The organism is Citrobacter sp. Cpo100 (assembly GCF_030332595.1).
Classification (GTDB): Bacteria; Pseudomonadota; Gammaproteobacteria; order Enterobacterales; family Enterobacteriaceae; genus Citrobacter; species Citrobacter portucalensis.
Genome location: NZ_JAOWHM010000036.1, coordinates 98,733 through 156,403, shown reverse-complemented (window position 1 = coordinate 156,403; position 57,671 = coordinate 98,733). Strand labels below are relative to the sequence as shown.

General features: G+C 52.7%; 51 protein-coding genes and 1 tRNA gene (1 of these 52 only partly in view). 17 read left to right on the top strand and 35 right to left on the bottom strand.

Going from position 1 to position 57,671, the window contains the following annotated elements; translation table 11 throughout:
- The 8 genes from truD to cysD all read right to left on the bottom strand — a co-directional run.
- Positions 1-367, bottom strand: the beginning of a protein-coding gene (gene truD, locus OGX96_RS15420) for a tRNA pseudouridine(13) synthase TruD (RefSeq protein WP_198801798.1). The gene continues 683 nt to the left of window position 1, outside the view; only the first 367 of its 1,050 coding nucleotides appear in the window; the start codon lies at positions 365-367; its stop codon lies beyond the left edge, outside the window.
- Positions 364-843, bottom strand: coding sequence for a 2-C-methyl-D-erythritol 2,4-cyclodiphosphate synthase (ispF, locus tag OGX96_RS15415; protein ID WP_003034167.1), 480 nt, complete (start codon positions 841-843; stop codon positions 364-366). The genes truD and ispF overlap by 4 nt, the downstream gene beginning before the upstream one ends.
- A 55-nt stretch (positions 844-898) precedes the next feature.
- The gene (gene ispD / locus OGX96_RS15410; protein WP_048236671.1) at positions 899-1,594 is read right to left on the bottom strand and encodes a 2-C-methyl-D-erythritol 4-phosphate cytidylyltransferase; all 696 of its coding nucleotides are present in this window, start codon (positions 1,592-1,594) and stop codon (positions 899-901) included.
- 18 nt (positions 1,595-1,612) lie between these two features.
- Positions 1,613-1,924 (bottom strand): cell division protein FtsB, encoded by a 312-nt coding sequence (gene ftsB / locus OGX96_RS15405; protein WP_003034163.1) that lies wholly within the window; start codon positions 1,922-1,924, stop codon positions 1,613-1,615.
- A 214-nt stretch (positions 1,925-2,138) separates the two neighbouring features.
- Complete coding sequence (locus tag OGX96_RS15400) at positions 2,139-2,462, bottom strand: DUF3561 family protein (RefSeq protein ID WP_100271961.1); 324 nt, start codon at positions 2,460-2,462, stop codon at positions 2,139-2,141.
- A gap of 47 nt (positions 2,463-2,509) precedes the next feature.
- Positions 2,510-3,115, bottom strand: coding sequence for an adenylyl-sulfate kinase (gene cysC, locus OGX96_RS15395; protein WP_003034157.1), 606 nt, complete (start codon positions 3,113-3,115; stop codon positions 2,510-2,512).
- Positions 3,115-4,542 carry a sulfate adenylyltransferase subunit CysN gene (cysN, locus tag OGX96_RS15390; RefSeq protein WP_286583531.1) on the bottom strand — a complete coding sequence of 476 codons (1,428 nt, stop codon included), beginning with the start codon at positions 4,540-4,542 and terminating at the stop codon, positions 3,115-3,117. The genes cysC and cysN overlap by 1 nt, the downstream gene beginning before the upstream one ends.
- A 9-nt stretch (positions 4,543-4,551) precedes the next feature.
- Positions 4,552-5,460, bottom strand: a complete 909-nt coding sequence (gene cysD / locus OGX96_RS15385; RefSeq protein ID WP_003034152.1) for a sulfate adenylyltransferase subunit CysD — start codon at positions 5,458-5,460, stop codon at positions 4,552-4,554.
- Between the two features lie 254 nt (positions 5,461-5,714).
- On the opposite strand from cysD, the gene OGX96_RS15380 reads away from it, so the two are divergent.
- A complete protein-coding gene (locus OGX96_RS15380) occupies positions 5,715-6,758 on the top strand; it encodes an aminopeptidase (protein WP_008785678.1) in 1,044 nt (347 codons plus the stop codon).
- Positions 6,759-6,803: 45 nt separating this feature from the next.
- Here OGX96_RS15380 and cysH read toward each other — a convergent pair whose 3' ends face one another.
- The 3 genes from cysH to cysJ all read right to left on the bottom strand — a co-directional run bounded on the left by cysH (position 6,804) and on the right by cysJ (position 11,133).
- Positions 6,804-7,538: a phosphoadenosine phosphosulfate reductase gene (gene cysH, locus OGX96_RS15375; RefSeq protein WP_060683316.1), complete on the bottom strand. Its 735-nt coding sequence runs from the start codon at positions 7,536-7,538 to the stop codon at positions 6,804-6,806.
- 83 nt (positions 7,539-7,621) lie between these two features.
- Positions 7,622-9,334, bottom strand: a complete 1,713-nt coding sequence (gene cysI, locus OGX96_RS15370) for an assimilatory sulfite reductase (NADPH) hemoprotein subunit (RefSeq protein WP_003034148.1) — start codon at positions 9,332-9,334, stop codon at positions 7,622-7,624.
- Positions 9,334-11,133 carry an NADPH-dependent assimilatory sulfite reductase flavoprotein subunit gene (cysJ, locus tag OGX96_RS15365; RefSeq protein WP_198801797.1) on the bottom strand — a complete coding sequence of 600 codons (1,800 nt, stop codon included), beginning with the start codon at positions 11,131-11,133 and terminating at the stop codon, positions 9,334-9,336. Before cysJ ends, cysI begins: the two co-directional genes overlap by 1 nt.
- A gap of 430 nt (positions 11,134-11,563) precedes the next feature.
- Here cysJ and queD point away from each other — a divergent pair, with 430 nt between their 5' ends.
- Positions 11,564-11,926 carry a 6-carboxytetrahydropterin synthase QueD gene (queD, locus tag OGX96_RS15360; RefSeq protein ID WP_003825707.1) on the top strand — a complete coding sequence of 121 codons (363 nt, stop codon included), beginning with the start codon at positions 11,564-11,566 and terminating at the stop codon, positions 11,924-11,926.
- Between the two features lie 91 nt (positions 11,927-12,017).
- On the opposite strand, the gene queE is transcribed toward queD, so the two are convergent.
- The 3 genes from queE to OGX96_RS15345 all read right to left on the bottom strand — a co-directional run bounded on the left by queE (position 12,018) and on the right by OGX96_RS15345 (position 15,006).
- On the bottom strand, positions 12,018-12,689 hold the full coding sequence (queE, locus tag OGX96_RS15355) for a 7-carboxy-7-deazaguanine synthase QueE (protein WP_003034139.1): 672 nt from the start codon (positions 12,687-12,689) through the stop codon (positions 12,018-12,020).
- Between the two features lie 71 nt (positions 12,690-12,760).
- Entirely contained in the window at positions 12,761-13,450 is a 690-nt protein-coding gene (locus OGX96_RS15350) for an N-acetylmannosamine-6-phosphate 2-epimerase (RefSeq protein WP_032944829.1), read from the bottom strand.
- Positions 13,450-15,006: a maltose/glucose-specific PTS transporter subunit IIC gene (locus OGX96_RS15345; protein ID WP_286583528.1), complete on the bottom strand. Its 1,557-nt coding sequence runs from the start codon at positions 15,004-15,006 to the stop codon at positions 13,450-13,452. Before OGX96_RS15345 ends, OGX96_RS15350 begins: the two co-directional genes overlap by 1 nt.
- A gap of 165 nt (positions 15,007-15,171) precedes the next feature.
- On the opposite strand from OGX96_RS15345, the gene OGX96_RS15340 reads away from it, so the two are divergent.
- The gene (locus tag OGX96_RS15340; RefSeq protein ID WP_057068337.1) at positions 15,172-15,996 is read left to right on the top strand and encodes a MurR/RpiR family transcriptional regulator; all 825 of its coding nucleotides are present in this window, start codon (positions 15,172-15,174) and stop codon (positions 15,994-15,996) included.
- A 55-nt stretch (positions 15,997-16,051) separates the two neighbouring features.
- On the opposite strand, the gene eno is transcribed toward OGX96_RS15340, so the two are convergent.
- The 5 genes from eno to rlmD all read right to left on the bottom strand — a co-directional run bounded on the left by eno (position 16,052) and on the right by rlmD (position 23,981).
- The gene (gene eno / locus OGX96_RS15335) at positions 16,052-17,350 is read right to left on the bottom strand and encodes a phosphopyruvate hydratase (protein WP_003034129.1); all 1,299 of its coding nucleotides are present in this window, start codon (positions 17,348-17,350) and stop codon (positions 16,052-16,054) included.
- An 87-nt stretch (positions 17,351-17,437) separates the two neighbouring features.
- Positions 17,438-19,075 (bottom strand): glutamine hydrolyzing CTP synthase, encoded by a 1,638-nt coding sequence (pyrG, locus tag OGX96_RS15330; protein ID WP_003034127.1) that lies wholly within the window; start codon positions 19,073-19,075, stop codon positions 17,438-17,440.
- Positions 19,076-19,425: 350 nt separating this feature from the next.
- Positions 19,426-20,217: a nucleoside triphosphate pyrophosphohydrolase gene (mazG, locus tag OGX96_RS15325; protein ID WP_003825693.1), complete on the bottom strand. Its 792-nt coding sequence runs from the start codon at positions 20,215-20,217 to the stop codon at positions 19,426-19,428.
- Positions 20,218-20,347: 130 nt separating this feature from the next.
- Positions 20,348-22,582, bottom strand: coding sequence for a GTP diphosphokinase (relA, locus tag OGX96_RS15320; RefSeq protein ID WP_003825690.1), 2,235 nt, complete (start codon positions 22,580-22,582; stop codon positions 20,348-20,350).
- 100 nt (positions 22,583-22,682) lie between these two features.
- Positions 22,683-23,981 carry a 23S rRNA (uracil(1939)-C(5))-methyltransferase RlmD gene (gene rlmD / locus OGX96_RS15315; RefSeq protein ID WP_234096546.1) on the bottom strand — a complete coding sequence of 433 codons (1,299 nt, stop codon included), beginning with the start codon at positions 23,979-23,981 and terminating at the stop codon, positions 22,683-22,685.
- 57 nt (positions 23,982-24,038) lie between these two features.
- On the opposite strand from rlmD, the gene barA reads away from it, so the two are divergent.
- The gene (gene barA, locus OGX96_RS15310; protein ID WP_286583525.1) at positions 24,039-26,795 is read left to right on the top strand and encodes a two-component sensor histidine kinase BarA; all 2,757 of its coding nucleotides are present in this window, start codon (positions 24,039-24,041) and stop codon (positions 26,793-26,795) included.
- Positions 26,796-27,129: 334 nt separating this feature from the next.
- On the opposite strand, the gene OGX96_RS15305 is transcribed toward barA, so the two are convergent.
- From OGX96_RS15305 to syd, 8 genes are all read right to left on the bottom strand, one after another.
- On the bottom strand, positions 27,130-28,272 hold the full coding sequence (locus tag OGX96_RS15305; RefSeq protein WP_286583522.1) for a glycerate kinase: 1,143 nt from the start codon (positions 28,270-28,272) through the stop codon (positions 27,130-27,132).
- Between the two features lie 82 nt (positions 28,273-28,354).
- The gene (gene gudD, locus OGX96_RS15300) at positions 28,355-29,695 is read right to left on the bottom strand and encodes a glucarate dehydratase (RefSeq protein WP_008785687.1); all 1,341 of its coding nucleotides are present in this window, start codon (positions 29,693-29,695) and stop codon (positions 28,355-28,357) included.
- Between the two features lie 20 nt (positions 29,696-29,715).
- The gene (locus tag OGX96_RS15295) at positions 29,716-31,056 is read right to left on the bottom strand and encodes an enolase C-terminal domain-like protein (RefSeq protein ID WP_048215648.1); all 1,341 of its coding nucleotides are present in this window, start codon (positions 31,054-31,056) and stop codon (positions 29,716-29,718) included.
- A gap of 2 nt (positions 31,057-31,058) precedes the next feature.
- Positions 31,059-32,411: a galactarate/glucarate/glycerate transporter GudP gene (gudP, locus tag OGX96_RS15290; RefSeq protein ID WP_286583519.1), complete on the bottom strand. Its 1,353-nt coding sequence runs from the start codon at positions 32,409-32,411 to the stop codon at positions 31,059-31,061.
- Between the two features lie 343 nt (positions 32,412-32,754).
- The gene (locus OGX96_RS15285) at positions 32,755-33,204 is read right to left on the bottom strand and encodes a flavodoxin (RefSeq protein WP_284884476.1); all 450 of its coding nucleotides are present in this window, start codon (positions 33,202-33,204) and stop codon (positions 32,755-32,757) included.
- Positions 33,205-33,223: 19 nt separating this feature from the next.
- Positions 33,224-34,006 (bottom strand): tRNA pseudouridine(65) synthase TruC, encoded by a 783-nt coding sequence (gene truC / locus OGX96_RS15280; protein WP_003825671.1) that lies wholly within the window; start codon positions 34,004-34,006, stop codon positions 33,224-33,226.
- Positions 34,006-34,335 carry a YqcC family protein gene (locus OGX96_RS15275; protein ID WP_003825670.1) on the bottom strand — a complete coding sequence of 110 codons (330 nt, stop codon included), beginning with the start codon at positions 34,333-34,335 and terminating at the stop codon, positions 34,006-34,008. The genes truC and OGX96_RS15275 overlap by 1 nt, the downstream gene beginning before the upstream one ends.
- A gap of 631 nt (positions 34,336-34,966) precedes the next feature.
- Entirely contained in the window at positions 34,967-35,512 is a 546-nt protein-coding gene (syd, locus tag OGX96_RS15270) for a SecY-interacting protein (RefSeq protein ID WP_032944836.1), read from the bottom strand.
- A gap of 68 nt (positions 35,513-35,580) precedes the next feature.
- Here syd and queF point away from each other — a divergent pair, with 68 nt between their 5' ends.
- From queF to xni, 5 genes are all read left to right on the top strand, one after another.
- Positions 35,581-36,429 carry an NADPH-dependent 7-cyano-7-deazaguanine reductase QueF gene (queF, locus tag OGX96_RS15265; protein ID WP_003825665.1) on the top strand — a complete coding sequence of 283 codons (849 nt, stop codon included), beginning with the start codon at positions 35,581-35,583 and terminating at the stop codon, positions 36,427-36,429.
- A gap of 113 nt (positions 36,430-36,542) precedes the next feature.
- A complete protein-coding gene (gene ppnN, locus OGX96_RS15260; protein WP_003034076.1) occupies positions 36,543-37,907 on the top strand; it encodes a nucleotide 5'-monophosphate nucleosidase PpnN in 1,365 nt (454 codons plus the stop codon).
- Positions 37,908-38,467: 560 nt separating this feature from the next.
- Entirely contained in the window at positions 38,468-39,757 is a 1,290-nt protein-coding gene (locus OGX96_RS15255; RefSeq protein WP_003034073.1) for an HAAAP family serine/threonine permease, read from the top strand.
- Between the two features lie 53 nt (positions 39,758-39,810).
- A complete protein-coding gene (locus tag OGX96_RS15250) occupies positions 39,811-41,178 on the top strand; it encodes an L-serine ammonia-lyase (RefSeq protein ID WP_003034070.1) in 1,368 nt (455 codons plus the stop codon).
- 169 nt (positions 41,179-41,347) lie between these two features.
- Complete coding sequence (gene xni / locus OGX96_RS15245) at positions 41,348-42,103, top strand: flap endonuclease Xni (RefSeq protein ID WP_003825659.1); 756 nt, start codon at positions 41,348-41,350, stop codon at positions 42,101-42,103.
- A gap of 76 nt (positions 42,104-42,179) precedes the next feature.
- Here xni and fucO read toward each other — a convergent pair whose 3' ends face one another.
- Entirely contained in the window at positions 42,180-43,328 is a 1,149-nt protein-coding gene (fucO, locus tag OGX96_RS15240; RefSeq protein WP_003825658.1) for a lactaldehyde reductase, read from the bottom strand.
- An 11-nt stretch (positions 43,329-43,339) separates the two neighbouring features.
- On the bottom strand, positions 43,340-43,987 hold the full coding sequence (gene fucA, locus OGX96_RS15235; protein ID WP_003825656.1) for an L-fuculose-phosphate aldolase: 648 nt from the start codon (positions 43,985-43,987) through the stop codon (positions 43,340-43,342).
- A gap of 563 nt (positions 43,988-44,550) precedes the next feature.
- Between fucA and fucP the strand changes: the two genes are divergently transcribed.
- From fucP to fucR, 5 genes are all read left to right on the top strand, one after another.
- On the top strand, positions 44,551-45,861 hold the full coding sequence (fucP, locus tag OGX96_RS15230; protein WP_008785696.1) for an L-fucose:H+ symporter permease: 1,311 nt from the start codon (positions 44,551-44,553) through the stop codon (positions 45,859-45,861).
- A 31-nt stretch (positions 45,862-45,892) separates the two neighbouring features.
- The gene (gene fucI / locus OGX96_RS15225) at positions 45,893-47,668 is read left to right on the top strand and encodes an L-fucose isomerase (RefSeq protein WP_003825648.1); all 1,776 of its coding nucleotides are present in this window, start codon (positions 45,893-45,895) and stop codon (positions 47,666-47,668) included.
- A 107-nt stretch (positions 47,669-47,775) separates the two neighbouring features.
- Entirely contained in the window at positions 47,776-49,194 is a 1,419-nt protein-coding gene (gene fucK / locus OGX96_RS15220) for an L-fuculokinase (RefSeq protein ID WP_008785697.1), read from the top strand.
- Between the two features lies 1 nt (position 49,195).
- The gene (gene fucU / locus OGX96_RS15215) at positions 49,196-49,618 is read left to right on the top strand and encodes an L-fucose mutarotase (protein WP_048236690.1); all 423 of its coding nucleotides are present in this window, start codon (positions 49,196-49,198) and stop codon (positions 49,616-49,618) included.
- A 57-nt stretch (positions 49,619-49,675) separates the two neighbouring features.
- Positions 49,676-50,404, top strand: coding sequence for an L-fucose operon activator (gene fucR, locus OGX96_RS15210; protein WP_003825642.1), 729 nt, complete (start codon positions 49,676-49,678; stop codon positions 50,402-50,404).
- A 35-nt stretch (positions 50,405-50,439) separates the two neighbouring features.
- Here the strand turns inward: fucR and rlmM are convergent, their stop codons facing one another.
- The 4 genes from rlmM to OGX96_RS15190 all read right to left on the bottom strand — a co-directional run bounded on the left by rlmM (position 50,440) and on the right by OGX96_RS15190 (position 53,457).
- Positions 50,440-51,540, bottom strand: a complete 1,101-nt coding sequence (gene rlmM / locus OGX96_RS15205) for a 23S rRNA (cytidine(2498)-2'-O)-methyltransferase RlmM (RefSeq protein ID WP_167820627.1) — start codon at positions 51,538-51,540, stop codon at positions 50,440-50,442.
- Positions 51,533-51,928: a DUF423 domain-containing protein gene (locus OGX96_RS15200; RefSeq protein WP_003034037.1), complete on the bottom strand. Its 396-nt coding sequence runs from the start codon at positions 51,926-51,928 to the stop codon at positions 51,533-51,535. Before OGX96_RS15200 ends, rlmM begins: the two co-directional genes overlap by 8 nt.
- Positions 51,929-51,946: 18 nt before the next feature.
- Complete coding sequence (gene gcvA, locus OGX96_RS15195; RefSeq protein ID WP_003034035.1) at positions 51,947-52,864, bottom strand: glycine cleavage system transcriptional regulator GcvA; 918 nt, start codon at positions 52,862-52,864, stop codon at positions 51,947-51,949.
- Between the two features lie 365 nt (positions 52,865-53,229).
- Entirely contained in the window at positions 53,230-53,457 is a 228-nt protein-coding gene (locus OGX96_RS15190; RefSeq protein WP_003825635.1) for a YgdI/YgdR family lipoprotein, read from the bottom strand.
- 192 nt (positions 53,458-53,649) lie between these two features.
- Here OGX96_RS15190 and csdA point away from each other — a divergent pair, with 192 nt between their 5' ends.
- Positions 53,650-54,855 carry a cysteine desulfurase CsdA gene (csdA, locus tag OGX96_RS15185; RefSeq protein WP_198801792.1) on the top strand — a complete coding sequence of 402 codons (1,206 nt, stop codon included), beginning with the start codon at positions 53,650-53,652 and terminating at the stop codon, positions 54,853-54,855.
- Positions 54,855-55,301 carry a cysteine desulfurase sulfur acceptor subunit CsdE gene (gene csdE, locus OGX96_RS15180; protein ID WP_198801791.1) on the top strand — a complete coding sequence of 149 codons (447 nt, stop codon included), beginning with the start codon at positions 54,855-54,857 and terminating at the stop codon, positions 55,299-55,301. The genes csdA and csdE overlap by 1 nt, the downstream gene beginning before the upstream one ends.
- A 77-nt stretch (positions 55,302-55,378) precedes the next feature.
- Here csdE and tcdA read toward each other — a convergent pair whose 3' ends face one another.
- Together tcdA and mltA are read right to left on the bottom strand one after the other, a co-directional pair.
- Entirely contained in the window at positions 55,379-56,185 is an 807-nt protein-coding gene (tcdA, locus tag OGX96_RS15175) for a tRNA cyclic N6-threonylcarbamoyladenosine(37) synthase TcdA (protein ID WP_003825630.1), read from the bottom strand.
- A 108-nt stretch (positions 56,186-56,293) separates the two neighbouring features.
- Entirely contained in the window at positions 56,294-57,391 is a 1,098-nt protein-coding gene (mltA, locus tag OGX96_RS15170; protein WP_103284770.1) for a murein transglycosylase A, read from the bottom strand.
- A gap of 205 nt (positions 57,392-57,596) precedes the next feature.
- On the opposite strand from mltA, the gene OGX96_RS15165 reads away from it, so the two are divergent.
- Positions 57,597-57,670, top strand: a tRNA-Met gene (locus tag OGX96_RS15165).
- Position 57,671: the final 1 nt, after the last annotated feature.

The window sequence follows — 57,671 nt, the reverse complement described above, 5'->3', positions numbered from 1 at the left end:
AACGCAGCTTACGCTTGTGGCGCGCGTACTCCAGCACTTTACAGCCTTCGAGTTCAAATTTGCTTAAATCAGGCATTGCATTGCCCGGCACGCGCGCGCACAGCCACTGTTCCGTGACTGCATGCTTGTCTTTCTGGCCAGCAAAGCTCACTTCACGGGCGTGAATTTTCAGGAACTTCGCCAGCGCGTCAGCCACAAAACGGGTATTACAGCCGTTTTTCAGGATACGCACCAAAATGTGCTCGCCTTCGCCATCCGGTTCGAAGCCTAAATCTTCGACGACGACAAAGTCTTCCGGATTCGCTTTCAGAACGCCATGGCCTTGTGGTTTGCCATGGAGATACGTCAGATCTTCAAACGCAGTCATTTCGTTGCCTTAATGAGTAACGCCACCGCTTCACAGGCAATCCCTTCCCCACGCCCGGTAAAACCGAGTTTTTCCGTGGTGGTCGCTTTCACGTTAACATCATCCATATGGCAGCCGAGATCTTCGGCAATAAACACGCGCATTTGCGGAATGTGCGGCAGCATCTTCGGCGCCTGAGCAATAATCGTCACATCCACATTACCAAGCGTATAGCCTTTGGCCTGAATACGCCGCCAGGCTTCTCGCAATAATTCACGACTATCTGCACCTTTAAAGGCCGGGTCGGTGTCCGGGAAGAGTTTACCGATATCCCCCAGCGCAGCCGCGCCCAGCAGTGCATCGGTTAACGCGTGTAACGCCACGTCGCCATCAGAATGCGCCAGCAATCCTTTTTCATACGGGATGCGCACACCACCAATGATAATTGGGCCAACTCCGCCAAAAGCGTGTACGTCGAAACCGTGTCCAATTCGCATTATGCCTTCTCCTGATATACACAACATCCTCCAGGCAGCCTGAAGAATGATGTATCTAGATAGTTCGGGTCAGATAAAATTCCGCCAGCGCCAGGTCTTCCGGGCGGGTGACTTTGATGTTGTCAGCGCGTCCTTCGACCAGCAGCGGATGAAAACCGCAATATTCCAGCGCCGAGGCTTCGTCCGTAATGGTTGCGCCTTCGTTTAGCGCACGGGTCAGACAGTCATGCAACAGCTCGCGAGGGAAAAACTGCGGCGTCAACGCATGCCATAAATCGGTGCGATCGACCGTATGGGCGATGTCTGTTCGGCCCGGCTCCGCGCGTTTCATCGTGTCGCGCACCGGCGCAGCAAGGATCCCGCCGATGCGGCTGGTTTCACTTATTGCCAGCAAACGAGATAAATCTTCCTGATGCAGACACGGACGCGCGGCATCATGCACGAGTACCCAACCGGCCTCACCTGCGGCTTGCAAACCGGCAAGGACAGAATCGGCACGCTCGTTGCCACCATCCACCACGGTAATTTGCGGGTGCGCTGCGAGTGGAAGTTGGGCAAAGCGACTGTCGCCTGGGCTAATAGCGATGACGACTCGCGTCACCCGGGGATGAGCCAGCAGCGCATCAACCGAGTGTTCGAGAATGGTTTTATTGCCAATAGAGAGGTACTGCTTAGGACACTCTGTTTGCATTCGGCGGCCAAACCCGGCAGCCGGCACCACGGCGCAAACGTCCATTAAAGTGGCTGCCATGTTAAATCCCTGGACGGTTTATCGATTGTTTTGCCCTGCAGTCTGAGCGCGTTTAGACGCGTCAGGCACCAGACGATAAAAGGTTTCGCCTGGCTTAGTCATACTGAGTTCGTTACGCGCGCGCTCTTCGATAGCCTCTTGCCCGCCATTGAGATCGTCAATTTCGGCAAAAAGCTGATCGTTACGCGCTTTCAGTTTCGCGTTTGTAGCTTGCTGCGCCGCAACATCATCGTTGACGCGACTATAGTCATGTATGCCGTTCTTACCGAACCACAGCGAATACTGTAGCCAGACTAATAAAGCCAGCAACAGCAACGTAAGTTTACCCATCCTGCCCCCTGAAAAACGGCATCAACATCCCATAAACTCCGCTGACAACTTTACATCAACGGACGGGAATGCCGCGACAACGCGGGCAAATGTACCACATTTGCCCGTTGTTACGTATACCCCATGTAAGGAGAACATAATCTCATTGTTGGTTACGGTTTGAATTATGGCCAGAGAGTGAACAACAGCGGCGATCGCGTGAAAGGACGTATGCCTAACCCAGTAGCCACAGGAACAGTGCGCCAAACATTGCGCCAACCACCAGCAGGGTACAGGCAATACTCAGCAGCAATTTCCCCTTCAATAGCGAATGCAGGGCAATACCCGCGACAATCGCCACGGGCAACAACGCGAGGAAAAAGGGCCAGGTATAGAGGAAGAAAAACAGTGTGTTAGGGCCATACATCAGACATGGGAATCCCAGCGCCAGCAACCACGCGACAAAACCGACCACGGCTCCTGGGAGTGACCAGGTAGTTTCGTCGTCGGCAGCGAAGGTATCTGACTCTGTAATAGTAATGTTATGGCTGTTACGCATATCTAATCCTGTGACCGTGACTGACCGGGCATGCAAGCTCGGGTGTCTCAGGATCTGATAATATCTTCCTGCCTCAGCAGGTCTAATAATTGAGGAACCAAATTTGTTACCAATTGTTCACCATCAAGATGAATCTCTGGCGATTCAGGCGCTTCGTAAACCGAGTCAATTCCGGTGAAATTGCGCAACTCCCCCGCTCGCGCTTTTTTATACAGCCCTTTTGGATCGCGAGCTTCGCACGTTGCTAATGGCGTATCGACAAAAACCTCAATAAAACGCCCTTCACCCACGCGCTCGCGAACCATTTTTCGCTCGGCGCGATGTGGAGAGATAAACGCAGTCAACACCACCAGGCCGGCGTCTACCATTAGGTTAGCCACTTCACCAACCCGACGAATATTCTCCTTACGATCGGCATCGCTAAACCCAAGATCGCTGCACAGACCGTGACGCACGTTATCGCCATCCAGCAGATAGGTGCTCACCCCTAGCTTATGCAGCGCCTCTTCCAGCGCCCCTGCTACCGTGGATTTACCGGAACCTGACAGCCCGGTAAACCACAGCACAACACCACGATGACCGTGGCGTTGTTCCCGCTGTTGCGGTGTAACAGGATGGGCATGCCAGACGACGTTTTCGTCATGCAGCGCCATTATTTTCCTCCCAGCAGATCGCGCGCACCCCAGTGTGGGAAGTGGCGACGCACCAGTGCATTAAGCTCCAGCTCAAACGCGCTGAACTGAGAAGCTGTGGCAAGCTCCTGGACGATTGGCTCACGCACCAGTCCCGCGCCAACGGTAACGTTAGTCAGGCGGTCAATGATAATCAGCCCGCCCGTAACCGGATTCTGCTGATAGGTATCCAGCACCAGCGGCTCATCAAAAGTCAGATTAACCAGACCGATACCGTTCAGCGGTAGCGCTTCAACGTCACGTTGGGTCAGGTTATTAATATCGACCTGATACTGCACGCTATCAACACGTGCGCGGGTCTTCTTACCTGCGACTTTTATGTCGTAGCTCTGCCCTGGCGACAACGGTTGTTCCGCCATCCACACCACATCAACAGCTGCGCTTTGTACTGTCGGCAGCGTTTCACCGGCATCAAGTAACAGGTCACCCCGGCTAATATCGATCTCATCTTTCAGCACCAGGGTGATCGCTTCACCCGCATGCGCTTCCTGTAAATCGCCATCAAAGGTTACGATCCGCGCCACGCTCGACTCAACGCCGGACGGCAGCACTTTGACGCGCTGTCCGACCTTCACGCTACCGGAGGCCATCGTTCCGGCATAACCACGGAAATCCAGATTCGGTCGGTTCACATACTGCACCGGGAAGCGCATCGGCTGAGTATCAACAATGCGCTGGATCTCAACGGTTTCCAGCACTTCCAGCAGCGTCGGACCGCTGTACCACGGCATACTGGCGCTTTGCGAAGCCACGTTATCGCCTTCCAGCGCAGAGAGAGGCACAAACCGGATATCCAGGTTGCCCGGCAGTTGTTCAGCAAAAGTAAGATAGTCTTCGCGAATGCGGTTAAATGTCTCTTCGCTAAAGTCCACCAGATCCATTTTGTTGATCGCCACTACCAGGTGTTTGATCCCAAGCAGCGTGGAGATAAAGCTATGACGACGAGTCTGATCCAGCACGCCTTTACGCGCATCGATCAATAGGATCGCCAGGTCGCAGGTCGACGCGCCGGTCGCCATGTTACGGGTGTACTGCTCATGCCCGGGAGTGTCCGCAATAATAAATTTACGCTTCTCGGTAGAGAAATAACGATACGCCACGTCGATGGTGATGCCCTGCTCGCGCTCGGCCTGCAAGCCGTCAACCAATAACGCCAGATCAAGCTTTTCGCCCTGAGTGCCGTGACGTTTACTGTCATTGTGCAGCGATGAAAGCTGGTCTTCATAAATCTGACGCGTGTCGTGCAGCAGGCGGCCAATCAGGGTACTTTTCCCATCATCCACGCTACCGCAGGTTAAAAAGCGCAGCAGACTTTTGTGTTGCTGGGCAACCATCCAGGCTTCAACGCCGCCTTCATTAGCAATTTGTTGTGCAAGTGTCGTATTCATGGCGGCTCCTTAGAAATACCCCTGACGTTTCTTCAGCTCCATGGAGCCCGCCTGGTCGCGGTCAATCACGCGGCCCTGACGTTCACTGGTGGTTGAAACCAGCATCTCTTCGATGATTTCCGGCAGCGTCTGCGCATTCGACTCCACCGCGCCTGTCAGCGGCCAGCAACCGAGCGTACGGAAACGCACCATGCGTTTTTTAATCACTTCACCAGGTTGCAGATCGATTCTGTCGTCATCAATCATCATCAGCATGCCGTCGCGTTCCAGCACCGGACGCTCCGCCGCCAGATACAGCGGTACGATGTCGATATTTTCCAGCCAGATGTACTGCCAGATATCCTGTTCAGTCCAGTTAGAAAGCGGGAAGACGCGAATGCTTTCGCCTTTGTTAATCTGCCCGTTGTAGTTGTGCCACAGCTCCGGGCGCTGATTTTTAGGATCCCAGCGATGAAAACGATCGCGGAAAGAGTAAATACGCTCTTTGGCACGCGATTTCTCTTCGTCACGACGAGCACCGCCAAACGCGGCATCGAAACCGTATTTATTCAGTGCCTGCTTCAGCCCTTCAGTTTTCATAATGTCGGTATGCTTGGCGCTACCGTGGACAAACGGGTTGATGCCCATCGCCACCCCTTCCGGGTTTTTATGCACCAGCAGTTCGCAGCCGTAGGCTTTCGCCGTGCGGTCACGAAACTCGTACATTTCGCTGAATTTCCAGCCGGTATCAACGTGCAGCAATGGGAACGGCAGCGTGCCCGGATAAAACGCTTTACGCGCCAGATGCAGCATTACGCTGGAATCTTTGCCGATGGAATACATCATCACCGGATTAGAAAACTCGGCGGCCACCTCACGAATGATATGGATGCTTTCCGCTTCCAGTTGCCGCAGGTGGGTAAGTCGTTTTTGATCCATAACCGTTCCTATGTAATGCCGTTATTTTGCTAACGATGCTCAGATAACCTGACTATAGGGAGGGCAAGAGGGCGAATGAAATTACGAATTGGAATGAGTAGTTCCTCAAAGGAATAACGATCCGGAAAAGCAAATATCAAAAAGTGCTTAAGCTACCGGAATTCGGGCATTTAGGAGCAAATGAAATTGTTTTACCTCGATCACGGTTTCATACTAGCGGCTGAAAATTTCTGCTTGGTATTTAAGGACTCACTATGTTTTCCGCATTGCGCCACCTGACTACCGCCCTGGCGCTCGGCGCGTGCTTCATCCTTCCCGCACAGGCAACATCTTCGAAGCCCGGAGATATCGCAAATACCCAGGCTCGATATATCGCAACGTTTTTCCCAGGCCGCGTGACGGGATCTCCGGCAGAAATGTTGTCTGCTGATTATATACGTCAACAATTTCAGCAGATGGGTTATAGCAGCGATATTCGGACGTTTAATAGCCGTTATGTTTATACCGCCAAAGATAACCGTAAAAACTGGCATAACGTAACGGGAAGCACCGTTATTGCTGCACATGAAGGCAAAGCGCCGCAACAGATTATTATTATGGCGCACCTCGACACCTACGCCGCACAAAGCGACGCCGATTCCGATGCCAATCTGGGTGGATTAACCCTGCAAGGTATCGATGACAACGCTGCAGGTGTTGGCGTAATGCTGGAACTGGCGGAAAAACTCAAAAACGTGCCGACACAGTACGGTATTCGATTTATCGCCACCAGCGGCGAGGAAGAAGGCAAACTGGGCGCGGAGAACATCCTGAAGCGAATGAGCGCCGCCGAGAAGAAAAACACGCTGCTGGTTATCAACCTCGATAACCTGATCGTCGGCGATAAGCTCTATTTCAATAGCGGTAAGAAAACCCCGGAAGCGGTGCGAAAACTGACGCGCGACCGGGCACTGGCTATCGCGCACAGCCGCGGTATCGTTGCCAGCACCAATCCAGGTTTGAACAAAGACTATCCGAAAGGCACTGGGTGTTGTAACGATGCAGAGGTCTTCGACAACGCAGGGATTGCCGTTCTTTCAGTTGAAGCGACCAACTGGAACCTGGGCAAGAAAGATGGCTATCAGCAGCGCGCCAAAAGCGCCTCTTTCCCGGCAGGCAACAGCTGGCACGATGTGCGACTGGATAACCAACAGCATATCGATAAAGCGTTACCGGGCCGGATAGAGCACCGTAGCCGCGACGTGGTACGCATTATGCTGCCGCTGGTAAAAGAACTGGCAAAAGCGGGTAAATCCTGAAGAAGTGGTCCGGTAGGATGTAAATCTTACCGGCCCCCTTTCCTGTTACCCTTCGTGCAGTCCGCACTCACGCTTCAATCCGAAGAAACGCGTCTCTTCTTCCGCCATACCCGGCTCCCATTTGCGGGTGGTGTGGGTATCACCTACCGACAGATAGCCCTGATCCCACAACGGATGGTATTTCAAACCGTATTTTTGCAGATACTGGTAAACCGTACGGTTATCCCAGTCGATGATTGGGAGAACTTTAAACACGCCGCGCTGGATAGCCAGCACCGGCAAATGCGCACGACTGCCCGATTGCTCTCGACGCAGACCGGCAAACCAGGTTTGCGCGTTCAGCTCCTGCAGCGCCCGGTTCATCGGCTCGACTTTGTTGATGTCATTGTATTTTTCAATGCCTTCAACGCCCTGCTCCCACAGTTTGCCGTAGCGCGCTTCTTGCCAGGCCGCACTTTCCTTTGCCCGGTAGACTTGCAGATTAAGCTTAAGCTTGTCCGTTAACTCATCAATAAACTGATAGGTTTCCGGGAACAGGTAGCCAGTATCGGTGAGGATCACCGGGATATCCGGGCGAACCTGATTTACCAGATGCAGGCTCACTGCCGCCTGGATACCAAAACTTGATGACAGTACATATTCACCAGGCAGGTTTTCCAGCGCCCACGCTACGCGATCCTCGGCGCTCAATTTTTCCAGTTGGTCGTTGGTTTGTGCCAACGCCATAACGCGTTCAACTTTCGGCAGTTCGTTCAACGCGTTGAGATCGAGTTTGGACATAAGTTCCTCACTGTTTGCCTTGCCTGATGGCGCTGCGCTTATCAGGCCTACCGATTCAGCAGACCCGATAAGTCAATTTCACATTATTCCCAGAAATCCCGTGCGGGATCGAGCACCGGGCGAATAATGCCCGCACGCACCGTAAAGTCACCGAAGCCTTCACCCGCTTCGCGCTCTTTCGCCCAGCGCCCAATCAGTTCATCCAGCGATGCCAGAATTTCCGGCTCGGTGATGTTCTCTTTAAACATCCGGGGAATACGGGTTCCGATACGGTTGCCCCCTAAATGGAGGTTGTAACGCCCAGGAGCTTTACCCACCAGACCAACTTCCGCCAGCATCGCACGACCACAACCGTTCGGGCAGCCGGTCACACGCATGACAATGTTTTCATCACTCAGGCTGTGCTTCGCCATCAGCGTGTCGATGTTGTCGATAAACGTTGGCAGGAAGCGCTCAGCTTCCGCCATCGCCAGCGGACAGGTCGGGAACGAGACGCAGGCCATCGAGTTTTCACGCTGCGGAGTGACCGCGTTCATTAAGCCACTCTTCTGCGCAATCTTCTCGATCTTCGCCTTTTCACTCTCAGGAACACCGGCAATGATCAGGTTCTGGTTCGCGGTAATGCGGAACTCACCTTTGTGGATCTTCGCGATCTCAAGCAGACCGGTTTTCAGCGGTCGGCCCGGATAATCGAGGATTCGTCCGTTTTCAATAAACAACGTCAGATGCCATTTATTGTCGATCCCTTTCACCCAGCCGATACGATCGCCGCGACCGGTGAACTCGTACGGACGGATCGGCTCAAATTTGATCCCCGCCCGGCGCTCAACTTCAGCTTTAAAGGTCTCAACGCCTACGCGTTCCAGCGTGTATTTGGTTTTCGCATTTTTACGATCGGTACGGTTACCCCAGTCACGCTGCGTGGTCACCACAGCCTCCGCCACGGCCAGCGTATGCTCAAGCGGCAGATAACCAAACTCGCTTGCCGTACGGGCATAGGTTTTCTTGTTGCCGTGCTCAATCGATAAACCACCGCCCACCAGCAGGTTAAAGCCCACCAGCTTGCCGTTTTCCGCAATCGCCACGAAGTTCATGTCGTTGGCGTGCAGATCGATGTCATTCTGCGGTGGGATCACGACCGTGGTTTTAAACTTACGCGGCAGATAGGTTTGACCGAGGATCGGCTCTTCGTCGGTGGTCGCGACTTTTTCCTGATCAAGCCAGATCTCTGCATAGGCGCGGGTGCGCGGCAACAGGTGCTCGGAAATTTTCTTCGCCCATTCATAGGCTTCGGCATGCAGCTCAGATTCATACGGATTCGAGGTGCACAGCACGTTACGGTTCATGTCGTTGGCGGTCGCCAGAGCGTCAAGCCCGACTGAATGCAGCATCTGGTGTACCGGCTTAACGTTCTTCTTCAGAATACCGTGAAACTGGAAGGTCTGACGGTTGGTCAGACGAATGCTGCCGTATATGGTGTTGTCATGGGCGAACTTGTCGATCGCCTGCCACTGTTTGGTGGTGATCACCCCACCCGGCAGACGACAGCGCAGCAGCATCGCGTGACGCGGCTCCAGCTTTTGCTCGGCACGTTCGGCGCGGATATCGCGGTCGTCCTGCTGGTACATACCGTGAAAACGGATCAGCAGGAAGTTGTCGCCTTTAAACCCGCCGGTCAGGCCGTCGTTTAAATCTTCGGCAATGGTACCGCGCAGATAGTTGCTTTCCAGCTTCATACGCTCAGCGTCGGACAGTTTGCCTTCGACCACCAATGGTCCTGGATGTTTTTCGCTCATTAGTAGACATCTCGCTGATAACGGCGCTCAATGCGCAGCTCACTTAAAAATTCATCCGCCGCTTCGATATCCATACCACCGAATTCGGCAATCACTTCCAACAACGCCCGCTCAACGTCTTTCGCCATGCGATTGGCGTCGCCGCAGACATAAATGTGCGCACCGTCGTTAATCCAGCGCCACAGTTCCGCGCCCTGTTGGCGCAGTTTATCTTGTACGTAGACTTTTTCTTTTTGATCGCGGGACCAGGCGAGATCGATACGGCTCAGTACGCCCTCTTTGACGTAACGCTGCCATTCCACCTGATACAGGAAATCTTCGGTAAAGTGTGGGTTACCAAAAAACAGCCAGTTTTTGCCTTCGGCTCCGTCAGCCGCACGCTGCTGCATGAATGCACGGAACGGCGCAATCCCCGTACCCGGTCCAATCATAATTACCGGCGTCTGCGGGTTCGCTGGCAGACGGAAGTTGTCGTTGTGTTCAATGAACACGCGAACTTCACCTTCTTCTTCCACGCGGTCGGCGAGGAAACTGGAAGCACCACCAGCACGGGCGCGACCTTCTATCTCATAACGCACCACGCCCACGGTGACATGCACTTCGCTTTCCACTTCCGCCTGGGAAGAAGCAATGGAGTACAAACGCGGCGTCAGCGGACGCAGAAGATCAACTAACGCCTGAGCATCCAGTTGCGCCGGAGAGAAGCGCACCATATCGACGATGGGCGTGGTTGCGGCGTAATGCTGCAACTGTGCTTTGTCACCGACTAACGGCAGCAAAGTTTCGCTGCGGGTTAAGGTGGCATAGTTCTCTACGATATTGCCGGTGTTAACCGTCAGCTCGAAATGCCACTGCAACGCTTCAGCGAGCGACAGGGTTTTGCCTTCAACCGTGACCGGCTCATCACCTTTCAGCCACAGCAGTTCAACCAGTTCTTTAACCAGAGCCGGGTCATTCTGATACCAGACGCCCAGCGCATCGCCCGGCTGATAACGCAGGCCAGAATCGCCTAAATCAATTTCAATATGGCGCACGTCTTTTTCAGAGTCGCGGCCGGTAATTTTCTGATTCACCGCAAGCGACGCCGTCAGCGGCGCTTCTTTGGTGTATGGGCTGGTGTGTACTTCATTTACTGCACCGCTCGCGGCAACTTGCACAGACGGTGCCGCAGGCGCACGCGCTTTCAGAACATCAACCAGACGAGCACGCCACTGCGCAGCCGCGGCCTGGTATTCGACATCGGCATCTACACGATCGAGCAGACGTTCACCGCCCAGCTCAGCCAGTTTCGCATCGAAGTCTTTTCCTGCCTGGCAGAAAAACTCATAAGAGGTGTCGCCAAGACCAAACACGGCAAAAGCGGTGTTATCAAGCTTCGGCGCTTTTTTCGAGAACAGGAATTTATGCAACGCCACGGCTTCTTCCGCCGGTTCACCTTCCCCTTGCGTCGACGCCACCACGATCAGCAGTTTTTCATTGGCGATTTGTTTGAATTTATAGTCGCCAGCGTTGATGAGAGTGACGTTGAGCTTCGCGGCGATCAGATCATCGCGCAGGGCTTCCGCCACACGGCGCGCATTACCGGTTTGCGAGGCGGAGATAAGCGTAATGCCAGGCATTTCAGCGACAGGCGCAGGCGCCACCGCGTTGCTGCCAGGCTGCTGATTCAGCACGCCCCAAAAATAGCCAGAAACCCACGCAAGCTGTGCGGGAGTGAAATCGGTCGTGGCCGCCTGAAGGCGTGCCAGTTGCTCCGGGTTTAGCGGTAGCAAAGCGGAAGGTGGGGCCTGTGTCGTCATGCGTTGTCATGTTCCAGTAAGCAAAGCGGATTTCAGCAATAAAACCCAAACTGAAGATAAGGTTAACGGCGGGGATAGTAACAATTAAAGAAGGGATGGAAATAACAAATAACCAAATGGACTAACCTGTTTTAGTTATAGTTATTAACTGCAAAACAGATTATATAAGCATTTGATATATAAATAATTAACCAATATTGGTTGTATGAATATGTAGCTTTGGTACTGAGCATCCTTTTATACACTAAATAATTTAAGATGCATCGAGGCGGCAACTGAGCAAGTCCCCAGGAGCTTACATGAGTAAGTGACTGGGGCGAGCAAAGGCAGCCAACAAAGAAGCAGCTTAAAGAATGACGTGTATAAATAATGATAAAATTTCCTCTTTACGGTACCCTACCGCGGTTTTTCGCATTCTTGAGAGTAAATAATGTCCACCACCTTGTTTAAAGATTTCACCTTCGAAGCCGCTCACCACCTGCCGCATGTACCGGAAGGGCATAAGTGTGGCCGCCTGCATGGTCACTCATTTATGGTGCGTCTTGAAATTACCGGTGAAGTCGATCCGCATACCGGTTGGATCATGGATTTTGCTGAGTTAAAAGCCGCGTTTAAGCCGACTTACGACAGACTCGATCACTACTATTTGAACGATATTCCTGGCTTAGAAAATCCAACCAGCGAAGTGCTGGCCAAATGGATTTGGGATCAGGTTAAACCTGTGGTCCCTCTGCTGAGTGCTGTAATGGTGAAAGAAACCTGCACAGCGGGCTGCGTTTATCGCGGCGAGTGATTGTAGGCTTGCCGGATGGCAACGCATCTTCTCCGGCCTGCATTGAGCAATAAACTATGGCCGGGTAAGCGAAACGCCCCCGGCACAGTTATCAGGCAATATTCAGATACTTATGGGTCTGCATCGACAGACGCCAGTTACGCGCAATACAGGTATCAATGCACAAACGCGTCGCATCTTCTTTCTGGCTGATTGGCTGTAAGGCGATGATTCGCGGTTTGTCGTCACTCAACGTCGCCAGCAGTTCATCCAGTGCTTCAATATCGCGGACACGGCCAACCGGATGCTTGATTTCATTCGCGCGCTCCAGCGCCTGTGACAGCACATCATAGCCACCGCGCATATTCACCTTCGGCGATACGGTCACCCAGGTATTCGGCGTACAGCGTACTTCGTGCGTGCCGCTGGTCTCAATCTGGCAGCTAAAGCCGTTCTTTTCCAGCAGGTCAGTCAGCGGCATCAGGTCATGAATGCAGGGCTCGCCACCGGTGATCACCACGTGACGGGCGGTATAGCCCTGACGCGAAATGACCGCCAGCAGATCTTCGCTGCTCGCAGCACCCCATTTATCGCTTTCTTTGGTCTTGGCCAGGATGCTGTACAGGGAGACTTCCCGATCCTCAAGCTTATCCCAGGTGTGTTTGGTATCGCACCAGGCACAGCCAACCGGGCATCCCTGTAAACGAATAAAAATGGCGGGGACGCCGGTAAAGTAACCCTCACCTTGCAGGGTCTGGAACATCTCGTTAATCGGGTACTGCATAGCGCTCTCAATATGGGGATAAACGATAATTATCGCAGATCCCCGCCAAAGTATCATGCCCCATCGATGCTTTACGAGGCGATCGCTGCGACAAAGCGTGCCGTTATCTGCTGCGGACGCGTGATAGCCCCACCAACCACCACGGTATGGGCGCCTAATGCCAGGCATCGTGCAGCACGTTCAGGGGTATCAACGTTCCCTTCCGCCACAACCGGTACGCTAACTGCAGCCAACACATCACGTAAAAAACCGCAGTCGTTTTCCGCCAGCACATGCCCGGCAGTGTCAGCGGTATAACCGTAGAGCGTAGTGCCCACACAGTCAAAACCCAGGCGCTCAGCGGTCACCGCTTCGTCTACGGTGGCAATATCCGCCATCAGCAGTACGGACGGATAGCGAGCACGGATCTGCGTGACCAGTTCTTCCAGCGTTTGCCCACCGGGGCGCGGGCGCGCTGTCGCATCCAGAGCAATAATTTCCGGCTCAACGGTCATCAGTTCATCGACTTCCTGTAAAGTGGCCGTGATAAACACATCGCTACCCGGATAATCACGCTTGATAATCCCAATCACCGGCAGGGAGACGCTCTCTTTGATCGCGCGAATGTCCACCACGCTGTTCGCACGAATACCTACCGCACCGCCCTGCGCTGCCGCCAGCGCCATACGTGACATAATAAACGGGCTGTGCAGAGGCTCATTTTCCAGCGCCTGGCAGGAGACGATTAATTTACCTTTCAGGGAATCCAGTACAGTTTTCATTACGATAAGATCTCTTCGACTTCGTTTTTAATGATGGTGACATGCGGGCCATAAATCACCTGAACCCCGTTGCCGCGAATAATTACGCCACGGGCCCCGGTCGATTTCAGCGCCGCTTCATCGACCTTGCTGCTCTCTTTCACCGTCACGCGCAGACGTGTGGCACAACAATCCACCTCTTCCAGATTCTCTTTGCCTCCCAGCCCGGCGATCACTGCCGCTGCTCGCTCACTCTGCGGCAGGCCGGATTCAGTCGGCGCTGCGTTTTCACGACCTGGTGTCAACCAGTTAAAGCGGTTAATCAAATAGCGGAAGGTGAAGTAGTAAAGGAAGAACCACGGGATCCCCACCATGGGGACGTACATCCAGTTGGTTTTAGCTTCCCCCTGTAGCACGCCGAAAAGGAGGAAATCGATAAGCCCACCCGAAAAGGTTTGCCCGATGGTGATATGTAAAATATGCGCCATCATAAACGCCAGACCATCGAAGAAGGCGTGAATGACGTATAACACGGGTGCGACAAACAGGAAGGAGAACTCGATAGGCTCAGTGATCCCTGTCAGGAAAGAGGTCAGGGCCGCTGACAACAGCAGACCAGCAACAAGTTTTCTGTTCTCAGGCTTGGCGGTGTGGTACATCGCCAGACATGCGCCAAGCAGGCCAAACATCATGGTGATGAAGCGCCCGGACATAAAGCGCGAGGTGCCCGCATAGAACTGCTGCGTATTCGGATCGGCAAGTTGCGCGAAGAAAATACGCTGCGTACCTTCAACTAACTGGCCGTTGACGATTTCACTACCGCCAAGCGCTGTCGTCCAGAACGGCAAATAAAAGATATGGTGTAAACCCAGTGGGCCAAGCATACGCAGGATGAAGCCGTACAACAGCGTCCCCAGATAGCCTGTCGCATCCACCAGACCACCCAGTCCAAAAATGAGTTTCTGGAAATGCGGCCAAACCACCGTCATGACCGCACCCACGACAATCGCGGCAAGGGAGCTAATAATCGGTACAAAGCGCGAACCGCTGAAGAAACCAAGGAACTGAGGTAATGAGACTTTATTGAAACGGCTATGCAGCGCGCAGGTGACAAGCCCAATCACCACCCCACCGAACACCCCCGTTTCCAGTGTCTGAATACCCAGCGTCATCCCCTGGCCTACGGCACCGGGATTCTCGTGTGCCAGCGTTCCGTTGAGCGTCAATAAAGCGTTGATGGTGGCGTTCATCACCAGAAATGCCAGCAATGCCGCAAGCCCAGCGGTGCCTTTATCCGTTTTAGCCAGTCCTACTGCAACACCCACCGCAAAGAGCACCGACAGGTTGGCAAACACAATAGAACCTGCGCTGGTCATGATCGTGAAGATTGCCTGTAACCAGTCAACGTCCAAAAACGGATAAGCAGTCAATGTGTTTGGATTCGACAGCGCGCCGCCAATCCCTAACAACAGCCCCGCAGCGGGCAGTACCGCAATCGGCAGCATGAACGATTTGCCGAACCGCTGTGCCTTTTCGAACCATGCGCCCGATGAAGCGCCGCTAAACATTTGCATCATTTTTTCATCTCTCCGATTAATGATGAAAATTTTTACCATATTTAATATTAATAATGAAAATTTTCATCAAAATCCAGGAAGCCGATCATACTTTTTTAAAATGACTGGCATCTCTCCCCTGCTTTCCGCCACACTATCAACAGAGAAACGCATTAAGGATTTTGCATGTCAGAAAATGAAAACCTGCTGCTGAGATTGCGCCAGGGCGTTGACGGATATAGCCGAACACAGCAGAAGCTGGGAGAGTTTGTGCTCAGCGATCCGGCAAAAGTTGTCTACCTGACGATTACCGAACTGGCGCGTGAAAGCGACACCAGCGAGGCGAGCGTCACACGTCTGTGCCGCGCACTAGGGTGTAAGGGTTATAACGAATTCAAAATGGCGCTGGCACTCGATCTCCAGCAAGGACAGCCGGTAGAGCACAGCGGAGATGAGATTGACAATGTGGTCAATGAATCCGTACAAGCGCTGCAGGACACAGCAAAATTACTCGACAGGACATTACTGGAATCCGCCGCTTTGGCGCTGCATCAGGCCCAGTCGGTACAGATTTATGGCGTAGCGGCCAGCGCTATTCTGGGTGAGTATTTACATTACAAACTCCTGCGCCTCGGCAAACCTGCACAATTGTTCAGTGACATGCATCGTGCAGCCATGAACGCCGCAACGCTTAACAAAGACACGCTGGTGGTAGCGATTTCCAGTTCAGGTTCGACGCGCGATCTACTGCATGTCGTTAAACTGGCGCGTAAGCAAGGCGTGCGCGTACTGGCGTTAAGTAATACGCCGCGCAGCCCGTTGGCTTCGCTGAGTGATATTCAACTGGTCGCAGCCAAACCAGAAGGTCCGTTAAGTGCCGGTGCGCTAAATGCCAAGGTGGGAGTGATGCTGTTGGTAGAACTACTGACTACGTCGCTGATTGCTCTGGATGAAAAGTACAGTAATGTGAGCCAGCAAACCGCCAGCGCGACCCTTCCTCTACTGCTTTAAGAGCATAAAAAAACCCGCCGCAGCGGGTTTTTACGTTAAGAGTTAAAGAACAGGATTACGCCTGACCTTTGATCTCTTTACGACCGTTGTACGGTGCTTGTTCACCCAGAGCTTCTTCGATACGAATCAGCTGGTTGTACTTAGCAACGCGGTCAGAACGGCTCATAGAACCAGTTTTGATCTGGCCTGCAGCGGTACCAACAGCCAGGTCAGCGATGGTAGCGTCTTCAGTTTCGCCAGAGCGGTGAGAGATGACAGCGGTGTAGCCAGCGTCTTTCGCCATTTTGATCGCAGCCAGAGTTTCGGTCAGAGAACCGATCTGGTTGAATTTGATCAGGATGGAGTTAACGATGCCTTTTTCGATGCCTTCTTTCAGGATCTTGGTGTTAGTTACGAACAGATCGTCACCAACCAGCTGGATTTTGTCGCCCAGTACTTTAGTCTGGTATGCGAAACCGTCCCAGTCAGACTCGTCCAGACCATCTTCGATGGACACGATCGGGTACTGTTTGGTCAGTTCTTCCAGGAAGTGAGTGAATTCTTCGGAGGTGAATGCTTTGTTGCCTTCGCCAGCCAGAACGTATTTACCGTCTTTGTAGAATTCAGAAGCTGCACAGTCCATCGCCAGGGTGATGTCTTTGCCCAGCTCGTAGCCAGCTGCTTTAACCGCTTCAGCGATTACAGCCAGAGCTTCAGCGTTGGAACCCAGGTTCGGCGCGTAGCCACCTTCGTCACCAACTGCAGTGTTCATACCTTTAGCTTTCAGAACTTTAGCCAGGTTGTGGAACACTTCAGAACCCATACGAACGGCTTCTTTCAGAGTCTTAGCGCCAACCGGCTGAATCATGAATTCCTGGATGTCGACGTTGTTGTCAGCGTGCTCACCACCGTTGATGATGTTCATCATCGGAACCGGCATGGAGTATTTACCCGGAGTACCGTTCAGTTCAGCGATGTGTGCATACAGCGGCAGGCCTTTTGCAGCAGCTGCTGCTTTGGCGTTCGCCAGGGACACAGCCAGGATGGCGTTTGCACCGAAGTTGGATTTGTTTTCAGTACCGTCCAGATCGATCATGATCTTGTCGATGCCAGCCTGATCTTTAGCATCTTTACCCAGCAGAGCCTGAGCAATTGGGCCGTTAACAGCTGCAACAGCTTTCAGTACGCCTTTACCCATGAAACGGGATTTGTCGCCATCGCGCAGTTCCAGTGCTTCGCGGGAACCAGTAGAAGCACCTGACGGAGCTGCTGCCATACCAACGAAACCACCTTCCAGGTGTACTTCGGCTTCAACAGTCGGGTTACCACGGGAGTCGATAATTTCACGACCGATGATTTTAACGATTTTGGACATTAGATTTTCCTCAGTACAAGTTAAACTAAAACTCCAGACAAACAATGCACCCTAATGGGTGCATTGCCGTTCTAACTTATTTACTTCTTACTTCGCCTGACGCTTCTGATGTTCACTGGCGGCTTTCACAAAGCCGGCAAACAGCGGGTGCCCATCACGTGGCGTGGAAGTAAATTCCGGGTGGAACTGACAGGCCACGAACCACGGATGATTCGGTACCTCAATGATCTCGACCAACTGATCATCACCGGAACGGCCTGCAATACGCAGACCCGCAGCTTCAATCTGTTTCAACAGCATATTGTTGACTTCGTAACGGTGGCGATGGCGTTCAACGATTGTCGGCGCGCCGTACAGTTGACGAACCAGGCTATCGTCGCTCAACTGACACTGCTGCGCACCAAGGCGCATTGTGCCGCCCAGATCGCTCTTCTCAGTACGGACTTCGACGTTGCCGTCTTCATCGCGCCATTCGGTAATCAGGGCCACCACCGGGTACTTACAGTCTGGCACAAATTCCGTGGAGTTGGCGTTATCCATACCCACTACGTTACGTGCAAACTCAATCAACGCAACCTGCATACCCAGGCAAATGCCCAGATAAGGAATATTGTTCTCACGCGCAAAGCGCGCCGTCGCGATTTTACCTTCAACACCACGGTAGCCGAAGCCGCCTGGGATCAGGATTGCATCAAGACCTTTCAGGATCTCAACGCCACGCGTTTCGACATCTTGCGAATCGATCAGCTTGATGTTGACGGTGACACGATTCTTCAGACCACCGTGCTTCAGCGCTTCGATAACTGACTTATAGGCATCCGGCAGTTCAATGTACTTGCCGACCATACCGATAGTCACTTCGCCTGCCGGATTCGCTTCTTCGTAGATAACCTGTTCCCATTCTGACAGATTAGCTTCCGGACAGTTCAAGCTGAATCGTTTACAAATATAATCGTCAAGGCCCTGAGATTTCAACAGGCCCGGGATTTTATAGATGGAATCGACATCTTTCAGAGAAATCACCGCTTTTTCCGGAACGTTACAGAACAATGCAATTTTTGCACGTTCATTAGCCGGAACTGCGCGATCGGAGCGGCAAATCAGGATATCTGGCTGAATACCGATAGAAAGCAGCTCTTTTACAGAGTGCTGAGTAGGTTTAGTTTTGACTTCACCTGCCGCCGCCATGTACGGAACCAGCGTCAGATGCATAAACAGCGTGTGTTCGCGACCAATTTCTACGGCCATCTGACGAATCGCTTCAAGGAACGGCAGAGATTCGATATCCCCAACGGTTCCGCCGATTTCGACCAGAACAACATCATGACCTTCACCGCCTTCCAGAACGCGCTCTTTAATGGCATTCGTGATGTGCGGGATAACCTGAACTGTTGCGCCCAGGTAGTCGCCACGGCGTTCTTTACGCAGAACGTCGGAGTAGATACGACCGGTGGTGAAGTTGTTACGGCGACTCATTTTGGTACGAATGAAACGCTCATAGTGACCCAGGTCCAGGTCGGTTTCAGCGCCGTCTTCGGTAACGAACACTTCCCCGTGTTGGATTGGGCTCATAGTACCTGGATCGACGTTGATGTACGGATCCAGTTTCATCATGGTTACATTGAGGCCACGGGCTTCAAGAATGGCTGCCAGGGAGGCTGCGGCAATGCCTTTTCCCAGAGAGGATACGACCCCGCCGGTCACAAAAATATAGTTCGTTGTCATGCTGGACCTGAGAAGTTAGGGTGAAACGATGGAATTACCAAGACGGGAAAGTAGTATACCCGAACATGACGAGCGCCACAAACTTTCATTATCCCCTCTCCTTCGTTCTTCAAGCCGCACCGATGTTGGCTTCCTTCACTCACCCCAGTCACATAGCATTTCTATGTTCCTGGGGATTCTTTCAGTCGCCGCCTTGTTGCGACTCGAATAACTCGAAGAGGCAGTATACAAGGTGTTTCATCAACATAACGGGAAGAGAAAATAGCCTCTTTTGGGTAAATGTTTTTGACGTAAATCAAGCGCTTGTTATTTAAAAAATCACACAAATCGCCCTTGACCGACGAAATCCCTTAGAGATCAATTTCCTGCCGTTTTACCTGTTGCCAGACTTCTTCCATAGTTTCCAGATCAACACCAGTCATTTCCAGACCGCGCGAAGCCACAATTCGCTCAACTTCACGAAAACGCCGCTCAAACTTCTCGTTCGCTTTCTGCAATGCGGTCTCTGCTTTAGTGCCTAAATGCCGGGCCATATTAACCGTAGCAAACAGCAGATCGCCCATTTCCTCCTCCAGTTTAGCCTGGTCAACAACAGCCTGCTTAGCCTCAAACATGACTTCGTCGATCTCTTCGTAAACCTTGTCGACAACCGGTCCTAACGTTTTCCAGTCGAAGCCAACATTTGAGCAGCGTTTCTGGATTTTTTGGGCGCGCATTAATGCCGGTAAACTGCGGGGAATATCGTCGAGTGCGGAATGCTGTGCCTTCTGGGCGCGTTCTTCACTTTTGATTTTTTCCCAACGGGTCAAAACCTCAGTACTGTTACTGGCAGAAACATCAGCAAAAACATGTGGATGACGGCGTTCAAGTTTATCGCTTATCGCAGCACAAATATCATCAAAGTTGAAGCGTCCTTCTTCCTGCGCCATCTGGGCGTAAAACACAACCTGGAACAGCAGGTCGCCCAGCTCTCCGCGCAGGTCGTCAAAGTCTTCACGCGCAATCGCGTCCAGCACTTCATAGGTTTCTTCGAGGGTGTAAGGGGCAATAGTGGAGAATGTCTGCTCTTTGTCCCACGGACAGCCGTTCTCCGGGTCGCGCAGGCGCTGCATAATACCGAGCAGTCGGTCGATTTGATTCATTGGAATGTCCTGAAATTTCAATACAGTAGACCGAATAAGGCGACAACCGACATCCGGCAACATAGCAATGCCTGATGGCAACGCTAACGCGTCTTATCAGGCCTACAAGGTTATCCGGCCTACAAAATAATTAATTACCGTGCAAGCGACGTGCGTCGATCACATCCGGTACCTGGTTCAGCTTGCCGAGCACGCGCCCGAGCACCTGCAGGTTATAAATTTCGATGGTCATATCGATGGTGGCCAGCTGTTGTTTGGTATCACTTCGGCTGGCAACGCCCAGCACGTTCACCTTCTCGTTGGCGAGAATCGTAGTGATATCACGTAACAAGCCGCTGCGATCGTTGGCCTGGACGCGAACCACCAGCGAATACCCTGCCGAGTAGCTTTCGCCCCAGACTGCATCAACAATACGTTCCGGCGCATGGGAGCGCAGCTCAGCCAGCTGTTCACAATCCGCCCGGTGCACGGAAATACCGCGTCCCTGGGTGATAAACCCGACAATCTCATCGCCCGGAATCGGCTGGCAGCAGCGGGCGATGTGGTGCATCAGGTTACCTACCCCTTCCACCACCACACGACCGTCGTCTTTACGACGACTCTGCGGTGCCTGCGTTTTCTGCTGAAGCTGTTTCAGCGCGGCGGCATCCTGTTCGGCAGCACTGGGCTTATTAAACTGCGCCTGCAGGAAGTTCACCATTTGGTTGAGGCGGATGTCTCCTCCGCCAATCGCCGCCAGCAACTCGTCCAGCTCATTGAAGCTGTAGCGCGGCAGCAGGTGTTTTTCCGCCTCTTTCAGGCTGATACCTAAATGCGCCAGCTCATCGTCGAGGATCTGGCGACCAGCAAGGATGTTTTTGTCGCGGTCCTGTTTACGGAACCAGGCGTGGATCTTCGAACGCCCACGACTGGTGGTTACGTAGCCAAGGTTAGGATTCAGCCAGTCGCGGCTTGGGTTTGGCTGTTTCTGGGTGATAATTTCAATTTGATCGCCCATCTGCAGCTGGTAGGTAAACGGTACGATGCGCCCACCAATTTTCGCGCCAATGCATCGATGCCCCACATCGCTATGAATGTGGTAAGCAAAATCGAGCGGCGTGGAGCCCGCAGGTAAGTCTACAACGTCGCCTTTTGGCGTAAAGACGTACACGCGGTCATCAAAGACCTGGCTACGGACTTCATCCAGCATTTCACCGGAATCCGCCATCTCTTCCTGCCAGGCGATCAGCTTACGCAGCCACGCAATGCGATCTTCATGACCAGAACGCGCCGCGCCTGAAGCGGTGCCCTCTTTGTACTTCCAGTGCGCCGCGACGCCCAGTTCGGCATCTTCGTGCATCTGTTTTGTACGGATCTGAATTTCGATGGTTTTCCCGCCCGGCCCCAGTACAACCGTATGGATTGACTGGTAGCCATTGGGTTTCGGATTAGCAACGTAATCATCGAACTCATCCGGCAGATGGCGATAGTGAGTATGTACTATCCCGAGTGCGGCATAGCAGTCCTGTAAACGCTCTGCCACGATACGCACTGCGCGTACATCGAACAGTTCATCGAAGGCCAACTGCTTTTTCTGCATTTTGCGCCAGATGCTGTAGATATGCTTCGGACGTCCATACACTTCGGCTTTGACGCCTTCCGTTTTCATCTCTGAGCGCAAATGACCGACGAACTCATCAATGTAATGTTCCCTGTCGATACGACGTTCATGCAGCAGCTTGGCAATGCGTTTGTATTCAGCCGGGTGCAGATAACGGAAGCAATAATCTTCCAGCTCCCATTTTAATTGCCCGATTCCCAAACGGTTGGCCAGCGGTGCATAGATATTGGTGCACTCTTTTGCCGCCAGAACGCGTTCATCTTCCGGCGCATCTTTCACTTCACGCAGATGGGCAATCCGCTCTGCCAGCTTGATGACCACACAGCGGAAGTCATCCACCATTGCCAGCAGCATGCGACGGACGTTATCGACCTGCTCGGAAGAAACTGAATCGGTATGCGTGGCTTTAAGCTGGCGTATCGCCGCCATATCACGCACACCGTGGATAAGATGAACAATGGATTTGCCCACGCTCTCGCGCAGGATGTCTTCACTGACCACGTTGGCATCAGCCAGAGGGAACAGCATTGCTGCACGCAGCGTGTCGATATCCATGCTCAACATAGAGAGAATTTCTACCATCTCCACGCCACGCCACAGCAGCAGATCCGCATCCGGATGCCCCTGTGTCTGCTGGAGGCAGTACGCCCAGGTTTCGGCTAAGCGTTCACACGACTGCTGGCTGGAGATCCCCAGACTCGCGATCCATTTCTTTGGATCAAACTCACCAGCTTTATTTATATGTGCACTTCTTACCGCAACCATTGTCCTCTCCTTAAGGGGCCAGGCCTGTCGAAGTCGACAAGCCCTACCCATTGTCTTTCATGCTGCATTACAACCCGAAATCCAATGGGTACAAAATTCATTACAAACGCTCAAACAGGACCATTGATTCCAGGTGTCCAGTGTGCGGAAACATATCGAGCATCGCCAGTCGCCGTATGGCGTATCCAGCGTTGAGCAAAGCATCGCTGTCACGAGCCAGCGTTGCTGGGTTACAGGATACATAAACAACGCGTATAGGTTCTAATTTTATAATATGTTGCATCACACCTGCAGCCCCCGCACGCGCAGGATCGAGCAATACTTTGTCGAATCCGTTTTTCGCCCACGGCTGTCGGGTAACATCTTCCTCAAGGTTTTCATGAAAGAATGTCACATTATGTAATCCGTTATTCAGCGCGTTTTCTCGGCCTTTTTCCACCAATGCAGGAACACCTTCTACGCCAACCACGCTTGCTGCCCGAGTTGCCAGCGGTAGGGTAAAATTTCCCATGCCACAGAACAGATCGAGTACACGATCTTCAGGTTGCACATCGAGCCATTCCAGCGCACGGGCGACCATTTGTTGGTTTACCCCTTCATTGACCTGAATAAAATCGCGCGGGCTGAAGGTTAACCGTAGTCCATTTGAATCATACCAGGGCGATTCTTCTGATATTGATTCCAGTATCTCGCTTTGCGGGGCCAGAAACAAAGACAGCCCCTGAGAATGCGAAAAGCATTCCAGTTTTTCTTTATCCACAGCACTCAATGGCGCCGTGTGGCGCAAAATCATCAGGGTTCCGCTTCCCGCCTGTACCAGCTCAACATGGCCTAGATGGCGTAACCCTTGCAGACTTTCCAGACACGCTCTGAGATGGGGCAATAACGCCTCAAGCTGGGGCACCAAAATAGGGCATTGTTTGACATCGATAATGTCGCTGGAACCGGATTTGCGAAACCCCATCTGCAATTTTTGTTCTTTTGGCCGATAGTTCAGGCTCAAACGTGCGCGACGACGATAGCCCCACGGGGCATCAGCTATGACATCCGACACCTCACATTTCATTAAACGCGACAACGCCGCGCTTTTGCTACGCTGCTGCAATGAGATGCTGGCATGCTGCTGCTGGCAACCGCCGCACACGCCAAAATGCGGGCAACGTGGCACTTCACGCTGTGGGCTGTCGTTTAAACGTCGTTTTACTTGCGCGCGGGCAAACTGTTTTTTATCTTCGGTAATCACCACCTCGGCGCTTTCCTGGGGTAGCAATTCCGGTATAAACAACGCCTTTCCGTTATGGCGAGCAACGCCCTGACCGAAAGGATCAAGGTCATTGACGGTAACGGTTATGATCTGACGCGTCGTCACGCGTCGTTTTGCAGAGTAGAATTGCGCCATCGACGAGATATTTCTCTATTTAACAGTGTGACCCTAATTGTCCCATAACGGAACTCCATGACCAACTACAGCCTGCGCGCACGCATGATGATTCTGATCCTGGCCCCGACCGTCCTGATAGGTTTGTTGCTCAGTATCTTTTTTGTTGTGCATCGCTATAACGACTTGCAGCGTCAACTGGAAGATGCTGGTGCCAGCATCATTGAACCACTCGCGGTCTCCAGCGAATATGGCATGAACCTGCAAAACAGGGAATCCATCGGCCAACTTATCAGCGTACTGCATCGTCGCCATTCCGATATCGTGCGGGCAATTTCTGTTTATGACGAAAATAACCGACTATTCGTCACCTCTAATTTTCATCTCGATCCGTCTGAAATGCAGTTGGCGACAGGTTCACCGTTTCCCCGGAAGCTGAGCGTCACCCGGCACGGGGATATCATGATCCTACGAACCCCTATTATATCGGAAAGCTATTCACCGGATGAATCCGCCGTAAGCGACGCCAAAAACACCAAAAATATGCTGGGGTATGTGGCGCTTGAGCTGGACCTTAAGTCCGTACGATTGCAGCAGTACAAAGAGATCTTTATCTCCAGCGTAATGATGCTGTTTTGTATTGGTATTGCGTTAATTTTCGGCTGGCGTCTAATGCGCGACGTGACCGGCCCGATTCGCAATATGGTGAATACCGTTGACCGAATACGTAGAGGACAGCTCGACAGCCGCGTGGAAGGTTTCATGCTGGGCGAGCTGGATATGCTCAAAAATGGTATCAACTCGATGGCGATGTCTCTCGCGGCCTACCATGAAGAGATGCAGCACAACATCGATCAGGCCACCTCTGACCTGCGCGAAACGCTGGAGCAGATGGAAATCCAGAACGTCGAGCTGGATCTGGCGAAGAAACGCGCCCAGGAAGCGGCACGTATTAAGTCTGAGTTTCTGGCAAACATGTCCCACGAGCTGCGAACACCGCTGAATGGCGTGATTGGCTTCACCCGTCTGACGCTAAAAACCGAGCTCAACACCACACAGCGCGATCACCTGAATACCATTGAACGCTCGGCTAACAATCTGCTGGCCATCATCAATGATGTACTCGACTTCTCCAAACTTGAGGCGGGCAAGCTGATTCTGGAAAGCATTCCGTTCCCGCTGCGCAGCACGCTGGATGACGTTGTTACGCTGTTAGCGCATTCATCCCATGATAAAGGGCTTGAGCTGACGCTGAATATTAAGAATGACGTACCGGACAACGTCATCGGTGACCCGCTGCGTTTACAGCAGGTGATCACCAATCTGGTCGGCAATGCCATCAAATTTACCGAAGGCGGCAACATCGACATTCTGGTCGAGAAGCGAGCCCTTAGTAACACGAAAGTGCAAATTGAAGTACAAATCCGCGATACCGGGATCGGTATTCCTGAGCGCGATCAATCCCGCCTGTTCCAGGCTTTCCGTCAGGCGGATGCCAGTATTTCCCGGCGTCATGGCGGAACCGGGCTAGGTCTGGTCATTACGCAAAAACTGGTCAACGAAATGGGTGGGGATATCTCCTTCCACAGCCAACCTAATCGGGGTTCCACGTTCTGGTTCCATATCAGCCTCGATCTCAACCCAAACGTGCTTATTGATCGTTCGACAACCCGATGCCTTGCCGGTAAACGATTGGCCTACGTCGAACCTAACGCCACCGCCGCACAATGCACGTTAGATATCTTGAGTGAAACACCGCTGGAGGTGATTTACAGCCCTTCGTTCTCCGGGTTGCCAGCGGAGCACTACGACATTCTGTTGCTGGGCATTCCGGTCACTTTGCGCGAACCACTCACCATGCAGCATGAGCGGCTGGCAAGCGCAGCAGCGATGTCCGACTTCCTGTTGCTAGCCTTGCCTTGTCATGCACAAATTAACGCTGAGAAATTGAAACAGGGCGGCGCGGCGGCGTGTCTGTTGAAACCTCTCACTTCAACCCGCTTACTGCCCGCGCTGACAGAGTATTGTCAGCTGAACCACCGCGCGGATCCGCTGCTGATAGATGAAAGCAAAATTGCGATGACTGTTATGGCGGTAGACGACAACCCGGCGAACCTCAAGCTGATTGGCGCATTGCTGGAAGATAAGGTCCAGCACGTCGTGCTTTGCGACAGCGGGCATCAGGCGGTGGATCGCGCCAGACAAATGCCGTTTGACCTGATCCTGATGGATATTCAGATGCCAGACATGGACGGTATTCGTGCCTGCGAACTGATCCACCAGCTTCCTCATCAACAGCAGACACCGGTCATTGCGGTCACCGCACACGCCATGGCCGGGCAGAAAGAGAAGCTGCTCAGCGCCGGGATGAACGATTACCTGGCGAAGCCTATCGAGGAAGATAAGCTGCATAATCTGCTGTTACGTTACAAACCGGGCGCAAGCACATCGCTGCGGGCACTCACCGCAGAACCTCTTGAGCCGGTCGTCAATCCGAACACGACGCTCGACTGGCAACTGGCATTAAGGCAAGCCGCGGGTAAGAACGATTTGGCGCGAGATATGCTGCAAATGCTGATCGATTTTCTGCCTGAGGTGCGTAACAAAATCGAAGAGCAACTGGTCGGAGAGAACCCCGAAGGGCTGGTGGATATGATTCACAAGCTGCACGGTAGTTGCGGTTATAGTGGTGTCCCCCGCATGAAAAACCTGTGTCAGCTCATTGAACAACAGCTACGCAGTGGAACCAAAGAAGAAGAGCTGGAACCTGAATTTTTAGAGCTTCTGGATGAAATGGACAACGTTGCGCGCGAAGCGAAACGGATATTGGGGTGATATTCGCCGGATGCGGCGTAAACGCCTTATCCGGCCTACAGGTTTCGCTGTTTACTGTAGACCCGATAAACGTCGTGCATCGGGCAGTAAACGCCTTATCCGGTCTACAGGTTTCGCTGTTTACCGTAGGCCCGATAAGCGTCGCGCATCGGGCAGTAAACGCCTTATCCGGCCTACAGGTTTCACTGTTTACCGTAGAGCCGATAAGCGTCGTGCATCGGGCAGTAAACGCCTTATCCGGCCTACAGGTTTCGCTGTTTACCGTAGGCCCGATAAGCGTCGCGCATCGGGCACATCGCCGAATCCGGCGTAAACGCCTTATACGACCTACAACTCAGCGTAATTGCTGCCCTGCTTTGAGCGTTGCGGCTACGTTTCGCGCCGTCATTCGTACGTTGTCGCTCGCGTTCTTCAGCGCCTCATCCAGGGTACAGATGGTATAGATGACACTGAAAACCGCATCCAGCCCATGCTCGTGGACCACACCGACATCGGCCGTCAGGCTACCTGCGATACCGATAACCGGCTTGTTGTAACGCTTTGCGACCTTCGCCACGCCAACCGGAACCTTACCGTGAATGGTCTGACTATCAATGCGCCCTTCACCTGTGACCACTAAATCCGCATCCGCAACGCAGGCATCAAGGTGTAACGCATCGGTCACTATCTCAATACCGCAGCGTAACTGTGCGCCGCAAAACGCATACAGCGCCGCCCCCATACCACCCGCCGCACCACCACCGGCCAGATCCAGCACGTTGACGTCCAGATCGCGGGCAATAAGTCGCGCATAGTGCGTGAGCGCCCGATCCAGGCGGGTAATCATCTCCGGCGTCGCCCCTTTTTGCGGACCAAAAACCGCAGATGCGCCCTCTTTTCCAGTCAACGGGTTGGTCACATCGCAAGCAACTTCTATACGGCACCCGGCAAGACGGCTGTCTAACTGAGAAATATCAATCCGGGACAGAGATTCCAGACCGATTCCGCCTTGCACAATTTCGTTATTTTGCGCATCCAGCAGTTTTGCTCCCAGCGCTTGCACCATCCCGGCACCGCCATCATTGGTGGCGCTACCGCCAATCCCAATGATGATATGCTCAACGCCAGCGTCCAGCGCATGACGAATTAACTCCCCGGTTCCCCAGGATGTCGTTTTCAGCGGATCGCGTAAACCCACAGGAACCTGTTCCAGTCCGCTAGCGGCCGCCATTTCGATAAACGCCGAGCGCTCATCACCAGATAAACCATAAAATGCCTGAATTGTGTTGCCCAAAGGGCCGGTAACATCAACATGCACAAGGTGACCTTGCGTTGCGGCAACCATCGCTTCGGCCGTTCCTTCACCGCCATCTGCAACCGGAATCTTCACGTAATCCGCATCGGGCCAGATCTCACGAAACCCCAGCTCTATAGCCGTTGCCACCTCAAGCGCACTCAAACTTTCCTTATAGGAATCGGGTGCGATTACTATTTTCATAAAGCATCCTTACGCATGTTGATTATGTTAAGCATACACCAGGAGCAAAACCGCTCACTCTATAGGAGCGGTCCTGGATCACTTAGCGAACCATGCACGGACGCTTATTATCAAACGTCCAGTTCGGGATAAGATACTGCATACCCATCGCATCATCACGCGCACCCAGTCCATGTTGCTGGTACAGCTCATGCGCTTTCATGACCTGATCCATATCCAGCTCCACGCCCAGACCCGGTTTTGCCGGAACCTGCACCATGCCGCCTTTGATTTCAAACGGCTCTTTGGTCAAGCGCTGGTTGCCTTCCTGCCAGATCCAGTGGGTGTCGATAGCGGTTATTTTACCCGGAGCCGCCGCCGCGACATGCGTAAACATCGCCAGCGAAATATCAAAGTGATTGTTAGAGTGCGATCCCCAGGTCAGCCCGAACTCATGGCACATCTGCGCCACACGGACAGAACCCTGCATGGTCCAGAAGTGCGGGTCCGCCAGTGGGATATCCACAGACTGCAACGACAGCGTATGCCCCATCTGACGCCAGTCGGTGGCGATCATGTTGGTGGCGGTCGGCAGACCGGTGGCGCGGCGGAACTCCGCCATCACTTCACGACCAGAGAAGCCCTGCTCGGCACCGCACGGATCTTCCGCATAGGCCAGAGAACCCTTCAGATATTTGCCGATCTTAATCGCTTCATTTAGCGACCACGCGCCGTTCGGATCCAGCGTGACGCGGGCCTGCGGGAAGCGCTTCGCCAGCGCAACGATAGATTCTGCTTCCTCTTCCCCGGCCAGTACGCCGCCTTTCAGTTTAAAGTCGTTGAAACCATACTTCTCATACGCGGCTTCCGCCAGGCGCACTACCGCATCCGGGGTCATCGCTTCTTCATGACGCAGACGATACCAGTCGCATTTATCATCCGGCTGACTCTGGTACGGCAGCGGCGTTGCCTTACGGTTACCCACGAAGAACAGGTAACCCAACATTTCAACTTCACTACGCTGCTGGCCATCCCCCAGCAAAGAGGCGACGTTTACGCCCAGATGCTGACCTAACAGATCCAACATGGCCGCTTCGATCCCTGTAACCACATGAATAGTGGTACGTAAATCGAAGGTCTGCAAACCGCGACCGCCCGCATCACGATCGGCAAAAGTATTGCGTACTGCATTCAGCACATTTTTGTATTCACCTAACGTTTTGCCTACCACCAGCGGGATCGCATCTTCCAGCGTTTTGCGGATTTTTTCGCCGCCGGGAATTTCACCCACGCCAGTATGACCGGAGTTATCTTTAATAATCACAATATTGCGCGTGAAGAACGGAGCATGTGCGCCGCTCAGGTTCATCAGCATGCTGTCATGACCCGCAACCGGAATAACCTGCATAGAGGTAACCAATGGGGTAGAAAATTGTGCGCTCATAATTAAGTCCTTATTCAAAATTAGTGGCGGCCGAAAACGGGACGTTTACGGTCAAAAGTCCATCCGGGGATCAGATACTGCATTGGGCCTGCGTCATTACGCGCGCCACCGGGCAGCGCTTTATAGGCTTCATGTGCTTTCTGTACCTGATCCCAGTCCAGTTCCACGCCCAGACCGGGCGCATCGGGTACCGCAATTTTTCCGTTTTTAATCTCCAGCGGATTTTTGGTCAGGCGGCAATCGCCCTCCTGCCAGATCCAGTGGGTATCAATAGCCGTTGGATTACCCGGTGCTGCCGCACCAACGTGGGTAAACATCGCCAGCGAAATATCAAAATGATTGTTAGAATGGCAGCCCCAGGTCAGGCCCCAGTCATCGCATAACTGTGCCACGCGTACCGCGCCAGAAAGGGTCCAGAAGTGCGGATCGGCCAGCGGAATATCTACTGAATTCAGCATCACCGCATGGCCCATTTCACGCCAGTTGGTAGCTATCATGTTCGTTGCTACCGGCAGACCGGTTGCACGGCGGAACTCGGCCATCACTTCACGGCCAGAAAAACCCTGTTCAGCGCCGCATGGATCTTCGGCGTAGGTCAGAACATCGTTCAGCCCTTTACACAGGGAGATGGCTTCATCCAGCAGCCAGGCACCGTTGGGATCAACCGTAATACGCGCATCCGGGAAGCATTTTTTCAGCGCACGAGCGGTGTCGATTTCCTGCTCACCAGGCAGTACACCACCTTTGAGTTTGAAATCTTTAAAGCCGTAGCGATCCTGCGAAGCCTGAGCCAGACGCACCACAGCCTCACTGTTCATCGCTTGCTGATGACGCAGGTGATACCACTCATGGTTTCCCGGCGTACTTTCCAGATACGGTAAATCGGTCTTTGTGCGATCGCCCACGTAGAACAGATAACCGAGTACGGTGACCGCATCGCGCTGCTTGCCCGGCCCTAACAGTTCACAAACCGGCACGTTGAGCGCCTTGCCCAGCAGGTCGAGCAATGCGGCCTCCAGCGCCGCTACCGCATTGACCCGTAGTTCAAAGGTCCAGGCGCCTTTGCCAAAGGTGTCAAAATCAGCGGCCTGGTTGCCTTTATGCACCTGCTGCACCACCTTATTCAGGCGCGCCACTTCCTGGCCCAGCACCTGCGGAATCGCATCCACCAGCGTCTGATAAATCACTTCACCACCAGGCGCTTCACCGACACCGGTGTTTCCGGCATTATCGGTGAGCACCACGATATTACGAGTAAAGTATGCGTTATGCGCGCCGCCAATATTGAGCAGCATGCTGTCATGACCGGCCACCGGGATGACCTTCATATCGGTAATAACGGGACTCGATTGTGTTGTCATCATCATTGTCCTGCGACAAGTTTCAGTTCGATACGTTTAATATCGCCCACCAGCACCAGATAGCTCACCACCGCAATCAGCGCATGTACCCCGACGTAAATCAACGCGCCGTTAAACGAGCCGGTAGTCCCGACGATGTAGCCGATAGCAATTGGCGTGACGATGCCGGAGATGTTGCCAAACATGTTGAACAAACCGCCGCTCAGACCGCTGATCTCTTTAGGTGCGGTATCAGCCATCACTGCCCATCCCAGCGCACCGATACCTTTGCCGAAGAAGGCCAGCGCCATAAAGCCGATGATCATCCACTCCACATTGACGTAGTTACAGAACACCATCACCATCGACAGCAGCATACCGAGTACGATTGGCGTTTTACGGGCGATATTCAGCGAACCGGTACGGCGCATCAACCAGTCGGAAATAATGCCGCCGAGCACGCCGCCGGCGAATCCGCAAATGGCCGGAACCGAAGCAACAAAGCCAGCTTTCAAAATCGACATACCGCGAGCCTGCACCAGATAAACCGGGAACCAGGTGATAAAGAAGTAGGTCAGCGCGTTAATGCAGTACTGGCCGATGTAAATCCCGATCATCATCCGTGAACCCAGCAGCTGTTTGATTTGCCCCCACTTCACGCTAAACGGCACTTTTGTTTTGGCTGCCGCCTGATCCATGTTGATCAGCGCCCCACCTTCGGCAATGTACTCCAGCTCTTTTTGGTTTACGCCTGGATGCTGGTTAGGTTCATGAATCACCTTCAGCCAGACGAAGCTGATAACAATCCCAAGACCGCCCATAAAGAAGAACACGTGCGACCAACCCACTTCGTGGGTCAGCCAACCCATGATTGGCGCAAAGATAACAGTGGCAAAGTATTGCGCAGAGTTAAAGATAGCGACCGCTGTGCCCCTTTCCTGTGCCGGGAACCACGCCGCCACAATACGACTGTTGCCGGGGAAAGAGGGCGCTTCAGCTAAACCAACGAGGAAGCGCAAAGTAAACAGCGCAACGATAATGCCGAAACCACTGAAGATATCGACAAAACCCTGCAACAGGGTAAACATGGACCAAATAAAGATGGACCAGAAATAAACGCGTTTTGAACCAAAGCGGTCGAGCAACCAGCCGCCGGGGATCTGGCCGATAACATAGGCCCATGAGAAAGCGGAGAATACATACCCCATCCCTACCGCATCCAGACCAATGTCTTTGGCCATCTCCGAACCGGCAATGGATAAGGTGGCGCGATCGCCGTAGTTGAAGGATGTGACGATAAACAGCATCACCACTATCCAGTAGCGAGCGTTAGTGCGTTTTTCCGCGCTGCTCGCCGCCTGACTTAATGAACTCATTGTTGCACTCCTGAATCCTGGCTTTCGCCAGTTCATTCTGTACAGCACCTGTAGGGTGATCAGAATGAGAGGTTAGTGTGTGGCAGTGTTGGTACAGCTCAGGGCCGTTTTATTCTGACTCGCTGCCATTCCGGGAACTGACGGGAAAAGTATATGAAGGAGTGCCACTTGCCCTCACCGTGCATGAACACAACATTAGGGAGACAGTGAGAAGTTGTTTGGGGCATAAGCCCAAAGTAGTGGAAGTTAGTTCACGTAATTGGGGTTTTATTGCCGGGTGGTGGCTTCGCCTGGCCCGGCTTGCGGTTCAAATGGGGGTTGCATGCCCGTACGAGCGAGGGAGTTATTTAAGCAAGGTTCCCCAGTTTTCTACCCAGGGATTGGATTCGCTTTCCGGTTCAGGATGCTCGCTGGCATCAATCAGCAGCATTTCTCCTACACGGTGGGCGCTTTGTTCCTGCAACAGCGCATCGAACTGCTTGCCGCCATTGCAGAAATTAACGTAGCTACTGTCGCCCAGCCCAATTACCCCGTAATGCAGATTTGGCTGGAAACCGAGATTATCTTTGATCCCCTGAAACAGCGGCACGATGCTATCCGGCAGATCGCCCTGCCCGGTCGTGGAAGTCACTACCAGCACATATTTTTCCTGATATGCCTGCCAGTCGCTAAGCTCCGGATCTTCGAACACCGTAGCTTTATGACCCTGCGCCGTCAAAATAGCTTCGGCCTCTTCGGCAACCAGCAGCGCGTTTCCGTACATCGTGCCGACAAAAATTCCAATTTCCGCCATAACCGTAATCTCCTGGGACTTAAGAATCTATCTGCTCATCCTGACCTGACAGCCCGCTGAACTCAACCCTTTCATTCTCAGGGAGAAGTCCACGCCAGCCAAACTGTGATAACGCCTGCATCCAGACGTCATCCAGTCCGGCGCGAATAACCAGCGGTTCGCCGGTGAAAGGATGGGTCAGCGCAAGCTGGCTGGCATGCAGCATCAATCTCTGGCAACCGAAATGCTCTGCGGCGCTGCGGTTTTGCCGCAAATCACCGTGCTTGCTGTCACCGATAATCGGATGGCGCAAGTGCGCCAGATGGCGTCTGAGCTGGTGCTTGCGACCGGTTTTAGGATCCAGCTCCACCAGCCCGTAACGGGTAGTCGGATAACGCCCGGTCGCTACCGGCATTTCTACCGTTGCCAGGCCACGATAATGGGTGACAGCAGGCTGCGGGCCTTTATCATCGCGGGCAAACTTATCGGCAATCTTATCCAGCTCTTCGACCAGCGGGTAATCCAGCACGGCATCATCCATCAGCCAGCCACGCACAATCGCATGATAGCGTTTCTGAATTTGATGATGTTCAAACTGCTGGGACAGTAAACGCCCGGCTTCGCTGGACAGTCCCATCAGCAGCACACCGGAGGTTGGTCTGTCGAGTCGATGGGCGGTAAATACGTGCTGACCAATTTGGTCGCGCACCGTTTGCATCACCACCACTTTCTCATCCCGGTCGAGCCAACTGCGGTGAACCAACCAGCCCGAAGGTTTATTGACGGCGACCAGCCATTCGTCCTGATAAAGAATTTCCAGCATCAGGCGTTATCACTTGTAAACAGCGCATCCAGCTCCTGCAATGCCGCCAGAAGAATGTCGCGTTGCGGGTGATCGGCTGCCAGCGCCATTTCGTAATATGGTGCGACGGCAAAAGCCTGCGGAAGCGGCTGCGCGTTATCAATCAACGTATGCATGCGGGGAATCAACACCCACTGCAGCCACTCGACCGGTTCCATGGTATCCATACAAAAAGGCTGCGTACTGGTAAACAGATGCTCTGCTGGCTCATCCATCCGCCAGTGATGATGTTCACGCAGTAGCGCTTCAAGTGCGTGTAACTGCTGGCGCACACGGTCATGAGTCGTCATGAAATTAACCTCAATGATGAAAAATCTGGCGCGAAGAATAGCACTAGTGGAGGGAAATAAAAAAAGGGAGCACTGTAAAAACAGTGCTCCCGGTTCGTTTCGCAGCATTCCAGCTACTTTTAGTGCTCCCTGCTCATCCTTGACAACTTTTCCTGTGGTCTTGCGACCGTGTTCATCCTGAACTTTTGCATCCTGCTCACATCACCCCGATGTGAAAACTTCATCCTGAAGTATCCTGGCCATCCAGACCCGCCGAACATCCTGACCGGCTCTCATTCTCCATCCTGGAGGTGTCCTTTAACGCATCCAGCGTCTTCCTCTTTGCTTCGTCCTGAAGCCTGTCCTTGCAACACCGTCCTGGTGTGTCCTGGCGAAGAGCCATCATCCTGATGTTCTCTTCGTTGTGCGACTCCTTGTCGACAGATATAGAATCGCCTGTTTCGCTTTGTCTTACAAGATGCTTACAGGCTTACCCTTACGATTATTTTCGTATGAAAGTTGACAATAAAACACTAACCAATTGAATAATAATAAATTATTATTTTATCAATTCATTAAGTCTTTACTTATCACCTGGCAATGTCCTACAGGGTTTGTAAGAGATCTCTCACAAGATTCAGGGCAAACTGGATTACAGAACTGGCTTAAGTTGAGTGAGGAATTCCGCAAGTGAGGCCGCCAGCACCGTTCGTTTACGGGTTCCCAGCGTTTCTTTGCACACTTCACCGGACAGATTGCACACCGAAATGACGTCAAGCTCATTATCTTGTGTGGCAATAAAAAGCGTAGGTGATAGCTTGAGGCGCTTTTGCGTAACCAGATGACCAATCAGGTTTTCCTGAACGCGCCTGAAGTCATCTTCACTCCAGGTTTGCAGCAGCGTGAGCTTTTCATCCGCAAACTGCGCGTGCATATCACCAGCAAACTGGGTGGTGTAAAAAGCGTGAACGGCAGGTTGTACCACAATATCAAAGGCCCGTTCAACCGCATTGAGGTTATTTTCGCCGACAAAAGGTTGAGGCTGCCAAAATACCGCATCGTCTGTGGAAGAAATGATACACGGAGAAGGTACGCCATACAGCTCTTCGCTGAGCGGCCAACTGTTGTTTTTTTCATGCCATGCGTCGCAATAACGCGTCGTAAAGGCTATCAACGCCTGCGCTGTCAATTCGTCCACTGATTTCTCTCTTCACAAAAGCCAGGATACACTTGTCGCATAGTGTATCTGGTTTATGACGGTGAAACATGTCCTCTTATGAAAATCATCAGGCGCTTAACGGCCTGACACTCGGTAAATCAACGGATTACCGAGACAATTACGATGCAAGTCTGTTGCAGGGCGTTCCGCGCAGCCTGAATCGCGACCCGCTGGATTTAAAGGCCGATAACTTGCCTTTTCACGGTGCGGATATCTGGACGCTATATGAACTGTCGTGGCTGAATGCCAACGGCTTACCGCAAGTCGCGGTCGGTCACGTAGAACTGGATTACACCAGCGTAAATCTGATTGAGTCGAAAAGCTTTAAGCTTTACCTGAACAGTTTTAACCAGACGCGTTTTGATTCCTGGGACGCGGTACGCCAGACACTGGAAAACGATCTTCGCGCCTGCGCTCAGGGCGATGTCAGCGTGGCGCTGTACCGCCTTGACGAACTGGAAGGGCAGCCGATAGCCCACTTTAATGGGACCTGTATCGACAATCAGGATATCGTCATCGACAACTACCAGTTCAGCACTGCGTATCTGGAAAATGCCGTGAGCGGTGAAAAGGCAGTGGAAGAGACGCTGGTCAGCCACCTGCTGAAATCCAACTGTCTGATTACCCATCAGCCTGACTGGGGCTCCATACAAATTCAGTATCGTGGACGGAAAATCGACAGAGAGAAGCTGCTGCGTTATCTGGTCTCCTTCCGCCACCATAATGAATTTCATGAGCAGTGCGTGGAACGTATTTTCAATGACATTCTGCGCTTCTGCCAGCCAGAGAAACTGAGCGTCTACGCACGCTACACGCGACGTGGCGGTCTGGACATTAACCCATGGCGCACCAACACCGATTTCACTCCGGCAACCGGTCGTTTGGTACGTCAGTAATCTTTTTTCTCAATTTTGCGTGCCGGATTCCGCGCGCAAGGTTGTGAAAGGTCATAAGCCAGGGCTATTGTAATCAATAGGGAATGACGTGTTGCGTCCCATAAGGAGTTTACTTGATTACACATATTAGCCCGCTTGGCTCAATGGACATGTTGTCGCAGCTGGAAGTCGATATGCTTAAACGCACGGCCAGCAGCGACCTGTATCAACTGTTTCGTAACTGTTCGCTTGCCGTTCTGAACTCCGGCAGTTTGACCGACAACAGTAAAGAACTGCTGTCCCGCTTTGAAAGTTTCGATATTAACGTACTGCGCCGCGAACGGGGCGTGAAGCTGGAACTGATTAACCCACCTGAAGATGCGTTTGTTGATGGACGCATTATTCGTGCGCTACAGGCTAACCTGTTTGCCGTACTGCGCGACATTCTGTTCGTCAATGGACAGATCCATAACGCCGGTCGTTTTCAGCATCTGGATCTCGAAAGCTCGGTGCATATTACCAACCTCGTATTCTCGATCCTGCGTAATGCCCGGGCGCTGCACGTCGGTGAAGCGCCGAACATGGTCGTCTGCTGGGGCGGTCACTCAATCAACGAAAATGAGTACCTGTATGCCCGTCGCGTCGGCACCCAACTGGGTCTGCGCGAACTGAACATCTGTACCGGCTGCGGCCCGGGGGCGATGGAAGCGCCAATGAAAGGCGCTGCGGTCGGCCACGCCCAGCAGCGATACAAAGACAGCCGCTTTATTGGCATGACCGAACCGTCAATCATCGCCGCTGAACCGCCTAACCCGCTGGTAAACGAACTGATCATCATGCCGGACATTGAAAAACGTCTGGAAGCGTTCGTGCGTATCGCCCACGGTATTATCATCTTCCCGGGTGGCGTAGGGACAGCAGAAGAGCTGCTGTATCTGCTGGGGATCCTGATGAATCCGGCCAACAAAGATCAGGTTCTACCGCTGATCCTGACCGGACCAAAAGAGAGTGCGGATTACTTCCGCGTGCTGGACGAATTTATCGTGCACACGCTAGGGGAAGATGCGCGTCGCCACTATCGCATTATCATTGACGATGCGGCCGAAGTGGCGCGTCTGATGAAAAAAGCGATGCCGCTGGTGAAAGAAAACCGTCGCGACACAGGAGATGCATACAGCTTTAACTGGTCGATTCGTATCGCGCCCGATCTGCAGATGCCGTTCGAGCCGTCCCATGAAAACATGGCCAACCTGAAGCTGTACCCGGATCAACCCGTTGAAGTATTGGCCGCCGATTTACGTCGTGCATTCTCCGGTATTGTGGCAGGTAACGTGAAGGAAGTCGGGATCCGCGCTATTGAAGAGTTTGGCCCGTACAAAATCCACGGTGACCGCGAAATGATGCGCCGCATGGACGATCTCCTGCAGGGCTTTGTTGCACAACATCGTATGAAGTTACCGGGCACTGCGTACATCCCTTGCTACGAGATCTGCGCCTGACCTTCAACACCCGCTAGCAGCGCTATAGCGGTGACAGTTTTGTCCATATCAAAGCCGGGTTTGGCGCACTTGCCTCCCGGCTTTTTTTAGTGATACCAGTCACATAGCCCCGACAATCATATAAATACCAGTGATGATTCATTAAAAACAGCGCGTCACGCAAACGATTACCTTGAAAAACCAACCGTGATTTATCTTAGAAAATTATTATTAGTCGCCGAAATCATCTAAAAACAACAGTTTTTACAGCTGAACACGCCTATCTTCGCGCCTTCGCTTTCATGAGATATGTCGTTAATGTTAGCCTTCGCGCCCGTAAATTCGCTTTGACTATTTTTTAACAGATTAATGGCCCAAATTTATCCACATAAAAGGTGGATTATTGCATTTGGGATCCCGATCACTGATACATTCATTACTAAAATGTATCTTTCCGCCCGAAAATTATTACGGCGAAAAATTATATAAAAATCGCTCAACGAATTTCGATTTACAGTCGGGTACTTTCTCATTGGATTGACCCCAAACCCGACTTTTTAAGCTTCCTCCAGGAGAAATAGATGGAAAACACTCAAACCAGCACTATCGTTACGGGCCAGACCCGCAGCGCATGGCGCAAAACAGACACCATGTGGATGCTGGGCCTTTACGGCACGGCGATTGGGGCGGGTGTATTGTTCCTGCCGATTAACGCAGGCGTAGGCGGTATGATCCCGCTGATCATCATGGCGATCCTTGCCTTCCCAATGACCTTCTTTGCACACCGCGGTCTGACTCGCTTTGTGCTGTCCGGTAAAAATCCGGGTGAAGACATCACCGAAGTTGTAGAAGAACACTTTGGTGTTGGTGCAGGTAAACTGATTACCCTGCTCTACTTCTTCGCTATCTACCCGATTCTGTTGGTTTACAGCGTTGCAATCACCAACACGGTTGAAAGCTTCCTGACCCACCAGCTGGCAATTACGCCGCCGCCGCGCGCAATCCTGTCACTGATCCTGATTGTCGGCATGATGACCATCGTGCGCTTCGGTGAGCAGATGATCGTTAAGGCGATGAGCATCCTGGTATTCCCGTTTGTTGCGGCTCTGATGCTGCTGGCGCTGTACCTGATCCCTCAGTGGAGCGGTGCGATTCTGGAAACCATGTCATTTGACTCTGCGGCAACCACCGGCAACGGCCTGCTGTTGACCCTGTGGCTGGCAATTCCGGTAATGGTGTTCTCCTTCAACCACTCCCCGATCATCTCCTCCTTCGCCGTGGCGAAGCGTGAAGAGTACGGTGATGAAGCAGAGAAAAAATGCTCCAAGATTCTGGCATTCGCTCACATCATGATGGTTCTGACCGTTATGTTCTTCGTATTCAGCTGCGTATTCAGCCTGACTCCGGCAGACCTGGCAGCAGCGAAAGAGCAGAACATCTCGATTCTGTCTTACCTGGCGAACCACTTTAACGCGCCGATTATTGCCTGGATGGCACCGATCATCGCGATTATCGCTATCACCAAATCCTTCCTGGGCCACTACCTGGGCGCACGTGAAGGCTTCAATGGAATGGTGATTAAGTCTCTGCGTGGCAAAGGCAAATCCATCGAAATCAACAAACTGAACAAAATCACTGCTCTGTTCATGCTGGTAACCACCTGGATTGTGGCGACGCTGAACCCAAGCATCCTCGGCATGATTGAGACCCTGGGTGGCCCAATCATCGCGATGATTCTGTTCCTGATGCCGATGTATGCCATTCAGAAAGTACCGGCAATGCGTAAGTACAGCGGCCATATCAGCAACGTCTTCGTTGTGATTATGGGCCTGATCGCTATCTCCGCTATTTTCTACTCTCTGTTCAGTTAATTCCCCTGCGCCGCTCCTCGGGGCGGCGCACCTCGATACACAATGGACGCCTCATGATTAGCGTATTCGATATTTTCAAAATCGGCATTGGCCCTTCCAGCTCCCACACTGTTGGCCCGATGAAAGCAGGCAAACAATTCACGGATGACCTGATTGCACGCGGAATTCTCACTGACGTAACCCGCGTAGTGGTTGATGTCTATGGCTCTTTATCTCTGACGGGGAAAGGTCACCATACCGACATCGCGATTATTATGGGCCTGGCGGGTAATCTGCCGGATACCGTAGACATTGATGCCATTCCGTCCTTTATCCAGGATGTGAATACTCATGGGCGTTTGCTGCTGGCAGACGGTCAACATGAGGTCGAGTTCCCGGTCGACAAGTGCATGAATTTCCATGCGGACAATCTGTCCCTGCACGAAAACGGGATGCGCATTACCGCACTGGCGGGCGAAAAGGCCATTTACAGCCAGACTTACTATTCCATTGGCGGTGGGTTCATCGTTGATGAAGAACATTTTGGTTTACCGAACAACTCTCCGGTAAACGTGCCATATCCGTATAAATCCGCAGCTGATTTGCAACGTCATTGCCAGGAAACCGGCCTGTCGCTTTCCGGTCTGATGATGCAAAACGAACTGGCGCTGCACAGCAAAGAAGAGCTGGAACAGCACTTTGCTAACGTCTGGGAAGTGATGCGTAGCGGGATTGAACGCGGCATCACCACCGAAGGTGTATTGCCGGGCAAACTGCGCGTTCCGCGTCGTGCTGCTGCGCTACGTCGTATGTTGGTCAGCAGCGACAAAACCACCACTGACCCGATGGCGGTTGTTGACTGGATCAACATGTTCGCGCTGGCCGTGAACGAAGAAAACGCAGCCGGTGGACGCGTGGTGACTGCACCAACCAACGGTGCATGCGGGATTGTTCCTGCCGTACTGGCGTATTACGACAAGTTTATCCGTGAAGTGAACGCTAACTCGCTGGCACGCTACATGCTGGTCGCGAGCGCCATTGGTTCACTGTACAAGATGAACGCCTCTATCTCTGGTGCCGAAGTCGGCTGTCAGGGTGAAGTTGGCGTCGCCTGCTCCATGGCAGCGGCTGGTCTGGCTGAACTGCTGGGTGGTAGCCCAATGCAGGTGTGCATCGCGGCAGAAATCGGTATGGAACACAACCTGGGTCTGACCTGCGACCCGGTTGCCGGCCAGGTTCAGGTACCGTGCATTGAGCGTAATGCCATTGCTTCGGTTAAAGCGGTGAACGCTGCACGTATGGCGCTGCGCCGTACCAGTGAACCACGCGTGTGCCTCGATAAAGTTATCGAGACCATGTACGAAACCGGTAAAGACATGAACGCCAAATACCGCGAAACCTCTCGTGGTGGTCTGGCGATGAAGATTGTCACCTGCGATTAATTCTCAGCACATTTTTGTATCTGTAGGCCGGATAAGGCGCTCGCCGCATCCGGCTTTTATTGCCTGATGGCGCTTCGCTTATCAGGCTTACGGATAGCGCTCTTTCGCAATGCTCGTCTCCACTCGTCGTGAATGTTACCCTACAGACTAATTTGTTAGGGAGAACACCGTGGCCGTCCACCTGCTCATTGTTGATGCACTGAATCTCATCCGCCGTATTCACGCCGTACAGGGCTCCCCCTGCGTGGAGACATGCCAGCACGCGCTCGATCAGCTGATTGTGCACAGTCAGCCCACGCACGCCGTGGCGGTATTTGATGACGAAGCGCGTAACAGCGGCTGGCGTCACCAACGGTTACCTGACTACAAAGCCGGTCGCCCGCCGATGCCTGACGATTTACACCAGGAAATGCCCGCCTTACGCGCCGCTTTTGAACAGCGCGGCGTCTGCTGCTGGGTATCCAGCGGGAATGAAGCCGATGATTTAGCCGCCACTCTGGCGGTGAAAGTTAGCCAGGCGGGACACCAGGCGACTATCGTCTCAACCGATAAAGGCTACTGTCAGCTACTCTCCCCAACGCTGCGGATTCGCGATTATTTCCAGAAACGCTGGCTGGATGCGCCGTTTATCGAGAAAGAGTTTGGCGTACTGCCGCAACAGCTGCCAGATTACTGGGGACTGGCCGGGATCAGCAGTTCTAAAATACCGGGGGTTGCCGGTATTGGTCCTAAAAGTGCCACACAACTGCTGGCACAGTTTCCAACGCTGGAAGCGCTGTATGAACACCTGGATGACGTACCGGAGAAATGGCGCAAGAAACTCGAAGAACATCGGGAGATGGCATTTTTGTGCCGCGATATCGCGCGGCTGCAAACAGACTTACATATCGACGGAAACCTACAGCAGCTACGACTGGCGCGGTAGCCTTATTTCCTGATGGCACTGCGCTTATCCGGCCTACTTATTGTACAACCCTGTAGGCCGGATAAGCGCCAGGTGATTACCAGGCGGTATGGTACAGCTCAACGATATCCCCAAGGCTCGCTTCACGCGGATTTCCCCCGGTACAAACATCGTCAAATGCGGCTTGCGCCAGCGCAGGAATATCCTCTTTACGGACGCCAACATCGCGTAGATGCAGTGGGATACCTACATCGCGATTAAGGGCGAAGACGGCATCCACCGCCGCTTTGCGTGCCTCTGCCAGCGTCAGTCCTTCAACCTTAACCCCCATTACCCGGGCGATATCGCGGAATTTTTCCCCGGTGAATTCGGCGTTATAGTGCATCACGTGCGGCAGCAAAATGGCATTCGCGACGCCGTGCGGCGTGTTGTAGAACGCGCCTAACGGGTGTGCCATGCCATGCACTAATCCCAGACCTACGTTGGAGAAACCCATCCCGGCAACGTACTGGCCCAGAGCCATCGCTTCCCCCGCCTGGCTGTCGCCCGCAACGGAACCGCGTAATGACCCGGCAATAATTTCGATGGCTTTAATGTGCAGCGCATCGGTAAGCGCCCACGCAGCCCGCGTGATGTAGCCTTCAATGGCATGAGTCAGTGCATCTACGCCAGTAGCCGCTTTTAATGCAGCAGGCATGCCGTCCATCATGTCAGCATCAATGAACGCCACCTGCGGGATGTCATGTGGATCGACACAAACAAACTTACGCCGATTCTCTTCGTCAGTGATCACGTAGTTAATGGTCACTTCCGCCGCCGTTCCCGCAGTGGTTGGGATAGCCATAACTGGCACGCTCGGGAAGCGTGTCGGCGATAACCCTTCAAGGCTGCGTACATCCGCAAACTCCGGGTTATTGTTAATAATGCCAATCGCTTTACAGGTATCCTGCGGGGAGCCGCCGCCAATGGCGACCAGATAGTCTGCGCCGCTTTGCTGAAAGACACTCAATCCTTCCTGCACTACCGCAATGGTTGGATTAGGAATAACGCCTGAATAGATTTCCCATGCCAGACCTGCAGCATCCATTCGGGAAGTCACCTTCTCAACAACGCCGCACTGCACCAGATTTTTATCAGTCACAATCAACGCTTTGCGATAACCACGACGAATAACTTCATCGGTTAATGCGCCAACAGCTCCCCGGCCAAACCATGCCGTTTCGTTCAGAATCATTCTGTTCGCCATCGTTTTATCTCCTATTCCTCAATACGCAATCCATATGTTTTGAATTTTTCCAGCACAATAGCGATAGCCTCATCGTCCAGTACCGGAACCGGATCGGTAATCGCCAGCGTGCTGAGATAAAGCTGCGCCAGCACTTCCACTTCATGCGCTAACCACAGGGCTTTTTCCAGATTTTCCTCGCAGGCGATCAGCCCATGATGCTGCAACAGCGTTGCTTTTCGGTTTTTCAGCGCTACCGCAACGTGCTCGGAAAGCTCACGCGTACCAAACGTCGCATATGGCGCACAGGGAATTGAGTTACCGCCAGCCGCCGCAATCATGTAATGGATTGCCGGGATTGGCCGATTGAGAATAGAAACAGCAGTACAATGCACGGCATGATTATGGACCACCGCCTGAGCATCGGGACGCGTCTGATAAGCGGCCATATGGAACCGCCACTCGCTGGAAGGTAATTTCCCTTCTTCGTGCTGCCCCTCAGCGTTGATGTACACTATGTGGGATTCGGTGAGTTTGTCATACGGAATACCCGTCGGGGTAATTAACATCCCGTCCTGGTAACGCACACTTACATTACCCGCAGTCCCCTGATTCAACCCCAGACGGGTCATTTCCAGGCAGGTATTGATAATCTGCCGTGCCAGCGTATTTCGTTCCATTACTTACCTCTCTCAGTGAGTCAAAATGCGACAACAGAACATTGCTAATACCTCGACGCTCTGTTGATTTAAGCGGGTATTTGCTAACTATCATCATGCTGAATAAAGAGAAGGGAATTTTTAGCACTGGATTTTGTGATGTTCATCAACTAATAACGCCGAATAAAAACATGCAGGCATAATATTACAATTGCAAAATGTCCGTTCTTAATAAAACCATTGTAAAACGGTCATTTGCGAATAAATTGTTACCATTGCCCGTTTTCCACTTAACTAATTAATTCGGGCATTATCCCTGTGGCTTTTTAATTTATTTTTCTCAAACGGTCATTGTTTTAAAGAAATTAAAGTGATGATAATCACATAAACCCACACCCTGAGCATAAATGTGACCACCATCATATTAATGGCCGGTTTTTATTTGAAAATGAATTCATGAGTTCATTCATGAAGGCCAATTTTATCTGGCAGGTTACCGGAACTCACCTGGATTAGCAGGTTGGTAAAAATCACCAATCGTACTCTTAAGCTGTTGAACATGCTTATGAACTGATGAGGATGCTATGGGAAACACATCAATACAAACACAAAGTTTTCATGCGGTAGAGCGGGGGCAGACAAAAAATTATGTCATTCCCTTCGCGTTACTCTGTTCACTGTTTTTTCTTTGGGCGGTTGCCAATAATCTTAATGACATTTTATTACCACAATTTCAGCAAGCTTTTACATTAACAAACTTTCAGGCTGGTCTGATTCAATCTGCTTTTTATTTTGGTTATTTCGTCATTCCAATCCCAGCCGGGATCCTGATGAAAAAACTAAGTTATAAAGCAGGCATTATTACCGGATTATTCTTATATGCCATCGGTGCAGCATTATTCTGGCCAGCGGCTGAGGTAATGAATTACACCTTATTCCTGATTGGACTATTTATTATTGCGGCGGGCTTAGGTTGTCTGGAAACGGCTGCCAACCCCTTTGTAACCGTACTGGGCCCGGAAAGCGGCGGTCACTTCCGATTAAATCTCGCGCAAACTTTTAACTCATTTGGTGCCATTATTGCGGTTGTTTTTGGGCAAAGTCTTATTTTGTCTAATGTGCCACATCAATCTCAAGACGTACTCGATAAGATGGCGCCAGAACAGCTAAGCGCCTACAAGCACAGCCTGGTGTTATCGGTTCAAACCCCTTATATGATCATCGTCGCGGTCGTTTTGCTGGTCGCCCTGCTGATCATGTTTACCAAGTTTCCGACCCTGCAAAGTGACGATCACAGTGACAACGCTCAGAGTTCATTCTCCGCGTCCCTTTCCCGCCTGGTGCGCATTCGCCACTGGCGTTGGGCGGTACTGGCGCAGTTCTGCTACGTCGGTGCACAAACTGCCTGCTGGAGCTACCTGATTCGCTACGCAATCGAAGAGATCCCAGGCATGACGCCAGGTTTCGCCGCCAACTATCTGACCGGCACCATGGTGTGCTTCTTTATCGGTCGTTTCTCCGGCACCTGGCTTATCAGTCGCTTTGCGCCGCATAAAGTGCTGGCCGCATATGCCCTGCTTGCCATGATTCTGTGCCTGATTTCCGCCTTCACCGGTGGCCAGATCGGCCTGCTGGCCCTGACGTTGTGCAGCGCATTTATGTCGATTCAGTACCCAACCATTTTTTCTCTGGGGATCAAAAATCTGGGACAAGACACCAAATACGGCTCGTCTTTTATCGTCATGACCATCATTGGCGGCGGCATTGTGACCCCGGTGATGGGCTTTGTCAGCGATGCCGCTGGCAATATCCCGACCGCTGAACTGGTCCCGGCGCTTTGCTTCGCCATCATCTTTATTTTTGCCCGCTTCCGTTCACAAACGGCAGCCAACTGAATATTTATCCGAATAACGTGAGGAATCTGTGATGAAAAAAATCAGCTTACCAAAAATTGGTATTCGCCCGGTTATTGACGGACGTCGTATGGGTGTACGTGAGTCGCTCGAAGAGCAAACCATGAATATGGCTAAAGCTACCGCAGCGCTTATCACTGAAAAACTTCGTCATGCCTGCGGCGCACAAATTGAATGTGTGATTGCCGATACCTGTATCGCCGGCATGGCGGAATCCGCAGCCTGTGAAGAAAAATTCAGCAGCCAGAATGTTGGCGTGACGATTACCGTTACCCCATGTTGGTGCTACGGCAGTGAAACTATCGACATGGATCCGATGCGCCCGAAAGCTATCTGGGGCTTCAACGGCACGGAACGTCCGGGGGCGGTTTACCTGGCCGCCGCACTGGCAGCTCACAGCCAAAAAGGACTTCCAGCCTTCTCCATCTATGGTCATGACGTACAGGATGCAGACGACACATCTATCCCTGCCGATGTTGAAGAAAAACTGCTGCGCTTTGCCCGTGCCGGCTTAGCGGTCGCCAGTATGAAAGGGAAAAGCTACCTGTCTGTCGGTGGTGTATCAATGGGCATCGCCGGTTCTATCGTCGACCATAACTTCTTTGAATCCTGGCTGGGTATGAAAGTGCAGGCGGTTGATATGACCGAGCTGCGTCGTCGCATTGACCAGAAAATCTATGATGAAACCGAGCTGGAAATGGCGCTGGCGTGGGCGGACAAAAACTTCCGCTACGGCGAAGATCAGAACGCGCAGCAATATAAGCGTAACGCAGAACAAAGCCGCGCAGTGCTGAAAGAAAGCCTGCTGATGGCTATGTGCATTCGCGACATGATGCAGGGTAACAAAAAGCTGGCAGACAAAGGTCTGGTCGAAGAATCCCTGGGCTATAACGCGATCGCCGCAGGCTTCCAGGGCCAGCGTCACTGGACCGATCAATACCCAAATGGCGATACCGCCGAAGCGTTGCTCAACAGCTCCTTTGACTGGAATGGCGTTCGTGAACCGTTCGTTGTCGCGACAGAAAACGACAGCCTGAACGGCGTGGCGATGCTGTTCGGCCATCAACTCACCGGCACGGCCCAGGTCTTTGCCGATGTGCGTACCTACTGGTCGCCAGAGGCGGTTGAACGCGTCACGGGTAAACCGCTGACCGGCCTTGCTGAGCACGGCATTATTCACTTGATTAACTCCGGTTCTGCGGCACTGGACGGTTCCTGCAAACAGCGCGACAGCGAAGGTAAACCGACCATGAAACCACACTGGGAAATCTCGCAGAAAGAGGCAGATGAATGCCTGGCGGCAACCGAATGGTGCCCGGCTATTCACGAATACTTCCGCGGGGGCGGTTACTCATCTCGCTTCCTGACTGAAGGCGGTGTGCCGTTCACCATGAGCCGTATCAACATCATCAAAGGGTTGGGACCGGTGCTGCAAATCGCGGAAGGCTGGAGCGTGGAGTTGCCGAAAGATATGCACGACCAGCTTGATGCGCGTACCAACTCCACATGGCCAACCACCTGGTTTGCTCCGCGCTTAACCGGCAAGGGCCCGTTCAGCGACGTCTATTCCGTCATGGCTAACTGGGGCGCTAACCACGGGGTGCTGACGATTGGTCACGTAGGTGCGGACTTTATCACTCTGGCTGCCATGCTGCGTATCCCGGTGTGCATGCACAACGTGGAAGACGAGAAAATTTATCGTCCTTCCTCCTGGGCCGCCCACGGTATGGATACGGAAGGTCAGGATTACCGCGCTTGTCAGAACTACGGTCCGCTGTATAAGCGTTAAACATCGAGCGATTGCCTGATGGCGGCGCGGCCTACGAAGCACACGGTTTTGTAGGCCGGATAAGGCGAAGCCGCCATCAGGTAATAGGTAATCTCCCAGGAGCAATTATGAAACAAGAGGTTATTCTGGTTCTCGACTGTGGCGCGACCAACGTACGGGCCATTGCCGTTGACCGACAGGGGAAGATTGTCGCCCGCGCAGCGACCCCGAACGCCAGTGACATCGCCGCAGAAAACAGTGCCTGGCACCAATGGTCGCTGGAGGCCATTCTGCAACGCTTTGCCGACTGCTGTCAGCGGCTCTCCTCACAATTGGCCGCCTGCCAAATTCGCGGGATCGCCGTCACCACCTTCGGCGTGGACGGCGCGCTGGTGGATAAGAACGGCAAACAACTGTATCCGGTGATCAGCTGGAAATGCCCACGTACCGCAGCGGTAATGGAGAATATCCATCGCTACATGTCACCGCAGCAACTGCAGGAAATCTCCGGCGTTGGGGCGTTTAGCTTCAATACGCTGTACAAACTGGTGTGGCTGAAAGAGAACCACCCACAATTACTGGAACAGGCGCACGCCTGGCTGTTTATCTCGTCGCTTATCAACCAACGTTTAACCGGCGAGTTCACAACTGACATCACCATGGCAGGAACCAGCCAGATGCTGGATATCCAGCAACGTGATTTCAGCCAGGATATTTTGCAGGCAACAGGCATACCGCGTCGCCTGTTTCCGCGTCTGGTTGAAGCAGGCGAACAAATTGGGGTACTGCAACGCGAGGCCGCCAGCCAGCTCGGACTTCCAGAGGGTATTCCAGTCATCTCTGCCGGACACGACACACAGTTTGCGCTATTTGGCGCAGGAGCCCAACAGGATGAACCGGTACTCTCTTCCGGCACATGGGAAATTCTGATGGTACGCAGTGCGCAGGTAAATACCTCCCTGCTCAGTCATTATGCGGGCTCCACCTGTGAGCTGGATAGTCAGGCTGGGCTTAACAATCCCGGTATGCAGTGGCTGGCCTCCGGTGTGCTTGAATGGGTTCGTAAGCTGTTATGGACCGCGGACACGCCCTGGCAAACGTTGATTGATGAAGCTCGGGATATTCCCGCTGGTGCCGAAGGGGTGAAGATGCACTGCGACCTGCTGGCCTGTCAGAATGCGGGCTGGCAAGGGGTTACCCTCAATACTACCCGTGGACACTTTTATCGCGCCGCGCTGGAAGGACTGACAGAACAGCTGCAGCGGAATCTGCAAACGCTGGAAAAAATCGGCCATTTCCAGGCCACTGAACTGCTATTAGTTGGCGGGGGCAGCCGCAACATCTTGTGGAACCAAATCAAAGCGAACGTTCTCGGGATCCCTGTCAAAGTGCTGGATGATGCCGAAACCACCGTGGCAGGCGCCGCAATGTTTGCCTGGTCAGGCATCGGGGAATTTACCTCCCCGGAGCAGGCGCGCGAACAGGTGCGCTATCAGTACCGTTACTTCTATCCGCAAACCGAATCCGAACTCACAGGAGTCGAGTAACATGCTTAAAACGATATCTCCCTTAATTTCCCCCGACTTACTGAAAGTGCTGGCCGAAATGGGACACGGCGATGAGATTATCTTTTCCGATGCCCACTTCCCGGCCAACAGCATGGGGCCGCAGGTCATCCGCGCTGACGGTCTGCTGGTCAGCGATCTGCTGCAGGCGCTTATTCCGCTATTTGAACTGGACAGCTACGCCCCACCGCTGGTGATGATGGCTGCGGTTGAAGGTGACACTCTCGATCCTGACGTTGAGACTCGCTATCGTCAGGCGCTTTCATTACAGACCCCCTGCCCGGACATCACGCGTATTGACCGCTATGCCTTTTACGAACGAGCACAAAAGGCGTTTGCGATCGTTATCACAGGAGAGCGGGCAAAGTACGGGAATATTCTTTTAAAAAAAGGGGTAACGCCGTAATCTCTGGTCAGAATGCCCGTCAGGTACGGGCATTCATCATAAGATGAGGATCAGAACATGAAAGCGGCGCGCCAGCAGGCAATCGTAGATCTGCTTACTAACCACAAAAGCCTGACAACCGAAGCCCTGGCTTTGCAGCTTAACGTCAGCAAAGAGACCATCCGCCGCGATCTCAGCGAGTTACAGACCCAGGGAAAAGTGTTACGCAACCACGGTCGGGCCAAAGTTATTCACCGGGAAAATCAGGACAGCGGTGACCCATTTCATATTCGACTCAAAAGCCACTATGCACACAAAGCGGATATTGCCCGTGAAGCGTTGGCATGGATCGAAGAAGGTATGGTGATTGCCTTAGACGCCAGCTCTACCTGCTGGTATCTGGCGCGACAGTTACCGGACATCAACATTCACGTTTTTACCAACAGCCAGCCCATCTGCCAGGAATTGGCTAAACGTGAACATATTCAGCTTATCAGCTCCGGCGGTCGCCTTGAGCGCAAATACGGTTGCTACGTTAATCCCTCGCTTATCTCGCAGCTAAAACCACTCGAGATTGACCTGTTTATTTTTTCCTGCGAAGGGATCGACAGCGACGGTGCGCTCTGGGACTCAAATGCAACCAACGCAGACTTCAAATCCATTCTGCTTAAGCGTGCATCGCAGTCTTTATTACTGATCGATAAAAGTAAATTTAATCGTTCGGGAGAGGCCAGAATTGGGCATCTGGATGATGTGACGCATATTGTTTCAGATACACAGCTGATTGAAGCAATCCAGGCCGAATAGGGCGATTACGCCGCCGTCCGGCCAGGATTGTAGCCTTATCGCTCGTCGCGACGACCGCCAACGGCAGCCCACAGACGACGTACGTGAACGGTTACTTCTTCACGGTCATGATACAGCTGACGCGCCTGAATCTGGGCATTTACACCATGTTCATCAAGCTGGGCCTGAATGTAAGCCAGGTTCTGTGATACCTCTTCGTAGCGTTTTTTCATCGGCAGCTTGAGGTTGAAGATCGTCTCACGACACCAGCCGTTGACCAGCCATTGCGCCATCAGCGCGGCAACCTTCGCCGGCTTCTCCACCATGTCACAGACCATCCACGAAATGTTGTTGCGATTCGGACGGTACTTAAATCCGTCTTCACGTAGCCAGGTGACCTGTCCGGTATCCATCAGGCTTTGCGCCATCGGGCCGTTATCCACGGAGTAAACCCACATGTTGCGTTTAACCAGCTGATAGGTCCATCCGCCCGGGCAGGCGCCTAAATCCACCGCATACATTCCGTTCGCCAGACGCTCATCCCATTCATCGGCAGGGATAAACACGTGCAGCGCTTCTTCCAGCTTGAGCGTTGAACGGCTCGGCGCATCGGCTGGAAACTTCAGACGCGGAATCCCCATGTAAAACGGTGAGTTATTGTCAGGCCAGGAATAACCGGTATAACAACAGCCAGGGGCGATAAAGAAGACGTGAACCACCGGACGCTTTGGCGTTTCATACTTTGCCAGTACGCCCGCTTCGCGCAGCGCTGCACGCAACGGTACGGTAAATTTACGGCAAAATTTAACCAGCTCTTTGCTTTCATTGGTGTCGGCAACTTCTACTCGCAGATCGCCACCCTTTTCCACCACGCCCTGCAACATGCCAACGATCGGTGTAATTCGATCTTCCGGCGGTAAGTATTGCAGCAGCTCGCCCACCACAAACATTTGACGAGCAAAAATCAGCGAACTAAACGGCAGCTCTTTCACTAACTTTTCAGCATCGCCCTGCTGATAGCATTCGAAGATGACGTAACCCGCGTTGTCTTTCACGCGGGCAAAACCGAAGATTTCCCGGCGTCCTGCTTTATCCGTAATTTCTGCGGCGCACTCTTTTTCAAAACCTGGGCGACACAACAATACAACCTTATTCATGGCTAACGCCCTTACGTTTCAATCGAATAGCGCCCACTAACATCAGCGCCCAGCCTACGAGGAAGCTGAAGCCGCCGACAGGGGTAACAAACGCCCACAGGCGTAAATGAGAGAGCGCGAGACAATACAGGCTGCCGCTAAACAGCACTGTACCTAATGCCAGAAACACGCTACTCCAGTAAAACCAAATACTAATGCGTCGTTGCATGGCGACGGCCAGGCCAAAGATAGCCAGCGTATGAAACGCCTGATACTCAAGGCCGGTCTGAATCCACCCCATTTCAACAACACCGAGGGTTTTGCTCAGAACATGTGCCCCAAAGGCGCCCAACGCCACAAAGATAAAGCCACTTACGGCGGCAAAAATCAGCATAAAACGGCTGGTCATTTGAATACCCTACGTAAATTATTGTTCATAACGAAAGCGGAATTTTTCTTGTTCCGTGGCCGCTTTCGCCAGAATCCACTGACGGAAGGCGGCTATTTTACCCAGTTCTGCCTGACTGTCATGACAAACCAGATAAAATGCGTTTTTGCTGACCAGAACATCGTTAAACGGACAGACCAGTCGTCCGGCTTCAATTTCGGACTGCGCCATGACGTTGTTAGCCAGCGCGATCCCCTGTCCATGGATTGCAGCCTGTAGCACCATGGCGCTATGGCTGAAGATAGGTCCCTGCTGCACGTTGATATGATTCAGGCCAAGCTGGCGCGTATAGGCTTGCCAGTCTCGTCGCGACGCATCATGCAATAAAGTGTGTTTTGCCAGGTCGTCCGGTGTCTTTAGCGGTTTATCACCGGTAAGCAACAGCGGAGAGCAGACCGGCAATAAATATTCTGCGTACAATTTTTCAACGCGCAGACCCGGCCAGTTGCCGCGTCCGTAGAAAATCGCCACATCAACATCATCAGCCAGTTTGTCTTCCTGACGGTCCACCGCCTGGATCCTGACATCGATTCCCGGATAAGCTGAGTTAAAGCTAGAGAGTCTGGGCACCAGCCATTGGATCGCAAAACTGGGCAATAAACTAACGGTAAGCGCACCTTTTGCACTGCGTGCCTGAAGTTTACGCGTCGCGTCGGTTAATTGCGAAAAAATCTCTTTAATGTCGAGAAAGTAGCTTTGACCTTCTTCCGTTAACAGCAAAGATCGATTGCGTCGACGAAACAGTTTTAGCCCCAAAAAATCCTCAAGTGACTTGATTTGGTGACTTACTGCGGCCTGCGTCACAAAAAGCTCTTCTGCTGCGCGAGTAAAGCTTAAATGACGCGCTGCAGCATCAAAAACACGTAACGCATTTAAGGGTGGTAATCGTTTTGACATGACTTTTAGGCTTTGATGTTAAATGAATTTAACAATTAGCTAACAGGCTGTAACCTATTAGTTTTTTTTATCTGAGCCATTATAAATTGTCCGTTGAGGTTCTACCAGCAAATACCTATAGTGGCGGCACTTCCTGAAGCCGGAACGAAAAGTTTTATCGGAATGCGTGTTCTGGTGGGCTTTTGGCTTACGGTTGTGATGTTGTGTTGTTGTGTTTGCAATTGGTCTGCGATTCAGACCATGGTAGCAAAGCTACCCTTTTTCACTTCCTGTACATTTACCCTGTCTGTCCATAGTGATTAATGTAGCACCGCCAAATTGCGGTGCTTTTTTTTGTCCACGTTTCGTCGATGGCCGACCGGCTATTATTGCTCCAGTTCTACCATCTCTTTCACGTCAGTGCGGTTAATCTGCTGTTTGTTGCCGTTAGCGTCTTTATACGAAATCATCCCCGTCTCATTATCGGTCTGTGGTTTACCATCAGCTACGATTGATCGACCATCATTGGTGTGCATCACGTAATTCGAACCAGAACAGGCGCTCAGGGCAAAAGTCAGCATACAGGCAGAAATAATGGCGGCAGTCTTTTTCATCTTCTTCTCCTTAAAGCGATTTATGCTATTAAAAACATACTCCGTAACAGGCAAAATTGTTCGCCTAACGCTATTTAGCATAAGACACTGAACGGGCTTTGCCAGGATATCCAGAGTATTCCGATGGTTAGCACAACCCTTGTATCAATGCCCTTTTTGCGCCACGATCGGTTTACTGAACTGAGGAATACCATGAACGCTTTTAACCCCGCGCAGTTTCGCGCACAATTTCCCGCACTCAACGATGCTGGCGTCTATCTCGACAGTGCTGCTACGGCGCTGAAGCCACAGGCGGTCATTGAAGCTACCCATCAGTTTTATAGCCTGAGTGCCGGGAACGTCCATCGCAGCCAGTTTGCTGCAGCCCAGCGCCTGACCGCACGCTATGAAGCCGCGCGGGAAAAAGTCGCACACCTGATTAATGCGTCGGATGACAAAACCATCGTCTGGACCCGCGGCACAACGGAAGCGATCAACATGGTTGCCCAAAGCTATGCGCGTCCACGCCTTCAACCGGGTGATGAGATTATCGTTAGCGCAGCGGAACATCACGCCAACCTCGTTCCCTGGCTGATGGTCGCGGAGCAAACGGGGGCTAAGGTTGTCAAACTCCCACTCACCCCCCATTTATTGCCAGACGTTGAGCGCCTCACGCAGCTCATCACCCCGCGCAGCCGCATTCTGGCGCTCGGGCAAATGTCGAACGTCACCGGTGGCTGCCCGGATCTGGTCCGCGCCATTACGCTCGCCCATGCGGCTGGCATGGTGGTGATGGTTGATGGTGCCCAGGGGATTGTGCATTACCCTGCCGATGTACAGCAGTTGGATATTGATTTCTATGCGTTTTCAGGCCACAAGCTATATGGCCCCACCGGTATTGGCGTGCTGTACGGTAAGCCGGAACTGCTGGAAGCCATGTCTCCCTGGCTTGGGGGCGGTAAGATGATTAGCGAAGTCAGTTTTGACGGTTTCACCACTCAGCCCGCACCATGGAAGCTGGAAGCCGGTACGCCTAACGTTGCAGGCGTTATCGGGCTAAGCGCGGCGCTCGAATGGCTGGCGGACGTCGACGTTGCGCAGGCCGAAAACTGGAGCCGGGGTCTGGCGACGCTGGCAGAAGATGCCCTGGCGAAACGCCCTGGCTTTCGTTCCTTCCGCTGCCAGGACTCCAGTCTGTTAGCCTTTGATTTCGCGGGTGTTCATCACAGCGATATGGTCACTCTATTGGCCGAATATGGCATTGCGCTGCGCGCGGGGCAACACTGCGCACAACCGCTGCTGGCGGAACTTGGCGTATCCGGAACACTACGCGCCTCATTTGCCCCTTATAATACCCAAAGCGATGTGGATGCGTTGGTCGCAGCCGTCGACCGCGCGCTGGAAATATTGGTGGATTAATGACAAGCCCTCAGTTCGCCGGACACCCGTTTGGCACAACCGTAACCGAAGAGACGTTACGCAATACCTTTATCCCGCTTACTCAGTGGGAAGATAAATATCGCCAGCTGATTCTGCTGGGTAAGCAGTTGCCGGCGCTCCCGGATGCGCTAAAGGCGCAGGCCAAAGAAATTGCGGGCTGCGAAAACCGCGTCTGGCTGGGGCATACTCTTCATGAGAATGGCACTCTGCATTTCTTCGGCGACAGCGAAGGTCGAATAGTACGCGGGCTGTTGGCGGTATTACTCACCGCGGTCGAAGGTAAAACGGCAGCCGAATTACTGGCGCGTGCGCCGATGGCGTTATTTGACGAACTGGGTTTACGCGCTCAGCTCAGCGCCTCGCGTAGCCAGGGACTACATGCTCTGAACGAGGCGATTCTCGAGACGGCCCAGAAAGCCGGATGACGACGCTGATACGTCTTATCCGGCCTACAACACTGCACGAACCGTAGGTCGGATAAGCGTAGCGACATCTGACACAATCAGGCCTGACGCGCGGCCTTCGCCATCATCTTCTTCAGCGCATGGGAGACAGCAACAAAGCCAAATGTGGCTGTCACCATGGTGGCCGCGCCAAACCCGGACGCGCAATCCATACGCTTCGGCCCTTCCGCCGTCGCTTTCATCGCACATACCGAGCCATCCGCCTGCGGGTAAACCAGCGCTTCGGTCGAGAACACGCAGTCCACGCCCAGCTTGCCTTTGCTGTTTTTCACCACGCCAAAATCGCTTTTCAGCCGCTCACGTAGCTTGGCCGCCAGCGGATCCTGGATGGTTTTTGCCAAATCAACGACCTGAATCTGCGTAGGATCGATCTGTCCGCCCGCACCACCGGTGGTCACCAGCGGAATTTTGTTACGCCGACAGTACGCGATCAGTGCCGCTTTTGGGCGCACGCTATCAATCGCATCGATGACGTACGAAAATCCCGCATTCATATATTCAGCAACGTTATCTGGCGTAACAAAATCATCGACCACGTTCACCCGGCACTCCGGGTTAATCTGTCGGATACGCTCCGCCATCACTTCAGCTTTTGCCAGACCGACGTTATCACGCAGCGCATGGATCTGGCGGTTTGTATTGGTGACGCACACATCATCCATATCGATGAGTGTGATAGCGCCAATACCGGTTCGCGCCAGCGCTTCCGCCGCCCATGACCCTACTCCACCAATCCCAACAACGCAAACGTGTGATTGGGCAAACAGCTGCAACGCATTTTCGCCATACAGACGTGCCGTACCGCCAAAACGTTGGCGCCAGGCATCGCTAATAACCACAGACATAGAACCTCAAATTCATTAATACCGAGCAGTCTGACTGCCTGATGTCGGCTACGCCTTATCAGGCCTACTCAATAATGTAGGCTTGATAAGCGAAGTGCCATCCCGCCATTAACCGCTGAACACGTTACCCGTACCCGGCGCTGTTTTTAGTACCCATACGCGACCGTAGTGATTATACCACCCGGCACGGTGTCCGGCGTCAGCGCCAATACCCTGATAGATGTCGAAGTGTTGCCCTTTAATAGCCCCACCCACATCTAACGCCACCATCAGGCGCAGTTCGTACTGGCCGGTAAACTTGCCGTTATTGTCCAGTAACGGGACTTCCGCCAGTAACGTTGTGCCCGCAGGAATGATACTACGGTCAGAAGCTACGGACGCGCGGCCAATCAGCGGCACCGCGCTGGCCCCTTTCACCGGAGCAAAAGATTGCGGTTTAAAGAAGACAAACGATGGGTTCTGCTCCAGCAGCTCACGCACTTCGGCTTCGCTGTGCGTTTCACCCCAGTGGCGAATAGCCTGCATCGACATATCTTCTTTTTTCACTTCGCCACGGTCGATAAGCACTTTACCGATACTGCGATAGGCGTGGCCGTTTTTCCCGGCATAGCTAAAGAAGTTGAGCGGGCTGCCATCGCCAAAATCGATGTAACCACTGCCCTGAACATCCATAATGAAGTTATCCATCAGGGAGTTGCTGTATGCCAGAATATAATTGTCGCTTAGCGCGCCTGCGTAGATCTCGGCACGAGAGGGTAAGCGCCCACGTTTTGGCGGCATGCGATAGATAGGATACTGAAACTCGCCCTGGCGCGTATGGCGCGCCTGGATAACCGGTGTGTAGTAACCGGTAAACTGGACGTTACCGTAGTTGTCCGCCCCTTCCATTTGCCAGGCATCAATACCAAACTGGCGCATACTGCGCGTATCACCGCCCGCACGTAACCATTGCTGGATAGCGTTGTAGACGTCGCTCTGGTTGCCGTACAAACGTGGCGAAGCGCTGCGAATTTGATTAACCTGCTCGGCGAAATCACCGGCATTGATTGGCGCGCCAACCGCATCAGGCTGGTTCACCAGTGAGAAAGGCTGGGTAAATTTCCCGTCTTTATACTGCTGCCCACGATCGGTGGGTTTTGAGGAACACGCGGCGAGCATCGCGACTACAGCTCCCGCCAGAAGATATTTTGCCCAACGTCCTTTCATTGTTCTCGTCTTATGTTGCCTGAATGCGAGACGAAGATAACAAACCCCCGAACCTAATGAAATGCGTATACATACCCGAACGCAAATTTTGAGCAAAAAATAATCCAGAATGCGTTGTTTTTGTTCATTTTCACCCTAAAAACGTGATCAAGGTGAAAAAAGGGTTGCATGAAAATGCGAGCAGAGTATAGTGCGCATCCACGGACGCGGGGTGGAGCAGCCTGGTAGCTCGTCGGGCTCATAACCCGAAGGTCGTCAGTTCAAATCTGGCCCCCGCAAC

What these genes read in the sequence shown, in the direction of transcription:
- pyrG (WP_003034127.1), bottom strand. Translation starts at nt 19,075, where the DNA reads ATGACAACGAACTATATTTTTGTGACCGGCGGGGTCGTATCCTCTCTG.
- csdE (WP_198801791.1), top strand. Translation starts at nt 54,855, where the DNA reads ATGACAAGCCCTCAGTTCGCCGGACACCCGTTTGGCACAACCGTAACC.
- OGX96_RS15255 (WP_003034073.1), top strand. Translation starts at nt 38,468, where the DNA reads ATGGAAAACACTCAAACCAGCACTATCGTTACGGGCCAGACCCGCAGC.
- csdA (WP_198801792.1), top strand. Translation starts at nt 53,650, where the DNA reads ATGAACGCTTTTAACCCCGCGCAGTTTCGCGCACAATTTCCCGCACTC.
- ftsB (WP_003034163.1), bottom strand. Translation starts at nt 1,924, where the DNA reads ATGGGTAAACTTACGTTGCTGTTGCTGGCTTTATTAGTCTGGCTACAG.
- queE (WP_003034139.1), bottom strand. Translation starts at nt 12,689, where the DNA reads ATGCAGTACCCGATTAACGAGATGTTCCAGACCCTGCAAGGTGAGGGT.
- gcvA (WP_003034035.1), bottom strand. Translation starts at nt 52,864, where the DNA reads ATGTCAAAACGATTACCACCCTTAAATGCGTTACGTGTTTTTGATGCT.
- fucK (WP_008785697.1), top strand. Translation starts at nt 47,776, where the DNA reads ATGAAACAAGAGGTTATTCTGGTTCTCGACTGTGGCGCGACCAACGTA.
- cysJ (WP_198801797.1), bottom strand. Translation starts at nt 11,133, where the DNA reads ATGACGACACAGGCCCCACCTTCCGCTTTGCTACCGCTAAACCCGGAG.
- ispD (WP_048236671.1), bottom strand. Translation starts at nt 1,594, where the DNA reads ATGGCAGCCACTTTAATGGACGTTTGCGCCGTGGTGCCGGCTGCCGGG.
- OGX96_RS15200 (WP_003034037.1), bottom strand. Translation starts at nt 51,928, where the DNA reads ATGACCAGCCGTTTTATGCTGATTTTTGCCGCCGTAAGTGGCTTTATC.
- rlmD (WP_234096546.1), bottom strand. Translation starts at nt 23,981, where the DNA reads ATGGCGCAATTCTACTCTGCAAAACGACGCGTGACGACGCGTCAGATC.
- tcdA (WP_003825630.1), bottom strand. Translation starts at nt 56,185, where the DNA reads ATGTCTGTGGTTATTAGCGATGCCTGGCGCCAACGTTTTGGCGGTACG.
- OGX96_RS15380 (WP_008785678.1), top strand. Translation starts at nt 5,715, where the DNA reads ATGTTTTCCGCATTGCGCCACCTGACTACCGCCCTGGCGCTCGGCGCG.
- cysI (WP_003034148.1), bottom strand. Translation starts at nt 9,334, where the DNA reads ATGAGCGAAAAACATCCAGGACCATTGGTGGTCGAAGGCAAACTGTCC.
- cysN (WP_286583531.1), bottom strand. Translation starts at nt 4,542, where the DNA reads ATGAATACGACACTTGCACAACAAATTGCTAATGAAGGCGGCGTTGAA.
- OGX96_RS15295 (WP_048215648.1), bottom strand. Translation starts at nt 31,056, where the DNA reads ATGACAACACAATCGAGTCCCGTTATTACCGATATGAAGGTCATCCCG.
- gudD (WP_008785687.1), bottom strand. Translation starts at nt 29,695, where the DNA reads ATGAGCGCACAATTTTCTACCCCATTGGTTACCTCTATGCAGGTTATT.
- OGX96_RS15345 (WP_286583528.1), bottom strand. Translation starts at nt 15,006, where the DNA reads ATGATGCAAATGTTTAGCGGCGCTTCATCGGGCGCATGGTTCGAAAAG.
- fucO (WP_003825658.1), bottom strand. Translation starts at nt 43,328, where the DNA reads ATGGCGAACAGAATGATTCTGAACGAAACGGCATGGTTTGGCCGGGGA.
- cysH (WP_060683316.1), bottom strand. Translation starts at nt 7,538, where the DNA reads ATGTCCAAACTCGATCTCAACGCGTTGAACGAACTGCCGAAAGTTGAA.
- mltA (WP_103284770.1), bottom strand. Translation starts at nt 57,391, where the DNA reads ATGAAAGGACGTTGGGCAAAATATCTTCTGGCGGGAGCTGTAGTCGCG.
- rlmM (WP_167820627.1), bottom strand. Translation starts at nt 51,540, where the DNA reads ATGAATAAGGTTGTATTGTTGTGTCGCCCAGGTTTTGAAAAAGAGTGC.
- ispF (WP_003034167.1), bottom strand. Translation starts at nt 843, where the DNA reads ATGCGAATTGGACACGGTTTCGACGTACACGCTTTTGGCGGAGTTGGC.
- OGX96_RS15400 (WP_100271961.1), bottom strand. Translation starts at nt 2,462, where the DNA reads ATGCGTAACAGCCATAACATTACTATTACAGAGTCAGATACCTTCGCT.
- OGX96_RS15190 (WP_003825635.1), bottom strand. Translation starts at nt 53,457, where the DNA reads ATGAAAAAGACTGCCGCCATTATTTCTGCCTGTATGCTGACTTTTGCC.
- eno (WP_003034129.1), bottom strand. Translation starts at nt 17,350, where the DNA reads ATGTCCAAAATCGTTAAAATCATCGGTCGTGAAATTATCGACTCCCGT.
- OGX96_RS15285 (WP_284884476.1), bottom strand. Translation starts at nt 33,204, where the DNA reads ATGGCGGAAATTGGAATTTTTGTCGGCACGATGTACGGAAACGCGCTG.
- queF (WP_003825665.1), top strand. Translation starts at nt 35,581, where the DNA reads ATGTCCTCTTATGAAAATCATCAGGCGCTTAACGGCCTGACACTCGGT.
- OGX96_RS15340 (WP_057068337.1), top strand. Translation starts at nt 15,172, where the DNA reads ATGTCAGAAAATGAAAACCTGCTGCTGAGATTGCGCCAGGGCGTTGAC.
- mazG (WP_003825693.1), bottom strand. Translation starts at nt 20,217, where the DNA reads ATGAATCAAATCGACCGACTGCTCGGTATTATGCAGCGCCTGCGCGAC.
- OGX96_RS15275 (WP_003825670.1), bottom strand. Translation starts at nt 34,335, where the DNA reads ATGACGACTCATGACCGTGTGCGCCAGCAGTTACACGCACTTGAAGCG.
- relA (WP_003825690.1), bottom strand. Translation starts at nt 22,582, where the DNA reads ATGGTTGCGGTAAGAAGTGCACATATAAATAAAGCTGGTGAGTTTGAT.
- queD (WP_003825707.1), top strand. Translation starts at nt 11,564, where the DNA reads ATGTCCACCACCTTGTTTAAAGATTTCACCTTCGAAGCCGCTCACCAC.
- cysD (WP_003034152.1), bottom strand. Translation starts at nt 5,460, where the DNA reads ATGGATCAAAAACGACTTACCCACCTGCGGCAACTGGAAGCGGAAAGC.
- OGX96_RS15350 (WP_032944829.1), bottom strand. Translation starts at nt 13,450, where the DNA reads ATGAAAACTGTACTGGATTCCCTGAAAGGTAAATTAATCGTCTCCTGC.
- cysC (WP_003034157.1), bottom strand. Translation starts at nt 3,115, where the DNA reads ATGGCGCTGCATGACGAAAACGTCGTCTGGCATGCCCATCCTGTTACA.
- truC (WP_003825671.1), bottom strand. Translation starts at nt 34,006, where the DNA reads ATGCTGGAAATTCTTTATCAGGACGAATGGCTGGTCGCCGTCAATAAA.
- OGX96_RS15250 (WP_003034070.1), top strand. Translation starts at nt 39,811, where the DNA reads ATGATTAGCGTATTCGATATTTTCAAAATCGGCATTGGCCCTTCCAGC.
- OGX96_RS15305 (WP_286583522.1), bottom strand. Translation starts at nt 28,272, where the DNA reads ATGAAAATAGTAATCGCACCCGATTCCTATAAGGAAAGTTTGAGTGCG.
- fucR (WP_003825642.1), top strand. Translation starts at nt 49,676, where the DNA reads ATGAAAGCGGCGCGCCAGCAGGCAATCGTAGATCTGCTTACTAACCAC.
- fucU (WP_048236690.1), top strand. Translation starts at nt 49,196, where the DNA reads ATGCTTAAAACGATATCTCCCTTAATTTCCCCCGACTTACTGAAAGTG.
- fucA (WP_003825656.1), bottom strand. Translation starts at nt 43,987, where the DNA reads ATGGAACGAAATACGCTGGCACGGCAGATTATCAATACCTGCCTGGAA.
- gudP (WP_286583519.1), bottom strand. Translation starts at nt 32,411, where the DNA reads ATGAGTTCATTAAGTCAGGCGGCGAGCAGCGCGGAAAAACGCACTAAC.
- fucP (WP_008785696.1), top strand. Translation starts at nt 44,551, where the DNA reads ATGGGAAACACATCAATACAAACACAAAGTTTTCATGCGGTAGAGCGG.
- fucI (WP_003825648.1), top strand. Translation starts at nt 45,893, where the DNA reads ATGAAAAAAATCAGCTTACCAAAAATTGGTATTCGCCCGGTTATTGAC.
- barA (WP_286583525.1), top strand. Translation starts at nt 24,039, where the DNA reads ATGACCAACTACAGCCTGCGCGCACGCATGATGATTCTGATCCTGGCC.